Consider the following 54880-nt stretch of genomic DNA (forward strand, 5'->3'; position numbering starts at 1 on the left):
GGTGGCGGTGCGGCGGCCGACCAGCCGACGCCGGGGACGCCGGGGTCGATCTCGCCGCCGTTCCCCTTCGAATCGCTCGTGCTCGCGTTCCTGTTCGTCGTGCCGATGAACTTCGTCATCCAGGCCTACGGGAGCACGATCGTGGACGAACGCGTCAAGCGCCGCGGCGAACTGTTGCTCGTCTCCCCCGCCTCGCGATACGAGATCGTCGCCGGGAAGACGCTGCCGTACCTGCTCGGGCTCGTCGGGGTCGTCGTCGCCATCGCGTACGCGGTCGGGGGCGGTCCGCTCTCGGTCGCGGCGGCGATCCCGATCGCCCTGCTCTTCCTGGCGGCGACGTTCGCCGGGGCGATGCTCGCGCGCTCGTTCAAGGAACTCACGTTCGTGACGGTGACGATCAGCGTCTTCCTGACGACCTACACGTTCATTCCGGCGATCTTCACCGACGTGAACCCGATCGCGCTCATCTCGCCGCTGACGCTCGTCGTGATGGACCTGCAGGGCGATTCGGTCCGACTCGGGGAGTACCTCTTCTCGACCGGCCCGTTCTACTGCAGTGCGGCCGTCTGCTTCCTGCTCGGGATCGGGCTCTACCGCGAGGAGGACATGTTCGACCAGAAGCCGATCCCGGCAAAAGTCGTCGACGCGATCGCCGGCCGGGTTCGGGGGTATCGGAGCGTCCCACTGCTGTCGATCCTCTTTATCCCCTTCGTCTTCGCGGCGCAGTTGCTCGCCGTGGCGCTCCTGTTCGCCGTCCCCGAGACGATCGCGCTCCCGGCCATCGTCGTCGTCGCGGCGGCGATCGAGGAAGCCGCGAAGAGCGTCCACGTCTACGCCGGCTTCGCCCGATCGCGGTTCGACCCGACGCTCCGGACTGCCGTCGTGGTCGGTGCGCTGTCGGGCGCGGGCTTCTTCGTCGGCGAGAAGGTCACCCACGTCGCGCAGCTGGTCGGGATGCCGGACCTGACCGTCGGCGTCGCGGCGTTCGGGCCGGAACTCTCGAGCAATCCGCTCGTGCTCGTCGCCGTCTTCCTCGCGCCGCTCGTCTTGCACGCCGTCACGGCGGTCGTCGCCGCCGTCGGCGCGAGCCGCGGCCCGACCGGGTACGCGGTGGGGTTCGTCGCGGCGACGCTCGTGCACGCGGCCTACAACGTCGGGGTGATCTCCCTTGTCGCGTGATCGCGAGTCGTGGCGATCGACCGGCGAGTCGGGGCCCCGGGGACCGAATCCGCCGACGGCCGACGAGGCGGGAGCCGACGAGTCGCCGTTGCGCGCGAAACTGGCCGTCGGCCGGCGGGAACTGCGATCGCTTCGCACGGAGAAGACGATCCTGCTCGCGCTGGCGATCCAGCTGTTCATCGCGGCGTTCTCCTCGTTTCTCGTCGTCGGGCTCGTCTCGCTGTACGACCCCGGTGCGGTCGACGGCTACGAGACGGAAGTCGCGATCACGGGCGACGACACGGGTCAGCTACTCCGGGTCGCGGATCAGCAGGACGGTCTCGAACCTACCCACTACACGGACCGATCGGCCGCCTACAGCGCCTTCGACGGCGGGAGAGCCGCGGCCGTCCTGGACGCGAACCGGGACGACGACGGGCGGTTGCACGTCAGGGTACTCGCTCCCGAAGAGGGGATCGAGACGACGCTCGTCGTCGTCCAGCTTCGCGAAACCCTGGAGCGCGCCGAGCACGTCGAGCGCCAGCGCAACGCCGATCGGCTCGCCGAACCCCCGCTCGATCTGCCCCGCGAGGTGGGTGCGAGCCCGTACGTCGCGTTCACCTACACCGTCTTGCTTCCGCTCCTGTTGTTCCTCCCGGTGTTCATCAGCGGCTCGATCGTCGTCGACTCCCTGATCGAGGAACGCCAGCGAGGGACGCTGACGTTGCTCCGCGTCGCACCCCTCTCGCTCGCCGACATCGTCGACGCGAAGCTCCTCACGGTCGCGGCGCTCGCCCCGATCCAGGCGATCGCCTGGCTCGTCCTGCTGGCCGTCAACGGGACCGCGATCGCGGGGCCGGTCGCGCTGGTCGTCCTCGTCGGCGCGCTGTCGTTGCTCGTCGTGGGACTCGGCACGATCGTCGCGCTGTACGCTCCCGACAGACGGCAGGCGCAGCTGCTCTACTCCGGCGGCATCGTCGGCGGGCTGGTCGTGGCCAGCCTCCTGCCCGAGCATCCGGCGAACACCATCGCGAAGTTCGCGATCGGGGCGGCGACGACGATGAGCTGGCTCCTGCTCGGTCTCTACGGCCTGCTCGGGATCGCGGCGTTTCTCGCGGTCAGGAAGAGCGTCGCACTGGTCGACCCCGAGTCGCTGTGAGGCGACCGCACCGGCGTTTCGTGGACTGGCCGAACCCGATGCCGTGACGGCTCGATAAACCGTTCTCGCGCTGAAAACCGTTGACAACGAGGCTATTAAGGCCGGTGGACCGAATCGATACTGCTGTGCCATCTGACACCACACGCCGGGGCGTGCTCGCGGGCGCGCTCGCCGCCGGAATCGGCGGCCTGACGCTCTCCTCGGCGCGAGAACTCCTGGCCCAGTTCGCGCCGCTGTCGGGTCGCGCCTGGGACGCCGCCGATCGGAGCCTCCCGGAGGCCGTCGAGAGTCCCTACGGCGAGGCGACCGTCCGCGTCGACGAGCACGGCGTCCCGCACGTCGCGGCCGACGACGAATCGGCGGCGTACTTCGCCGTCGGCTACGTGCAGGCGTTCGATCGGCTCTTCCAGCTCGACCTCCAGCGGCGGGTCATGCGTGGCCAGCTCTCCGAAATCGCGGGGGAGGCCACGCTCTCGGACGACGAGTTCCACGTCGCGATGGATTTCGCGGGCGCGGCCGAGACGACCTGGGATCACGTCTCGGAAACCGCCGCGGGACCGCTCGTCGAGGCCTACGCCGACGGCGTGAACGCCGCGATCGATCGCGAGCAACTCCCGCTCGAGTTCGAACTGCTGGACTACGAACCGCGCGAGTGGACTCCGGTCGACTCGATGCTGATGGAGAAACAGATCTCGTGGGACCTGACCGGCGACTTCGGCGACCTCCGGCGGGCGCTGGTCGCCGATCGTCTCGGCGAGGACGTCGCCGCCGAACTCTACCCCGATCGGCTCGAGCACGAGACGCCGATCCTGCGGGACGCGGTCGACGCGGACCGCCTCGACGACGGCTCGAACGGCTCGGACGGGACGGCGGCTATCGGGACCGGGACCCGGACCGGATCCGAAGACGACCGCCGATCCGTCGGCTCCAGCCTGACGGGGTACCTCTCCCGGTTCGAGTCGCCGACTGGGGTCGGCTCGAACAGCTGGGTCGTCTCGGGCGAACACACCGACAGCGGGACGCCGATCGTCGCGTACGACCCGCACCTGACGCTGATGACGCCGCCGCTGTGGTACGAACAGCACGTCGAGACGCCCGAGACGTCGGTTCGCGGGGCGACCTTCCCGGGCGTCCCGTTCGTGATCGCGGGTGCGAACGGGACCGGGACGTGGTCGTTCACCAACGTCGGTGCGGACGTGCTCGACTGCTACGGCTACGAGATCGACGACGCGGGCGAGCGCTACCGCTACGAGGACGAGTGGCGCGAGTTCGATATCGAGGAGCGAGAGATCGCCGTCGCGGACGGCGAGAACCGCACGCTCACCGTGCGAAAGACGGTCCACGGGCCGGTAATCGAACGCGAGGAACGGACGGTCGGCGTCGCCTGGACCGGCCACACCGCCACCCGGACGACCGAGGCGATCTACGAGTTCGGGCGCAGCGACGACCTCGAAGACCTGCTCGAGTCGACCCAGAAGTTCGACCTGCCGACGCAGAACCTCGTCTACGCGGACGCCGACGGCCGGACGCTGTACTACGCCACGGGGAAACTCCCGATCCGGACGATCGACGGCGACGTCGTGTCCGGAAACCGCATCTTCGACGGCTCCGCGGGCGAGGGTGAATGGGAGGGGTTCACGCCGTTCGGCGAGTCCTCCTGGGACGGGTTCGTCCCGTTCGAGGAGAAACCCCACGCGATCGATCCGGACGTCCTCGCGACGGCCAACCAGCGAGTCACCGACGACCCGAACCACTACGTCGGCGTCGCCTACGCCTCGCCCTATCGCGGCGCGCGAATCTACGATCGGCTCGACGAGCGGATCGAGAGCGGCGAGTCGACGGATCTCGCGTTCCACCGCGACGTCCAGTCGGACACCCGGGACGGCCGGGCGGATCAGCTCGTCCCGGACCTCCTGGCCGCGATCGAGGAACGCGACGAAATTGACGATCGGATCGGCGACGCCGCAGGGACGCTCGAGGACTGGGATCGCCGGATGAACCGCGATTCTGACGGCGCACTCGTCTTCGCACGCTGGATCGACCACTTTCGGGACCGCGTCTTCGAGCCCGTCTTCGCGGACGCCGACCTGGACGCGTCGTACTATCCGCGCGACTGGGTGCTCGCGACCCTCCCCGCGGACAGCCCCGTCTTCGCCGATCGCTCCCGGGCGGACGCGATGGTCGCGGCGCTCGAGGCGGCGATCGACGAGATCGACGACGAGGGCTGGGAGACCTACGGCGACTGGAACACGACGGGGCCGATCGCACACCCCTTCGGCGGCGAGGCACCCTTCCTCGACTACGCGGAGCGCCCGGCGGACGGCTCGGCGGCCACGGTCAAGAACTACCGGGTCGACTCCGCCGTCGGGTCGAGCTGGCGGATGGTCGTCGAACCCGGCGGCGACGCCACGGCCATCCTCCCTGGGGGCAACTCCGGGGACTACTTCTCGGCCCACTACGACGACCAGTTCCGGCGGTGGCTCGACAACGACCAGAAATCCATGGACCGATCGATCGACGACGACGCGGACGTGACCGTCACCTTCGAGGGGGGATCGTCGTGAGTTCCCCGGGGTCGGAGGCCGGTTCGGAGTCGGACGAGGACCGGCGCCCGGACGACCATCGCTCGGGGAGGGGCGGGACGCCCGCGAACCCGCTCGATCGCGTTCGGAGGGAGTCGCGAATCCACGCCGTCGCACTCATCGCCGCGGTCGCGATCGGACTGGTCGCCGCGTGGCTCCACTGGGCCGGACTGCTCCTCGGCGGGGCACTCGTCGGACTCGTCGCCCCGACCCTGCGGCGGGCGGTCCTCGGTACGATCGGCTTCGGGGCGCTCGTCCTCGTCGTCTTCGCCGTCTCCCTCGGCGGATCCGTGGGGGCCGTCGTCGGGATGGTACCGGTCGTCTACCTCGTGGTCGCCGCCGCGTTCGGCCTGCCGCTCTTCGGGTCGCTAGTCAGGGGTCTCATCTGATCGGCCGGCCATCCGCAGCCGCCGCTCTCCAGTGTCGCGAACGCCGAAAAACGCTGGATGACGGAAAACGGCCGATGACGGGCGCGGTCAGTCGCCGCGATCGAACACGCGCTTGATTCGCGAGACGATGCCACTGTCGTCGTTGCGAGTCGCGTCTCGATCGTTGTGTTCGTCCGCCATACGTCAGGACCAAATAGTGACTTGCTCCACTAAAAATTGGCGGGACGGATCGCGGTTCGATCGCCGGACCACGTACAGTTTTGGCCGTGTCGCGTGTACGCGCTCGCATGGAGTACACGACGCTGGGTGACACCGGCATGGAAGTCAGCCGACTCTGTCTCGGCTGTATGAGTTTCGGGTCGAGCGACTGGCGCGAGTGGGTCCTCGACGACGAGGAGAGCAAGCGAATCATCGATCGAGCGATCGACCTCGGGATCAACTTCTTCGACACCGCCAACATGTACTCGACGGGGGAATCGGAGCGCATCCTCGGCGAGGCGCTTGAGGGTCACCGCGAGGAGTCGGTCGTCGCCACGAAGGGCTACTTCCAGATGCGCGAGGACGACCCGAACTCGGGCGGCCTCTCCCGGAAGGCGATCGAGCAGGAACTGGCGGCCAGCCGCGACCGGCTGGGGATGGACACGATCGATCTCTACCAGATCCACCGCTGGGACGACGACACGCCGATCGAGACGACCCTGCAAGCGCTCGACGACGCCGTTCGCCGCGGGCACGTCCGCTATCTCGGCGCGTCCTCGATGTGGGCCCACCAGTTCGCCGACGCCTTGCACGCAAGCGATCGGCTGGGCCTCGATCGGTTCGTCACGATGCAGAACCACTACAACCTCGTCTATCGGGAGGAAGAGCGCGAGATGCTGCCGCTCTGTGAGAAGGAAGGGATCGGCGTCCTCCCGTGGTCGCCGCTGGCCCGTGGGTATCTCACGCGCCCGCACGAGGAGATCGACGCGACCACCCGCGGCGAGACGGAAGAACACATGTACGAGCACCCCTACCGCGAGGGGGGCGGCCGGGAGATCAACGAACGCGTCGCGGAAATCGCCGCCGACAGGGGTGCGACGATGGCCCAGATCGCGCTCGCCTGGCTCCTCCACAAGGACTGGGTCGACGCGCCGATCGTCGGCACCACGAGCGTCGAACACCTGGAACAGGCCGTCGAGGCGCTCGAGATCTCGCTGTCGGCGTCCGACATCGCGTACCTGGAAGAGCCGTACGAACCGGTGCCGGTGTCGGGCCACGACTGATACGGATTGCTGTAACTATTTACCGCCGATCGCCAGGACGGAGTCGGCGATCGGCGGTAATTGACTACAGCAGTCCGTATGACGCCGTCGACGAACTCGGCGCGATCGGCAGGTTCGTGGCGCGGTTCCGACCCGAGTCACGGACGGAGAACTCGGGACCGCCCGGTCCCCGGATGGATGGACCGTTCCGCACCGAACGTTGGTATGAGCGGGCCACGTAGGATCGGGCATGCCCAAGGTAGCGCCGTTCGAGGAACACACCGATCGATACGAGGGCTGGTTCGAGGCCCACGACGACGCATACCGGTCCGAACTGGTAGCCCTGGAACGCCTGGTGCCGTCGACCGGGCGCGGGATCGAGATCGGCGTCGGGAGCGCGCGGTTCGCCGAACCACTCGGACTGGGCGTCGGGATCGATCCGGCCGAGGCGATGCTCGAGTACGCCCGCGAGCGGGGGGTCGACGTCGTCAGGGGCGTCGCCGAACACCTGCCGTTCGCGGACGACGCGTTCGACACCGCGCTGATCGTGACGACGATCTGTTTCGTCGACGACATTCCTCGGACGTTGTCCGAGGCCGATCGGATCCTCGACCCGTCCGGGCGACTCGTGATCGGCTACATCGACAAGAACAGTCCCGTCGGCGAGATATACCAGGAGAAGAAAGACGAGAATCCGTTCTACCGGGACGCGGTGTTCGTCTCGACCGAGGAACTCGTCGACGCCCTCGAGGCGGCCGGCTTCACCGACTTCGAGTTCGTCCAGACGATCTACGACTGGCCCGGGGAGATCGACGGTCTCGAACCGATCGAGGAGGGGTACGGCGACGGGTCGTTCGTCGGGATCAAAGCGACCCGATAGCGGCACGATCTTATGATCGATCGCGACGTGCGATGCCCCATGACCGCGATCGGCGAACTGAACGTCGTCCCCGTTCGGGACGGTAGCATGGCGGAAGAGATCGCGAAGGCGATCGACGCGCTCGAGGCGTTCGACGTCGCCGACGAGATCAATCCGATGGGGACGATTCTGGAAGCCGACGACAAACGAACGGTGAGCCAGCGCGCCGGCGAGAAGGTCACTGCCGTCGAACGGCATCTCGGACGGGACGCCAGGCGCCGCGAGTGACCGGCCCCGCGAAGTCGAGAGCGCTAGAACAGTCGCACGTCGCCGGCCACGAGGTCGCGAGTGAGCGAGTCGATCGACTCGAGTTCGGCGGTGACGAGGCGGCGGATCGCGTCGTCGTCGGTCGCCGTGGTCTCGACGTCGACGGCCACGGGTTCCGTTACCGGCGCGCCGATCCGCGACAGGAGTTTCACCCCGGCGTACTCGGCGTCGAGGTCCCGATGGATCCGTTCTGCGGCCCTGGTCGCGACGACGTTGTACAGTTTGCCGACGTGGCTGACCGGGTTCTTCCCCGCCGTTGCCTCGAGACTCATCGGGCGATGGGGCGTGATGAGACCGTTGGCCCGGTTGCCCCGGCCGACGTTCCCGTCGTCGCCCATCTCCGCGGAGAGTCCCGTTTCGGTGAGGTAGGTGCTTCCGCTGTCGACGTCGTCGGCGGCGTTGACGGCGACCTCGACGTCCCGTTCCGTCCGATCGCTCGCGTAACGGGTGGCCAGGTCAGCCGCCTGCGCCGTCACGTCGACGTAGTCATCGATGCTCGAGACGTACCGGGAGACGACGGCGGCAGCGACGGTAAGCCGGAGTTCGTCGTCGGTGCGCCAGGCCAGCAGTTTGACGTCGTCGCCGATCGCCGGAATCCGCTCGCGAAGTTCCGCCTCGAGTCCACGGACGATGCGGTCCGTTTCGGACGCGGGCGCGTAGCCGACGCCGATGCTGGTATCGTTCGCTCCCGGGCGTTCCAGGTCGTCGAACAGCGTTTTCAGGTCCGCGGACGTCTCGCCGATCCGTGGGTCGAATTCGATCGCGTCGGCGGGCAGGTCCTCGAAGTGCTCGTCGACGTACGCCCGTGCGGCCTCGACCGCGAGTTCGTCGACCGGAACGCGGTGACCGTCGACGGTTCGGGTCGCACGACCGCTCAGGAGGACGTAGATCGGGTCGACGATTTCGCCGCCGCCGAACGCCGGCTTCGTCGTTCCGGCGACGAGCTGGACGCTGTCGGTGTTGTGATGGAGCACCTGGCCGAATTCGTCTCTATAGTAGCGTGAGAGACGTCGTGAGATCGCTTCGGCGATCCCGTCGCAGATCGAATCGGGGTGGCCCAGCCCCTTCCGTTCGACGAACTCCGTCGGTCGCGACGCGACGGGATCCAGATCGAGGTGCTGGACGGTGAACGACGGGTCGGCCATGGATGGATTCCACTCGCCGGAACGACGTATGCGTTGCCCCTGTTGCGAGATTTCGGCTCCAAACCCGTCGACTGGGACGAACGGTCGCCCATCACGGGATCTTTTTGACGGCTCCGACCAGGTCCTCCTCGGTCCGCCACTCGTGGAGTCGGCCGCGTTCCGCGAGCAGGTCGAAAACGGCGTCCTCCATCCACCCGTACGGGTGCGCTTCGTCGGCGTCGGGGTACGCCCGTTTGAGGACGTGGCTCTTCTCGAAGTACTCCTCCGTCCCCACGAGCATCCCCTGTTCGACGAGGAACCCGCTGGGTTCCTTCTCGGCGACGCCGACGATATGCGTGACGAGGTCGGCGATCAGGCAGAACTTCTGGATGCCGTTGTCCCACCCCCCACGAACGTCCGACATCATGAACGCGTAGGCGTCCGGGCGGCGGTTCAGTCGATCGACGACGAGATTCAGTCGCCGGATCGGTTCGTGATCGTAGTTCCCGAGCACGAAGTACGTCCGATCGTGCTCGAAGACGGGGGTCAGTTCGGAAAGCGAGTGCAGGATCGCTTCGTTGTCCGCGAGCGAGAGTTCGTCCTCCTCGAGTCGATCGCTGGCGCTGGTGAGGATCTCGTCGGGGACCGGCTCCTCGTCAGGTGGCATAGGGAGACATTCTCGCCACCCGTAAAACAACGTTACCGTGTCGATTCCGATTTCCGATACCGATCGGCTGGATTCACTCGTCGATCGCGGTGGAGGAGCCGTGGGTAATCTACTCCAGAGTAATTTACTCTAAGATAAACCACTTTGGAGTAAATTACTCTGGAGTAAACTACTTGGTGATCGACTCCGTACGGGGTCGTATGAGTACCGACGTGGGGACCGGCGAGGGGGCGGCAAACCGCGAACTGCTTCACTTCGTGACCCAGGAGACGCGGTTCGCGATCGTCACCAACATCCTCCAGCACCCCGACCAACTGCCGTCGATGTACGAACTGGAGCAACTCAACCCGAGCGTGAGCGACGCGACAGTCTACAAGCACGTCCAGAAACTCATCGACGCCGGCATCGTCGAGGAGGTCGCCCTCCCCGACGACGAACGCCAACAGGGCTACCCCTGGAAATTTTACGGCCTGACCGACGAGGGTCGCGAGTTCCTCGAGCGCCACAGCCTGCTCGCCGCCGAGGAGACCCTCCAGCGCATTTACGAGACGATTTCCGACAAACCCGAGAAGATGGTTCGGTACGAGAACGCGCCACGGCCCGATCGCGACGGCTGACCGGGGCCGGGACGTGTCGATCGCGATCGACGTGCGTTCGAGACGACGATAAGAGTCGGGGGACTACCTACGAGAGTCGTGCCGCGATGTCGGCCTCGGTAATGATCCCGACCGTTTCGCCGGCCTCGGTGATCATGACGGCCTTGTAGTGTTCGAGGAGGTTACTGATCTCGTCGAGCGTCGCGTCCTTCGAAACCGTCGGGAAGCTCTCGCTCATGTGTTGCTCGACGGGTTCGTCGCGGGCCTCGGAGTCGAGGTGGACGAGGCCGCTCTGGCTGATCGAGCCGACGGGGATCCCGTCCTGGATGACCGCGAGCTGGGAGTAGGCTTCCGCCTCCATCTTCCGGGCGGCCTCGCTGACCGGATCGTCCGGAGCGACGCTCACGACGTCCTCGTTCATCAGGTCGTCGGCGCGAATGACGTCGCTTTCGGCCTTCTCCAGGGCGTTGACGATCCGGCGGAGCGTCGAGAGCCGCGGATCCACGTCACCGCCCTCGATGCGGGCGATCAGCGGCTGTGAGACGTCGGCCGTGTCGGCGAGTTCGCTCTGGGTCAACCCGAGTTCGGTCCGGCGCTGGCGGAGGTCCGCAGGCGTGGGAAGTTCCATATCCCACAATAACCACGGGTTATAGAAAGTTGTTTGGGTGCGTGCCGTTCGTGCCGTTACTCGTCGTCGTCGGGAGCCTCGATGACCTCGACGACCGACAGCGGGACGTCCCGCAGTGCGCCGCCGACTTCGCTCTTTGCGATCCGGGAGGCGTGTTCCTCGCTGTCGGCGTTGAACACCTCCATCTCGAGGCCCAGTCCGACGAGCGCGGTGTCGGCGGCGATAAAGGCGGAGTCGAAGGGTTCGCCACAGGCAGGACAGCCCGTCGCACCGACCTCGACCTCCACGTAGTCCATGTCTTCGCTGTTGAGTCGTTTCCCGGCCTCGCTGACGGCGACGCCGATCGCGTCGTCGATCTCCTCGACGTCACGGACCAGCCATGCCGCTTCCATCGCGACGAGATAGTTGCCCATACGTCGTGGTTGTGCCGAGGGGTTTCCTGCTTTGCGGTTCCGGTCGAGGGCACGAGACTCCCGGCGGCCGGACTGCGCACGTGAATCGAATAATGCCCATAAGTTACGAGACAACACCGAGTCGATTCGGGTCAGGATAACGGAATTCCCGCCTCGGGACCACCTGCGGTTGTCCGTTTCGCAACTGGAGTTGAATCGCAAGCGGGCGTCGACCCAGTACTGTATTAACGATCATTATGTATATCGTAATTCAAGAAGGCTTATATACGACCCCCGTCTGAGCCACGGCTGAACGCTGATGAAATCCCGCGTGTACCGCGCGACCCTGTTCGCACTGTACCAGCTGTGCATTGCGATCGGCATCGTCGCACTGCCACTCGCGATCGCCACCCGTCAGGTCGGGTTCACACTGCCACTCCACCGGCTCATCGAGACCGTCGGAGCCGCCCACGAGGCCGCACAGCCCCAGATGAACTAGGACCACCCGCTCGTTCTGCCGATTCCGTATCGCCCAGCGACAGTCACGGCGACGCACACCGCGTCTGCCACCGCGTTTTCCCGTTCGAGTGGCGACGCGATCGGTTCCCGGCGAAAGCGGAAACCCCGGCGGTGACCGCCGGGGTTTTATATCGTGCCGGCCGTACAGTTCCGACAATGCGTCACCCACAGCATTCGGACTTCTCCCGGACGGTCGACCAGTTGGCCGACGATCCGAACCCATACGAGCCCGAGATCGGCTCGATGCCGAAGAACGACCTCTCGCGTGCCGACCTCGACAACGTCAACAAGACCGGCACGACGACGATCGGCATCTCGACCGCCGACGGCGTCGTCATCGCGACGGACATGCGCGCCAGCCTCGGCGGCCGGTTCGTCTCGAACAAGAACGTCCAGAAGGTCGAACAGATCCACCCGACGGCCGCCCTGACGATGGTCGGCAGCGTCGGCGGCGCCCAGTCGTTCATCTCCAGTCTCCGCGCCGAGGTCAACCTCTACGAGTCCCGACGCGGAGAGGACATGAGCATGGACGCGCTCGCGACCCTGGCCGGCAACTTCGCCCGCGGCGGCCCGTTCTTCGCGATCCACCCGATCCTCGGCGGCGTCGACGCGGAGGGAAGCCACGTCTACAGCATCGACCCCGCCGGCGGCGTCATGGAGGACGACTACACCGTCACCGGGTCGGGCATGCAACTCGCCTACGGCCACCTCGAACAGGCCTACGAGGAGGACATGTCCAACGAGGAAGCCAAAACGGTCGCCGCCCGCGGCATCAAGTCCGCCGCCGAGCGCGACACCGGCTCCGGGAACGGGGTCTTCCTCTGTGAGATCACCGACGAGGGCGTCGACATCCACGGCCACCACGACTTCGACGACGTGATCTGACGCGGCCGACACCGGTCGATCGCTCTTCCGCCTTTTTCGATCTCCGACCGGCGAGGAGTACTGCAATCTTATAGGACGCCCCTTCCAGTACCCGACCATGGCGTTGCTCGTAGACGAGGGGGTCCGCTACCCGTTTCGCGGCGATCGATCGACCGATCTGCTCGCGGCGGGCGGCGTTCTCGGCATCGTCGCGGCGATCACGCTGCAGCTAGCGGCCGCGGCGTCCACGACGCTTCTCGCGCCCGTCTTCGCAGTACTCGCGGCAGTGCCCGCGGTCGCGTTGCTGGGCTATCTCCTCAGAGTGTTCGAAACGACCGTCCGGGGCGACGACGCACCGCCGTCGTTTCGGCCGATCGGCGCGCTGTTGCGCGACGGCTGTCGGCTGGCCGCCGTCTCGCTCGGCTACGCGGTCGGACCGGCGGTCGTCCTCGCCGTGACGGTCGGCGGCGTGATTCGAGCCCCGCTCTCGCCCGACTCGATCGGCTTCGTCGGATCGACGGCGTTCTTCGCCGCGTCCACGATCGTCCTGGTGCTCGTTGTCGCGTTCGGCTACGGCTTTCCCGCGGCGGTGGGTCGACTCGCCGAGGGCGATCGTCTGCGAGCGGCACTCGACCCCCGGGGACAGCGATCGATCCTCGCCCACGGCGGCTACTTCACGGCCTGGACGTTCGCCGCGCTGTTCGTCGTCCCCGGGTGGGCGTTCCTCCTCGCGGCCCTCTCGCAGCCGACGCCGTTCGGCGTGGTCGCCGTCTTCGTGACCTTCTACGCCCACGTCGTCGCGACGCGCCTCGTCGCGCGGGGGTATCGATCGGCGGCGAAGACGGAAGACAGGTAGAGCGATCGCCGGCGGGACCGGTTGCTGACGGCTACGGCGGCCACTGTAGACGGTCGTCGATCGGTATCTGCGGGAAAATCGGGCGGGCGACGTGCCGCCTATATCTGTGGTTCGGCCATCGTCTGGGTGTCGATCGTCCGGTTCCGGAGCGCCCGGCCGGTGGTCCGGTCGAAGACGTGGATCGCCTCCTCCGGAAGCCGGGCGACGACGGTCTGGCCGTCCTCGACGTGCTGGAGGCCGTCGATCGTCGCGACGAACGGCTCCCCGCCGTCGGGTGCGAACGTCAGGTAGACGTTGTTCTCGTTGCCCATCGGTTCGACGACGTCGACGAGCGCCTCGTAGCTGTGGCGGTCCTCGTGGCTCGATCGAACCGCGACGTCCTCGGGGCGGATCCCGAGGACGAGTTCCTCGTTCCCGTCCAGTTCGTCGACGGTCTCCGCCGAGAGGGCGTACTCGAAGTCCTCGTGGACGAGCCGATCGCCCTCGCGGGTCACGTCGAAGAAGTTCATCGAGGGTTCGCCGATGAAGCCGGCGACGAACAGGTTCGCTGGCTCGTGATAGCACTCGAGCGGCGTCCCGACCTGCTGGAGTTCGCCGTCGTTCAGGATGGCGATCTTGTCGGCCATCGTCATCGCCTCGGTCTGGTCGTGCGTGACGTAGATCGTCGAGACGCCGAGGTCCTCCTGGAGGCGCTGGAGTTCGGTCCGCATCTGGGCGCGAAGCTTCGCGTCCAGGTTCGAGAGCGGTTCGTCGAGCAGGAACACCTCGGGGTCGCGGACGATCGCCCGCCCGAGGGCGACGCGCTGTTGCTGGCCGCCCGACAGCTCGTCCGGCTTGCGATCCAGCAGGTCGTCGATACCGAGCATCGCGGCGGTCTCGTCGACCGTCGCCGCGATCTCGTCGTCCGGCATGGCGGTCGATTCCTCCAGGCCGAACGACATGTTCTCGCGGACGGTCATGTGCGGGTACAGCGCGTACGACTGGAACACCATCGCGATGTCCCGATCCTTCGGCTGAGTCTCGTTGATCACCGACCCGCCGAGGCGGATCGCCCCGTCGGAGACGGTCTCGAGTCCCGCGACCATCCGGAGCGTGGTCGACTTCCCGCAGCCGGAAGGACCGACGAGGACCAGGAATTCCCCGTCGTCGATCCGTAGCGATACCTCGTCGACGGCGGTAATTTCGTTGCCGTCGTCCTCTCGGAATACTTTGGTTACGTCGTCGAGTTCTAGGTCTGCCATTGGTAGTGTTAGAGTGTCTGCCCCTTGGCGAACTGTTCTCCGAACAGCACGTACACCAGGATCGTCGGGAACGCCGCGATGAACGCGCCCGCCATCTGGACGCCGTAGTCCGTCGCCATCGACCCCTGGAGCGCGTTCAACTCGAGCGTGACGACGTAGTTCGATCGGTTGCTGAGCAGGGCCAGCGCGAACAGGAAGTCGTTCCAGACCTGCGTGAACTGGTAGATCAGCGTCACGGCGAACATCGGCAACGACAGCGGGAGGACGATCTTCCGGTAGATCCGGGCGAGACTCGCCCCGTCGAGACGTGCCGCCTCGATGAGTTCGTCGTCGAGCGTCTGGTAGTACGATCGAAACAGGATCGTACAGATCGGAATCCCGTAGGCGATGTGGGTGATCGTCAGTTCGACGAGTTCGCCGCGCTCGTGTAGCTGCGCCAGGCCGACCATCGACCAGAACTGCCGCAGCGGCACCAGCACCGCCTGGTACGGGATGAACACCGCCGCGAGGAACAGCGCGAGCAGGAGCGCCTGTCCGCGCCAGTCGACTTTCGTCAGCCCGTAGGCCGTGAGACTCCCCAGCACTGCCGACAGCACCGCGGCCGGGATCACCATCGCGAAACTGTTGACCATCGAGAACGCCAGTTCGCTCCCGGCGGTGAGCCACGGGTCGATCGTGAACCCCCCGATCGGCGGCTGGAGGGGTGACGTCTCGGTGAACGCCCCCTGGGTCTTGAACGCGGTCGTCAGGCCGCTGTACAGCGGCGAGAGGTAGAGGCCGACGAGTCCGAGCAACGTCGCGTAGAGGGCCACGCGGCCGAGGGACAGTTCGGACACTGTGCGGGAGAGACCGCTCTCGTCGCGGGTTTCGGTCGCCATCAGAGTGCACCTCGTTTGTACTGCGTGTACGCGTAGGGGCCGATGATCGTCAGCGCGAGCGCGAACAGGACGACGGCGATCGCGGCGCCGTAGGCCCACTGGCTCGCGGAGAACGCCTCGCGGTACATCGTCACCGCGAGGATGTCGGCCGATCGGCCGGGATTGTCCCCGAACATGACGTAGATGAAGTCGAACGCTTTCAGCGCGAACACCATCAGGACGACGATCGCACCGATCGTCGACGATCGGAGTTGCGGGACGATGACCCGCCAGTAGAGTTTCAGCGTCGACGCGCCGTCGATGCGGGCCGCCTCGTAGTGATCGTCCGGAATCGATCGCAGGCCGGCGAGGTAGACGATCATACAGTAGCCGCTGAACTGCCAGACGAGCGCGAAGATGACCGCGGCGAGTTTGAACCGTGGATCGCCGAGCCAGTCGAACGCGATCGCGTCGAGGCCGACGGCGGTGAGCGTCGCGTTGATCATCCCGTTGCTCGCGTACATCCACGACCAGAAGATCGCGGTCACGACGAACGACAGCGCCATCGGGAGCAGGTAGATCGTCCGGAACGCGTTCTCGAAGCGGATCTTGCGATCGACGAGCAGGGCCAGCCCCAGGCCGATGACCAGCGAGACGCCCGTGAACGCGATCAGGAGCGCGATCGTGTTCCGGAGCGAGGCCCTGAAGTCCTGATCGGCCGGCATCTGGCGGTACATCTCGAGGGTGAAGGTCCCGTACTCGGGCTGTCCGAGGCCGGACCAGCCGGTGAGCGAAATGACCACGTTCCAGCCGATCGCGCCGTAGACGAACAGCAGGACGAGCAGCGTCGCCGGCAGCCAGAACGGGATCGACTCGACGAAGTCGCTGCCGCGGAGTCGCGCGAAGCGTCCGTCTTCGCCATCCCGGAGCGTGCCCTCGTCGGTTCCGGGAGGAGACCGGGGATCGAGCCGTCGCAACGAATTTCGTAGCGAATCCATGGCTCAGGTGGCGGTCCTACTCGAAGCTGTCGACGAGTTCCTGGTACGTCTCGTCGACGTCCCAGTTGTCGATGAAGTTGGCGAACGCCCCCTCGACGTTCGTCTGGATGCCCGGCGCCACCGCCAGGCCGTGGGCGATCGACGGCGGCTGTTCGCTCGACTCCTCGAAGTCGGCCATCTGGTCCTGCAGGAACGGGGTGAACGCGTCGTCGGGGACGTCCGTCCGCGGCGGGATCGACCCCTTCGCCGGGTTGAAACGTTCCTGCGCGTCGGCAGAGCCGGCGTACCGCAGGAACCGGACCGTCGCGTTCGGCGACGGGTTGTGTTTCGGGAAGACGAACGAGTCCATGTTCAGCGCGTACATCCCGTCGGTGCCGGGGAACGGGACGAGGGCCCAGTCGTCACCGTACTCGAGGTCGTCGTCGGCCTCGTACTCGCCGGCGGCCCAGTCGCCCTGGTGGAAGAAGGCCGCTTCGCCGCGGTTGATGTAGCCGTTGGCCTCGTCCCAGCTCTGCGAACTCGCGTCCTCGTTGAAGTAATCGCTGTAGTCGACGACGATCTCCAGGGTATCGCGGACCTCGGATTCGACGGCTTCGACGTCGCCGGCGATGAACGAGTCGTAGGCGTCGACGCCGTACTCGCCGAGCAACACCTGCGCCCACAGCTGCAGCGTCGACCACGCCGACTGGGTCTGCTGGGCCATGCCGACGTAGCCCGCCTCGTCGACGGTCTCCATCGCGTCGACCAGATCGCTCGGACTCCCGATCGATTCCGGATCGACGCCGGCGTCCTCGACGACGTCGACGTTGTAGAACAGGTTGTTGAGACGGTGGATGTTGATCGGGACGGCGACGAAGTCACCGTCCGGTCGGGCGGCCTCCATCGGGCCGTCGAGATACGCCTCTTTCATGTCGTCGTCCCAGACGTGACCCTCGATGTCGTAGAGCAGGTCCTCGTCGGTGTAGTCCGTCAGCGCCTGGCCGGGCCACACCTGGAACGTGCTCGGCGGATTCTGGTCGACGACCCGGTTCCGAACGTCCGCCTCGAGGGCGCTCCCTGCGCCGCCGGGCGACGGCGACGGGTCGACGCTGATGTCCGAATATTCGTTTTCGAATCCCTCGACGAGCGCGTTGAACGCCTCTTCCTCCCCACCGGCGGTCCACCAGTGGCCGATCTCTACCGCTTCGAACTCGTCCGGGTCCTCATCGAGGAGTTCGTCCAGGCTCTCGGCACCGTCGTCGCCGCCCAGACAGCCAGCCATCGCAACGATTCCCGCGGCGCCCGTCGCCTGCAGGACGGCTCGCCGCGACGTTTCGCCCCCATTGAAATTATTTCGTACCATAGTCAACGATCAGACTACAGAACGGAACCCTCACAAATAATAGCTTTGGTGTGGTATTACATCACCTGTTGTAACTCATCGGCGCCGCGATCGAGTCGCAGTCCAAACGACGAGGCCGAACCGGGACCGATCGAGACCTGTCGGTCGAACCATCTGCGTGGATCGCACGAACGAGAATCGATCGCGATCGGTCTCGGGCGAATCGTCGCGACGCCGCGTCAGTTGATCCGGGTTCGCCGTTCGACTTCGGATTCGGGCTCCGCCAGTTGCGTCGCACGACCGGTTTCGCTCGATCGGTAGATCGCGTCGATCACGCGCTGGACGGTGAGGGCTTCCTCGATCGTGTTGGTCTCGGGTGTCGCGCCCGTGGCGATCGCTCGAAGGAACTCCTCGTCCTGCTGGGTGTAGCCGGTCAGGGAGGGATCGCCGGTGAGCGAGACGTCGGCGTAGTGGTCACAGCCGATGGTCCCGGCCTCGAGAATCCGCATGTCCGTGTCGCCGATGTCGAACTGCGCGCCGCCCTCGGTGCCCCGGATCCGGAAGTCCATGCTCTCCTCGCGATTGGTCGCCCACGCGGCCTCCAGCGAGATTGTCTGGCCGTCAGTGGTCCGGATGAAGGCGCTGACGGAGTCGTCGACCTCGTAGGTTTCGGCCTCGGCGTCCCAGTTGTCGCCGAAGCCGTCGGGATCGGCGTACTCCTCGCGGGTGCCGAACGTCGTCCGGGTGACGCCCGAGACCTCGGTTATTTCGGGGAAATTGAGCGCGTAGAGCGCGAGATCGAGCGCGTGGACGCCGATGTCAAGCAGGGCACCGCCGCCGGCGAGGTCGGGATCCGTGAACCACGATCCCGGGCCTGGAACGCCCCGCCGCCGCACGTAGTTCGCCTCGACGTGGGTCAGGTCGCCGAACCGTCCGCGGGCGTCCTGTTCCTCGAACATCGCCATCGACGCGGCGTGGCGGTTGTGAAAGCCGACCATGCAGACGCCGTCGGATCGGGCCGCCGTCGCGGCGATTCGCTCCGCGCTCTCTAAGTTGTGCGCGAGCGGTTTTTCGACGAGCACGTGCCGGCCCGCCTCGAGCGCGTCGACCGCGATCGGTTCGTGGAACCGGTTGGGCGTGGTGACGATGACCGCGTCGACGGCGTCGTCGACGACGAGATTCTCGTGGGTCTCGTAGGTTTTCGCGCCGAACTCGTCGGCGAAGCGATCGCGCTGTTCGGCGACGAGGTCGGCACCAGCGACGACGTCCGCGCCGAGATCCGTGACGCTCCGTGCGTGGAGGTGCCCCATTCCGCCGAGTCCGACGATACCGACACCGATGCCCGAACCGATCATCGCGAAACACCCGATTGAGAGAGACGACCTGCGCCTGAGCGGTGAGAAACGAGCCGTTTCGGTGTCGTTTGCGTGCGATCCCAGAAGTCCATACAGGTAGACAGCCGGCGATCAAAATAAGGGTTGTGACCGATTAATCTGTACAGTCCCGTTGTCATTCAGGGAGAATGATAACATTTCTTCTTTCGGTGGCGTCGAGAATATCATAATCGTTCATTTCATCCTGTTCGTCGCGGCGCGCAACCGGCCGACTGAAGCATCTCGGCCGCAGACGTTGCGGCGATGGTCGCAGTCACGATCTGGAACGAGTTCCGACACGAACGCGAGGACGAGGACGCCGCAGCCGTCTATCCCGACGGGATTCACGGGACCATCGCCGAGGCGCTCGTCGATCGGGGCCACGAGGTCCGGACGGCGACGCTCGACGAACCGGAACACGGGCTCACCGAGGACGTCCTCGCGGAAACCGACGTCCTCTGCTGGTGGGGCCACACGGCCCACGACGAGGTCAGCGACGACATCGTCGATCGCGTCCACGAGCGAGTTCTCGGGGGAATGGGACTGGTCGTCCTCCACTCCGGCCACTACGCGAAGATCTTCAAGCGGCTCATGGGAACCACCTGTAGCCTCCAGTGGCGCGAGGACGGCGGCACGGAACGGCTGTGGGTCGTCGATCCTGGCCACCCGATCGCCGACGGGCTCGACGAGTCGATCGAACTCCCCGAAACCGAGATGTACGGCGAACCGTTCGACGTCCCGGAACCCGATCGGCTGGTCTTTACGAGCTGGTTCGAGGGCGGCGAGGTGTTCCGGAGCGGCTGTTGCTACCGGCGCGGATCGGGCCGGATCTTCTACTTCCGGCCGGGCCACGAGACGTACCCGATCTACGAACACGACGCGATCCAGCAGGTCCTCGACAACGCCGTCGAGTGGGCCAGCCCCGTCGAGGGCGCGCCGCGATCGTTCGGCGAGCGGGAGTGATCGGCCGACCGGTGCTTACCCGCTTCGCTGCGTGTCGACCAGTTCGACGACGACGTCGAGGTCGACGCCGGTCGCGGTTTCCAGTCGCTCGCGGACGCGATCGGCGAAGTCGTCCGGTTCTTGCTCCCCTGGTGGCCGTTCGGCGACCAGGGTCACCGACGGCTCGTCGCCGGTGTAGACGTCCACGAGTTCGTACTCGACGCCGACTTCCCGGAACTGCAGGTCCGCGAACGCGGCCTCGTCGTTCATCGTCTCGAGTTCGGTCTGGACGTCGTGCTCGACCGCGGCCGTCCGGTAGGTCCCGTAGGTGACCCCGCCGAGAACGACCGACAGCACCGCGATCGCGACGAGAAGCACGACGACTCGCGATCGCAACCGGCCGTAGACGTGATCGATGCGTTCCGATCGGTGCGGCCGATAGCCCGAGAGCCACAGCAGGATCAGCGCGGTGAGGTTGATCGAAAGCAGGTTGATCAGGACGAGCGTGCCGGCGGTGAGGACGACGGTCGGGCGGCCCCAGGCGATTCCGAGTCCAGCGGTGGCGGCGGGCGGGACGAGCGCCACTGCGATGGCGACACCGACGAGCACCGACCCGACGTTCCGGACGAGACTGACGACGCCGGCGACGCCCGATCCGAGAGCGAGAAAGAGCGCGAGGACGCTCGGCGTGATCCGTTCGTCGATCTGGGGGACCGTCGTGATGTCGAATCCCGGCGGGAGCAACACCGTCCCCCTGAGGAGCCAGCCGACGAGCGCCGCCGTCGCGACGGCGACTGCGAGTCCGACCACCTGCAAGAGGACCCCCCGCGCCGCGAGGTCGTCGTCGTCGACGACCACACCGACGCTCGCGGCGAGTGCCGGTCCCATCAGCGGGGCGACGACCATCGCACCGATGATCGTCGCCGCGGAGTCGAGCAACAGCCCCGCCGTCGCGATGATCGTACTCACGACGAGCAGAACGAAGTACGTCGACGCCGCGGGCGCGAGATCCGCCGCCCGCGCCTGGAGTTCCTCCCGGGAGATCCTGGTCCCGGTGAACTCGCCGGTCAGGTCGTCCGCTCGGTCAGAGACGATCGTTTCCGCGGCCGTGACGACGGTGTACGAGTCCTCGTCGAGCCCGGCGGCTCGAAGCTCCGCGAGAAACGGCTCGACGGCGGCCGGCGGGACCGGGATCGAGACGAGCGCCTCGAACTCGCCGTGGCTCGTTTGCTCGGAAACGGCGTAATCGACGCCCATCTCCGTCGCCGTCTCGAGGACTCGATCCAGATCGCCGCGCGGCACGAACACCTGTACCAGGCGCATACCCCCTGTAGGACGGACCAGAGCATAGGCTGTCCTCACCCGACGAATGACTGTCAGGACGCCGTGTATCTGCTCGACGGTCCGTCACCGACGATCGATCGAATCACGACCGCCGCGTCCGAACGGGATCTCAGAACTCCCGGCGGCCCTCGTCCGTGATGACGCTCTCGAGGAGCGAGACCGGCGTGGCGTCGTAGGCGGGGTTCTCGACGGCGAACCCCTCGGCGGGTTCTGGCATGACCTCGCTGCCCGGCCGGAACTCGTTCTCGAAGACGAACCCCTCGGTGACGAGCTTCGAAGCCGCGCCGAGGACGGTAACGGGGACGTCCAGCTGGGCCGCGGTGGCCGCGATCGGAAACGTCCCGACGCGGTTGTAGAGGGTGTCGTCGACGATACAGTCCATCCCGACGACCACCCGATCGCACTTCGCGAGGTAGAGCCCGTTCGCGCTGTCGGTGATCAGCGTCGGCTCGACGCCCTCCAGGTCCGCGAGCGATCGGGCGGTCTTGCGTCCGATGTAGCGGGGCCGGGCCTCGGTGATGTAGACGTCGAACGATTTGCCGGCGTCGACGGCCCGTTCGAGCGCTTCGAGTACCGTCGAGGAGTAGTCGTGGGTCAGGAGTGTCGCCCCGTCCTCGAGATGGGTGACGGCGTTTTCGGCCGCCCGGCGCTTGGCCGACTCGACGGTTTCGACGACCTCGTCGATCGTCTCGGTGGTGAGTCGTTTGGCCTCCTCGACGCTGTCGGCCTCCGCGACGGTGACCTCCTCGACGACCGCCCGGACGGCGTTCTGCAGCGATGCGTGGGAGGGGTTGGCTCGCCGGAGCACCGTGCCGTTGCGCTCGAGCGCGCGCTCGAACTCCTCGACGGTGGCGAACTCGCGGTCGACCAGTTCTTCGAGGGCTCGCGCCGCGTTGACCGCCACTACCGAGGAGCTGTGGGTCTGCATGTCCTGGATCTCCTCGACCGTCTCGTCGATCATACCTGCACGAATTCCCGTCAGCGGGAAAGGTGTTCCGGGTAGTGTCAGCGCATACGGGGAGTGTCGCGGTGCTACTGGCGTTGCTCTCGTTCCCACCGATCGGGTGCGACACCGAGTCGGAGTACGATCGGTCGATACGCGAACGCAACGACGACGACGATACCCAGTTCGATCCAGAAACTCGGATCAGCAACGATCACGTCCAGGAGCGTGAGCGCGACCATCACGAGTATCAACACAACGAGGTAGTGACCGGCGAGTTCGAGGAGGCCGTCCGTGTCCATACGGACATTCAGTGAGCGACGATCAAAACGATGCCGTCGGGAACCGGCTGGTACCGTCGCGAACGGACGGGGCGATCCCCACGTATCGAACCAGAAGATCCGGGAAACGATTCAGCACGTCACCGGTGCAAACCACAGGACGGTCGCGGTTGCACCGGTGACTCGGTACAGCAGCCCGTATGACGAAGCCGAAGCCCGCAGGCTTACGATCGTCACGCGCCTAGAGCCGTCGATGACCGTCACCGTCCGATACACCTGTCCACACTGTGGGGCCGTCGTCAGCGTCGAGCGCGCGCCCGACCTCGCGGATCGATCGGTCACCACGGTCCCCCAGCCGGGCTGGGAGTACGCCAGTCCGGACGACGACGACCTCGAGACGGCCGACGGGATCGCGTTCGTCTGCGGCGAGGACGGCCCGGTCACCGATCTCGAGGGGGAGCCGATCGAGGGCTGTGGACGGCCGTTCTACCTGAACTTCGTCCGGTACGAGCAGGGGGTCGAACTCGACCCGGATCCGCCGACCTACGGCGGGCCGCGCTTCGACTTCGACGCGTAGCGGGCCGGGAACGAACACAACCCTTTTCGACGGCCGGGCGTTGCTATCGGTATGGACGAAGCCGCCGTACGCGACCGCCTCCGGACGGTCGAGGATCCGGAACTCGGCGACGACATCGTGTCGCTCGGGCTGGTCAACGACGTCACCGTCGACGGCGATCGGGTCGACGTGAATCTCGCGCTCGGAGCCCCCTACTCCCCGACCGAGACGGGCCTCGCCGGCGAGGTTCGCGAGGTGCTCGCCGAGGAAGGGCTCGAGGTCGACCTCTCCGCGAGCATCCCAGATCGGGACGACCTCGCGAGCGAAGAACAGGTCCTGCCGAACGTCAAGAACGTGATCGCCGTCGCCTCCGGGAAAGGCGGCGTCGGCAAGTCGACCGTCTCGGTGAACCTCGCGGCGGGGCTCTCGCAACTGGGCGCGCGCGTCGGCCTCTTCGACGCCGACGTCTACGGGCCGAACGTCCCGCGGATGGTCGACGCCGACGAACCGCCGATGGCCACCGAGGACGAGACCCTCGTCCCGCCCGAGAAGTACGGCGTGAAGCTGATGAGCATGGCATTCCTCACCGGCGAGGACGATCCGGTCATCTGGCGCGGCCCGATGGTCCACAAGGTCATCACCCAGTTGACGGAGGACGTCGAGTGGGGGCACCTCGACTACCTCGTGGTCGACCTCCCGCCGGGCACTGGCGACACCCAGCTAACGATGCTCCAGACCATGCCCGTCACCGGCGCGGTGATCGTCACGACACCGCAGGACGTCGCGCTCGACGACGCCCGGAAGGGCCTGGAGATGTTCGCCAAGCACGACACCGTCGTGCTCGGCATCGCCGAGAACATGTCGACGTTCGCCTGCCCCGACTGCGGCGGCGAGCACGACATCTTCGGCTCCGGTGGCGGCCGGGAGTTCGCGGACGAACACGAGATGCCGTTCCTCGGTTCGATCCCGCTCGACCCCGCCGTCCGCGAGGGCGGCGACGGCGGAAAGCCGACGGTGCTCGAGGACGAGACGGCCACCGGCGACGCGTTCCGGACGATCACGGAGAACGTCGCCAACAACACCGGGATCGTCCACCGACGAAGCGTCTCCCAGACCAGACGCAGCGAAGCCGCCTCGCCCGATCGATGACCGCCACGGACGATTCCGATCGGGAGCCTGCGGACGCGAGCGATCGTGACGCGGCTTTCGATCCGGATCTGGAACGGGTCGAACACCTCCGCGAGATCGCCGACGAGGTCCGCGGGGAGACCAGCGAGAGCAAACAGCTCGCGAATATTCTTTACCGGACGAGCGACCTCTACGATCCCGACGAGGAGACCACGCCGGAGGAGATCGTTCGCAACGTCAAACTCATCCTCGAGGTCAAAGAACGCGGCGGCCTCGAGCGCTGAGCGCTCGTACTGATACGGGTTACTGTACGTCATTTCCGGCGCAACCGCGATCCGGGCGGCGGTTGCGCCGGGAAATCGGTACAGCAATCCGTATGACCCGTTTTTCGGCGATCCGTCGACGCCACTCGAAGCGCCAGGCGCGCCGACTCCAGTCCGATCGAACGGAGAGCGAGTCGCGCGGCGACTCCGGCACGACGGTCCGACGGTGTGTGAGCGGACCGCGCCGTGTTTTCGCCGACCGGTCGCCGACTCGAACGGCTATCGCGGCGGCCGTTCGCGAACCTGTGTGGCGAATCGAATCCCGGTTAGGATTGTGCACCTCGAAAAGACATTTGATGGCGTTCAATGTCTTTCAACACCTTGCAAGGGTTTCACTTATCCCTTCGTGCCCGCTCCGTCCGAACAGGAACGTAGCGAGGTACTCGCCTCGCGCTGTCTCCAACGATATCCATGACCAACGCAACTACGCCGATCGAAACGACGTTCGAAATGCAGCGCCAGTCGATCAAACAGAGCCAGCAACTCTTCGAGCAGGGCCTCCAGTTCCAGGAGAACATCGCCGAAACGTTCCTCCAGAACGGGTTCGCGGCCCAGCGAAGCGCACAGCGCCAGGGGACCGAACTCGCCCGAAAGGTCTTCGACGCGCACCTCGAGGCGGTCGAGTCGGCCCTCGACGAAGATGCGTACGACGTCCGGTCGACCGTCGACGAACAGTTCGAGGACGGGGCAAAGCAAACCCAGCAACTGATGAACGAGGGGTTCGAGCAGTCCGCCGAACTGTTCCAGCACCTGCTGCACGCACAGTTCGACGCCCTCGAGTCGGCGCTCGACGGAGACGGGTCCGACGTCCGATCGGCCGTCGACCGGCAGTTCGACGAGTTCGAACGGGCCCACGAAGAGACCTGGGACGAGTTCGAGACCGGGATGCAGGAAGCGGTCGACGAACTCACCGACCAGCAGAAGGAACTGCTCGCGGAGTCCACCGAGTCGCTCCTCGAAGCCCAACAGGAGACCGAACAGCAGACCGTCGACGGCGTCCGGCAGGCCGAGGAGGCCGCCGAAACCGTCCAGCAACAAACCGAAGAGATGGTCCAGACGACCCAGCAGGGGGCCGAGACGGTCACTGAAACGACCCAGGAAAACGCCCAGGACCTCGTCGGCGAGGCTGCCGAGGCGACCGAAGACGTCACAGCCGAGACCACTGACGCGATCGAAACCGCAGCCGAAGGCGGGACCGGAGCCGTCGAAGAAAACCTACAGTCGATCGCGGGCGTCGGCCAGGTCTACGCGGATCGCCTCGCCGAGGCTGGCATCGAGACGATCGGCGACCTCGCCGACGCGCAGGCGAGCATCGTCGCCGAGGCTGCGGACATCTCGGAAGCGAACGCCACCCAGTGGATCGACGCGGCGCAGTCTCAGGAGTAATCGCAGTACGCCGCTGGGATTCTCGAACCCGGTCGTCGGTATTTTTCGTGAGTCGTGAGAAAATCACCAGTCAGGCGCGTCGCTTTTGAGTCTCTACCTCGAGACTCGACTGTGGACGCGAACCAGCAGACGCGGGCGAACCCGTACGGGATGGACGAGGAGTGCCGAAACTGTCCGGCGCTCTGTGAGACGCGCACGCAGGTGGTTCACGGCTACGGCGACGTCGGCGCGGACTTCCTGTTCGTCGGCGAACGCCCCACGGCCCGCGCAGACACGACCGGCGTCCCCTTCCTCCGAGACGCGGACGATGCCGACGGCGGATCCGATCGCGAGGGGACAACGCTCCGCCGGATGCTCGAACGCCTCGGACTGTGCGACGTCACCTCGCCAGCCGATCGACCCGCCGTCGAGAACGTCTACCTGACGAATCTCACCCGGTGTCGCGATCCCGATCGGCACCCGACCGACGAGGAGGTCGCGAACTGCGAGCCGTACCTCAACGCGGAGATCCGCATGATCAACCCGGAGATCCTCGTCCCGGTCGGCGATCGCGCCCTCGAAGCGATCGGGATCGAGTACACGACGACGCCGGTCGACGACCTCTCCCTGCCGGACGTCCACGCGACGACGATTCGCGGTCGCGGGTTCGAACTCGTTCCGATGGTCGAACCGCAGGACCAGACCGACACACAGACCCAGGCGTGGCTCGAACACTTCGTCGACCTGATGGCCTCGGATTACCGCCAGACGAAGGGACGACGGGAGCGATAGCGCCCGCGGACGATCGGGAAAACGGAGCCGTCGGTCCGATTGCCTACCAGTACGGATTCTCGCGCCACCGCTTCGATCGGGCGCCGGTGGCGGCCAGCGCGCCGACGAAGACGACAGTAACGGCGAGCGTCGCGACCGTCGGCACGAGCCACTCGCCGGGCGAGCCGAGCAGGTAGCTACTGACGAATCCGTAGACGCCGACGATCGCGAGGCAGACGACGGTCAGCGTCGCGAGCAGTCCGGAAGTGGTTCGGCGGTCCATGCCCGCCAGTGGGCACCCCATCATCATAATTCGTGCGCTTTCGGCGGGAATCGAACCGGTCGTGCCGTCCGGAAGCGCCGCGTTCAAGGCCTGCGCCGACCGAGAGTGAGGTATGCTCATCGTCGTCCCGGTCGATCCGCCCCGGGAAGGGCTCGTCCTGTCCGCGCTCGTCGATCGGACGCCGCTTTCGGCGTCGGAGGCAGCCGCCCTCTACGAAGCGGCGGCGATCGACGTGCTCCGTGCCGCGGCCGCGAGCGGCGGCGAACTGCTGGTCAACTACCGCGACGCTGAGACGCTCCCGGACGAGTACGCCGACGGCGATCCCGAAGCCGAGAGCCGGGCGCTGGTGGCGTCGGCGCTCGAGGACGCCGACGACGTCCGGTTCGAGCGCCAGGTCGGTTCGACGCGCGCCGCCAGAATCGGGAACACGGTCACGCACCTGCTCGACCGCGAGGGGGTAAAGCACGTCGGCATTCTGGAGCCGACCGTCCCGCTCGTCGCCCGCACGGAACTCGACGGGGCGGCGATGTCGCTCCGTCGCCACGACGTCGTCCTCGGGCCGTCCACCGGCGGGCGGACCTACTTCGCCGGCTTCGCCGAGCCGATCGACTTCACCGACGCCTACGATCCGCCCGCGCTGTCGACGCTGTCCGATCGGACCGCCGACGCGGGGCTCGGACTCGGCTTCGCGCCGATGCTGCCGACGATCACGACCGAACCGGGGCTGGCCGCGACGCTCGCGATGCTCGACGCGCGGGCCCAGGCCGATCGACCGGGCGGCGCGGCCACGGCCGCGGTTCTCGAGGATCTGGGAGTCGTCGTCGATAGTGAGGGGGCGATCGATCGGCAGTAGACCGATAACCATTTTGGACCGCGAGCAGAAGGGAGAGTCGAGGTGGGGTGGCAGAGCGGCCTAACGCGCCTGCCTTGAGAGCAGGTGGCTGTCAAGCCTCATGGGTTCGAATCCCATCCCCACCGTTTTCCCGCGAACAACTGCGACGAGCGTAGCGAGGAGCACGTGAGCGGAAAACGACACGTTGGGATTCGAACTAGACCAGTCGCGCGCAGCGGAGCGAGCACGTCTGGGCGTGGTTCGAATCCCATCCCCACCGTTTTCGTCCAGCGGATCATCGATGAACTGGGACTCCCCCGATCGAGAACGAAAGGTCCGTATTCTGTCGGGGCACTCTTTCTGTATAGCGGAAAGATTCATATACCAACATATCTAATTATTGTGTAGTGGCTGACAGCCAACAGTTGTCGTCAGTCATGGGCCGCCGTCAATCGGCCCCAAAGTCAGGGACCCATGAACGCCGAACAGGACAGTTCGGCCTAATGTGGAAAATCCACTGACAAGTTCCACGCACACACGCGGAACAGTTGATATCCCATCTCCACCGTTTCTGTCACAACGACTGCGTGAGTCCCAACGAGGTCGTACGAGACAACAGTCGGTCTCTTGCCGTCGTGAGTTCGCACACTGGACATACCGACGACGCATACCCAGAACTACCAGTATCTACAGGAGGTGTGAATAGTTCGAGTACTACCATCGGACGGGTAGTTCGTCCGATCGATATGCGACGAAAAAGCGGGTTCGACGATCGCTACTCGTAGGACAGTTCGAGATCGCGAGCGCGCTCGAGCAGGTCCGCGTCGTAGTACTCCTCGGTCTGTTCCGGCCGGGTATCGTCGATCGCCCGGACCTGCTGGACCGTGTTGCGGAAGACCTTGAAGGTTGCCTCGTCGACCATCTGGCCGTCCAGCGTGACCGCGCCGGTGCCCTCCGCTTTGGCCTCGTTGAAGCGTTCGATCTTGCTCACGTCGCGTTCGAGTTCCTCCTGGTTCGGCATGTGGATCGTGTTGGCCTGGATCGTCTGCTTGGGGTACAGCGACCACGAGCCGTCGAGTCCGAGGTGGGCCTCGTGTTCGACCTGGTCCGCGTAGGCGTCGGCGTTGTAGTAGGTCAGGCCGGCGCGTTCCTTGAACAGGTCGTCGAACGGACCGCCGATCGCGAGCAGGTCCCCGGCGCTGGCCTCGTTCGAGAGTTCCTCGAGGAGGGCGTCCCAGCGCGGGCGACCGTCGCCGAGGTCGCGCGCGCCGAGTTCGGCAGCGTAGTCGACGGGGCCGAAGACGAGCGCGGTGAGCCGAGACTCCTCGCCGAACTTGGAGATCTCGTGGAGATCCGAGCGCGCACGACCGGTCTCGACGATGATCGAGAGCTTGATCGAGCCGTCGGCGTACCCGTGTTCGGCCTCGGCCTCGGCGACGGCTTCGGCGGCGCGTTTGACGTCCCCGATACGGCCGACCTTCGGGACGACGACGCCGTTGATCTCGTCGCCGATCTCGGCGACGAGTCGGTCGATCTGCTCGCGGCCGCGATCGCGGAATGACTCGTCCTCGTAGCTCCACTCGACGCGGGGCCAGATCTCGCCGGGGAAGTCGTACTCGGGGACGAGTTCGATCGTGTTCTCGAGCCCCTCGGCTTTCATGTTCGGCGCGGTGCCGTCCTCCATGTCGGGGACGAGCCAGTCGGGGGCCTGAAAGCCCTCGGCCTCGAGGCCGGAGCGGAGGTACTTCGCCGAGTCGTCTTTCGGAACGGCGGCCGGTGCGGTCTGGAAGGTTCGGCAGAGTCGGATGTCCTTGGTCATGTCTGGATTGTCTGGATTGTCTGGATCTGTAGTTATCGGCAGTCAATTATAACGTTCGATCGTGTTAGTTAGAACGCTTTCGAATCTCCGCGGTTCGTGTCCCCGAGTAGACGGGTTCGTCGTTCTGGTTGAACGCGATGTGTTCGAAGGTGACGGTGCCCGCCTCGTCGCTCGAGGCGTCGTTCTCGGACGACGTCCGAGAGCCAGTCGAGGTTTCCTCGACGCTGTCCTCGGTTTCGAGCACGCGGGTGAACGCGTAGACGGTGTCGCCGGCCGCGACGAACGTGTGGAACCCCTCGTCGTCGAAGCCGACCTCGCGCCACGTCCGCTCGTCCGATCGGGCGTGGCCGAGCGCGGTCGATCGGGTGACGTCGCCGTAGGTGACGATGTCGCCCGACGGCGAGTCGCTCATGACGTCGACGTTGTGGTGCTGTTTGGCCGTATTGAGCGTCGCAAGCGGCAGGGAGGCGACTGTCACGTCGTCCTGCGTTCGCCCCCGTTCGTGGCGGTACGCGACGGCGGCGTCGCGCTCCTCGGCTTCGTCGAGCGCGGCCGCAAAGTCCTCGAAGTAGCCGCCTTCGGGGGTGACGAACTCCTCGGGGAGGTCGGGACCGTCGTCGCCGTCCTCTTCCGCGGCCGCAGCGCCGCCCCCGTCCGTCGCGACCGGTTCGCGTCGGGGGATCATGTTCGTCCGCTCGTAGGAACAGAGCACCTCGCCGGTTTCGGCGTCCCTGCCGCGGGTGCGCCAGGAGACGATGCCGTACTCGGGCCGGGAACTCGAGGTGGCCGTGTTCACGACCTCGCTCTCGACGTGGAGTTCGGTGCCCGCGTAGACCGGCGTGCCGGGGAACCGGACGTCGGTGCGGCCGAGGAAGTAACCGCCCTTCTCGCTCAGGTCCTCGACGGTGATCCCCAGCGTCGCGGCGGTGAGGTAGTCGGGATGGATCGGCGGTTCGTCGAAGCCGCGGTCCTCGGCGGCGTCGGATCGCCAGTAGGCCGGGTCGTGGTTCAGGGTCTGGCTCATCCAGGACTCGTTGCCCCAGCGGGTGAGCGTGAGGCCGGGGCCGTGCTCGATGACGTCCCCCTCCTCGAAGTCCTCGAAGCAGTTGCCCTTCTCCCTCGTCTCGGCCTGTTCGAGCGCCTGTGCGAACGTGTCGGGATCTGTCCAATCAGTCATCGGCGGTAATTTCGTCAGTGTCGGTCGGTTGCTGTTCGCGTGCTCGTCGGGCGATCGTCCGTCGCATCTCGTTTTCGACGATCATGTAGCCCTCGTCGAAGCCCATGCCGGGCTTTGCGAGCACCTGCGCGGCGTCCGTCGCGAGCGCGACGTGGGCGCAGGCGCGCGCGGAGGTTTCCGTTTCGTTGCAGGTGCCGCCGAGATACGCGCGGGTGTCGGTCCCCTCGCAGTAGCGGACGGCCTGTCCGCTCCGGTGGATGCCGCCCAGGTCGGGCGTCTTGACCTGCACGAGGTCGGCCGCGCCCGCGTCGACGAACGCCTGCACGTCCTCGAAGGTGTTACACCACTCGTCGGCGACGATGTCGACGCCGACCCCTGCATCCGCGAGTCCCTCGCGGAGTTCGACCATCGCGTCGATCTGGTCCGCGCGATCGCCGACGTCCATCGGCCCCTCGATCTGGATCGGGTAGGGGGCGGCGGCCGCCTCGAGCGCGGCGAAGTAATCGACCACCTCGTCGCGATCGTACGGCGCGCCGAAGATCTCGCCGATCATGCCGTAGACGTCGATGTGGAACCGGGGCTCGTACCCCTCCGGGCCGAGTTCCCGGGAGCGTTCGACGAGCCACTCGACGTACTCCAGCAGGGTCTCGCCGTTCTCGCCGATCTTCTCGACGCTGTTGATCAGCGCGTGGGGGAGCACGGGGACGCCCTTGACGAACATCTTCTCGGTGTTGGTGTACCGATCGTCGCCGGACTGGCCGAAGACCGGCACCGGTTCGGTCGCGGGGTCGGTGCCGAGCGCGTCGGCCATCACGTCGGTGCGCGTGGTGTTCCGGGCGTCCGCGGCCGCCGCGAGGAGGGCCTGCGAGACGCCGTACCGGATGGCGGTGTGGAGCCGATCGCCCTCGACCCGCATCTCCTCGAGCGCTTCGGCGTTGTCGAGGAACGCGGTCGCGTCGCGACCGACGAGCGCCTCGGCGACCGGCCCCTCGACGACGGGTTCGTACTCCGCGGCCTGGAACAGCGGGTCGCGCCCGCCGGCACCGGAGTACTGGACCGCGGCACAGTCGCCCCGCACGACGGTGCCGTCGGCGAGTTCGAGGTCGACGATGAGCGTCTCGCCGGCCTGGCGTATTTCGTCGAAGCCGTCGGTGACGGGCTCGCCCTCGTAGGTGAACCCGTCCTGTTCGGCTCCGCGCTTGATCGCGCGCTGGTCGTCGAAGAAGAACCCGGAGTAGCCGGGCGTTGCGTGAATTGCCTCGATCTGCATCAAACGTCACCCTGTGGTCGACCGATGAGTTTTCCGTCGCTGATCGCGTCGACGTCGTCTGCAACCATCCGGAACGACTGCTCGCGCCCCTCCGTGTCCGCGCGCCGGGAGAGGCGCGCCTTGTGGATCTCCTTGATGTCCTCGTCCATCGCGAGGTCGGCCCACTCGAAGATGCGGACGCGACCGTCGTCGTCGCGGGCCGGCAGGACGGCCCCCCTCGCGCTGTCGCTGGGGGCGAAGGGGACGTCGAGCGCGCCCGAGTCGAACGCCTCGATCGTTCCCCGGACGACGTCGCCGTCGCCGTGTTCGAAGATGGTGTCCATCAGGCACCGCGTCTCGCGCTCGATGAGGTCCTGTTCCTCCGCGATGCCGTCGATGTCGATCTCCTGTTCGATCGCCATGTCGATGACCTGTCGCGTCGTGCGCAGGCCGGAGGCGTTTGCCTCCTTGGTCGGGACCCCCTGGAACTCCTGGGGCGACTTGGTGATGACCTTGTCCGGCTTCGCGATCGCGGCGGTCATCCCGCCGAGGCTGATGACCCCGTTGGCGCGGGCCTCGTCCGGCGGGAAGCCGCCCATCCACTCGTGGAAGACCGTGGTGACGACGACCTCGTCGGGGAGGTACTCGTCGCCCAGTTTCTGCAGGGCGTTCAGCGCGGCCACGTCCTGGACGACGTTTCCGACCTGCCCGTAGCCGAGCGTGATCGATCGCACGCCCTGGGTCGCCGCCAGCTGCCCCTCGACGATCATGATCGCGATCGCGATCGAGGGCGGAACGAGCGTTCCCGTGAGGGGACCGAACGGTTCGCGGTTGATCCGCACGCCGCGTTCGGTGTACGCGCCCGCGAGCCGATCGACGAACTGCCACTTCTCGATAGTCTCCTCGAGCCCGTGGCGCTTCGTGTAGGGAATGTTGTAGGAGATCGGGCCGCCCTCGAAGCTCTGGAAGCCGCCGGCGAACGTGATCGCCGCGAGCAGTCGGGCGTCCGGCGTCCCGTGGCGCACCTCGATCGGGGCGTCGATCGCGTCGATCAGTTCGCGACAGCCGTCGACGCCGTGGTTGACCGCGGGAAAGCCGTTCAGGGTGTCCTCGCCCGTCTCGCGGGCCTTGTCGAGCCCCTCCTGGGCCTTCCCGTACTCGTTGTCCCGCGTGTAGGAGTCGATCGTGGTCGGCAGGAGATCCGCCTGCCCCTCCCGGTGGAGGTACTCGAGGAGTTCGATCTGGTCGTCGAGTCGGGGGACGCCAGCCCGGGGCTGGAGGAGGGGTTTGTCGGCCGACTCGAGGACGTCCGCGAACCGCTTGCGGTCGGGCAGCGATTCGTGGTACTCGATCGCCTCCTCGAAGTCGACGTCGGCTCCCGTCGGCCAGTTCGATCGAATCTCCTCGTCGATACGCCGTAGCTCGTCGGATGGAATCCGTTCGTCTCGTATCATTTAGGAGTTGATAGTGGCACGTTCCGACTCCGTCGGACTGATCTGGAGGTCCTGCCGGAGCGCCGCGATCGCGTCCTCGGGGTCGGTCTCGGAGTCGAAGACGCGATCGAACCCGAGTTCCCGGAAGGTTCGACGGGTCTGTTCGAACTCGTCCTGGCCGACGGCGAGGTTGCCGCCGATGAACGTGACCGCGTCGACCCCGTGATCCTCGAGGACGTCGTGGAATCCCTGACAGTCCTGCTCGGCGTGGCCGTACAGCGACGAGACGAGTACGGCCTCGGCGTCGTGGGCTACTGCCGCCTCGGCGAACTCCTCCTGGGAGGTCTGGACGCCGAGGTTGACGACGTCGAAGCCAGCTGCGCTGAAGGCCTGCTCTAAGATCGTGATGCCGACGACGTGGGCGTCGGAGCCGATCACGCCGAGGACGACCGTTTGGGACATGTATTGAGAACCATGAGGAACCGCCCTATAAACCTAATGATCTTCCATGATAATACTCCTTAAACATCCTAACACCCACTCTATGGGACGAGGTCACAAAATACATTATCGATGGTAAAGGTTTAGGGAGCGGTCCGAAAACTGGGTGGTACATGGGAGCACTGTCGAACCTTCGCGTGCTGGACCTGACCCAGGTCCTCGCCGGGCCGTACTGTACGATGTTACTCGCGGACATGGGCGCGGACGTCGTGAAGATCGAACGGCCGGGCGGCGACCTGATCCGATCGAACCCGCCGTTCGTCGACGACCCCGAGGAGGAGGCCTTCGGCGGCTACTTCCAGAGCGTCAACCGCGGCAAGCGAAGCATCGAACTGGACTTCGGCGACGAGGCCGATCGCGAGGATTTCCTCTCGCTCGTCGAGGAGGCCGATATCGTCGTCGAGAACTACCGCGCGGGCACGATGGAGAAGTACGACCTCGGCTACGAGACGCTCACCGAGTACAATCCGCAGCTGATCTACTCCTCGATCCGGGGGTTCGGCGATCCGCGAACGGGCGAAACCGATCGGCAGGGCCAGCCATCCTTCGATCTCATCGCGCAGGCGCTCGGCGGCGTGATGGAGATCACCGGACAGGAGGACGGCCCGCCGACGAAGACCGGGCCCGGCGTCGGCGACCTCTTCACCGCGACGCTGAACTGCATCGGCATCCTCGCGGCGGTCAACCACCGCGAACAGACCGGTGAGGGGCAGTACGTCGACACCGGAATGTACGATTCGATGATCAGCTTTACCGAGCGCGCCATCTACCAGCAGTCCTACACCGGCGAAGCGCCGTCCCGGCAGGGCAACTCCCACCCCACGCTCTTTCCCTACGACGCGTTCGAAACCGCCGACGGCTACGCCGTCATCGCGGCGTTCAACGACAAGCACTGGGCGGACCTCTGCGACGCGATGGACCGCGACGACCTCGCCGAGGAGTTCCCCACGATGCCGGAACGCCTCGCGAATCGCGACGGCCTCCGCGAGGAGATCGCCGACTGGTCCGCCGACGTCGCGACCGACGAACTCGTCGACAGTCTCGAGGGGCGGGTCCCGGCGGCGCCGGTCCAGACCACCGAGGAAATCTTCGCGGACGAGCACATCCACGCGCGCGACATGCTCGTCCCGGTCGAACAGCCCGGAGCCGACACCGAGGTCGAGATCGCGGGCAACCCGATCAAGATGAGCGAGACGACGCCCCAGCCCCGCGGTCGCGCACCGTTGCTGGACGAACACCGCGAGGAGATCCTGGGCGAGGAAGCGGAGACGACGGCCGACGACTGAGACGGTACCAGCCGTTCAGTGGAGTGTCGACGCAGCACGTTCGGCGGTGACTCGCCGGCGGAGAGTAACCCTTTTGCGGGACCCCTGCACACGTCCCGGTATGAGCAACGATTGGCCAGTCGACCCCGACGGCGAGGAAGGCAGCGAGGGGATGCGCAAGTTCGACATGCGGATCATCGCGGACAAGGTCGACGAGGAGGAGGACTTTCCGATGGACGTCGCCGAGTTCGTCGACGAGTACGGCGACTACCCGATCCGGATCAATCACGAGCGCGTCGTCGCGATGCGCGAAATCTTCGAGCACGTCGAACCCGAGGAGTTCGAGACGATGGTCGACATGCACAAGGCCGTCGGTGACGCCATGCGCGCGGGAGATTTCTGGGAGTATCATCCCCAGGGGAAAGACCCCGAAAAGAAACACGCCTGACGCGACAGGCGGCCTACAGTCGAGTTCCGGGTCAGGAGTCTCGATCGGTTCGGCGATCCGTTCTCGCCGGCCCCATCACGAATCTGGATTACGTATCACTTATACGAGGGCGTTCGAAATTTTCCCCTACCGTGACTAACACGCAGGTAACGCTGGTCCAGATCGACAACTACGGGCCGTGGACGGTGACGCCGGAACCGCGCCGCGAGGCGGACCTCCAGACGATGCAGTCCCGGCTCTTCGCCGACATCTCCCAGTTCGTCGGTTCCCGCGACGGCTACGTCTTCTTCACGCGCTTCGACAACATGATCGCGGTCACGAACGGGCTCTCGGTGGCCGACCACGAACTCCTCCAGGAGTCGATCGGGAACCGGTATCCGGTGACGCTCAGCCTGGGCGTCGCGACCGGGACGAATCCCGTGCAGGCCCTCTCCGACGCCACTGCGCGGCTCCAGGAGGCCGGCAGCGCACAGGACAAGCACCGCCGCGAGATCCTCGAGGGGAGAGTCATCGAAGACGCTCACCGGACCGACGAAGACGTCCAGATCGCCCACTTCGACGTGATCGACGCGACCGGTAACTACACCGACGAACTCAACGCCTTCGACAGCTTCATCGAGATCGAACAGGGGTACGCGGAACTGATGCGCCACATGCGCTACTCCCACGACAGCCTCTCCTTTTTCGTCGGCGGGGACAACGTCATCGTCGTCTGTCCGGCCCTCGAGGAAACCGACTACGAGGACGCGATCTACCACGTCGAGGAGGCCGTCGACGTCGAACTGCAGGTCGGCGTCGGTCGCGGCGAGAGCGCTCACGACGCGGGGTACGCTGCAAAACACGCGCTCGAAACCTGTCGGGCGGACGGAACAAGGGTCGAACTCGGCTGGTAGCGGCTCGATTCCCGAGACGCGAACCTTCACCACGCACCGGCTTAAGCGTGCCGGGGGTAGCTTTTAGCCCATCTGTCGGTATTGTTCACACATGGAATCGGAACTGTCGGTCAAGGACGTCCTGACGACCGAATACGTCGGCGTCAGCGAGTCCGATAGCGTTCTCGGGGCCGTCCGCCTCATGCGCGAGGAGCGGGCGAGTTGCGTGCTGGTCGTTCGCGGTACCGACCCGGTCGGGATCATGACCGAGTGGGACGTGCTCGGACTCGTCGCCGACGAACGCGAGCCAGGCGACACGACCATCGGCGAGGTCATGACCACGCCGGTCATCACCGTCACGCCCGATCGATCGCTCTCCGACGTGGCCACGATGATGAGCCGCCAGGACGTGCGCAACATCGTCGTCGAGGAGGACGACGACCTCCTCGGCGTGGTCACCCAGCGCGACGTCATCGCCGCCGCGGGGTCGTTCCAGGGAACGGTCGCACCGGGTCGATCGACCGGGGCGACGCTCGATCGGGACCGGCCGATCGACGACACCGCGTCGCTCGCCGTCGAAAGCGCCGACGAGGAGGTGCTCCCCAACGGCGGCGACGAGTACTCGACCCAGGGCGTCTGTGAGGCCTGTGGCTCGCTCGCCGACTCGCTCTGGGACGCGAACGGACAGCTCGTCTGTTCTGACTGCCGGTCGATGTGATCGCCCCGAACACCCCGTTCGTCCCTTCTGGTACCGGTCACCGACACACATCTCTCCGATAGTAAGACCTTTCGGGTGCCGCAATGGACTGATCGGTAATGATCGCGACCCTCGACGACCTCGACGTCGAAGGGACGACGGTCGGCGTCCGCGTCGACGTCAACAGTCCCATCGACGACGGTGGGCTCGCCGACGACGCCCGACTGCGTGCCCACGTCGATACCCTCTCGGAACTGCTCGATCGTGGCGGTCGGGTCGCCGTTCTGGCCCACCAGGGCCGACCCGGCAGCGACGACTTCGTTTCCCTCGCGTCTCACGCCGATCGCCTCTCCGAACTGCTCGATCGACCGGTCGACTACGTCGACGCGACGTTCAGCCACGCCGCCCGCGAGGCCGTTAGGAGGCTCGAAAACGGCGACTGCGTCGTGCTCGAGAACACCCGCTTCTACAGCGAGGAGTACATGGAGTTCGAACCGGAACGAGCCGCCCGGACCCACCTCGTCGAGGGGCTCGAACCGGTGCTCGACGCCTACGTCAACGACGCCTTCGCCGCCGCCCACCGCTCCCAGCCCTCGCTGGTCGGCTTTCCCACGGTGCTTCCCGGCTACGCCGGCCGGGTCATGGAGACCGAACTCGACGTGCTGGGTTCGATCGAGGAGACCCCGGAACCCCGGGTCTACGTCCTCGGCGGTGCGAAAGTGCCCGACTCGATCGACGTCGCCTGGAGCGTCCTGGAGAAGGGGCTGGCCGATCACGTCCTGACCGCCGGCGTGGTCGGCAACGTCTTCCTCATCGCCGACGGGGTCGACCTCGGCGACGCCAGCTCCGATTTCATCTACGACCAGGGCTACTGGGACGAGATCGATCGCGCGAGCGACCTGCTGGACGCCTACGGCGAGCGGATCGCGATCCCGCGAGACGTCGCGGTCTCCCGCGACGGCGATCGCCACGAACTCGGCGTCAACGCGCTCCCGCCCGCGGAGGGCGAGGCCGCGATGGACGTCGGGAGTTCGACGCTCGAGTACTACCGGCGGATCCTCGACGACGCCGGGACGGTCATCCTCAATGGCCCGGCGGGCGTCTTCGAGGAGGCGGCGTTCGAACGCGGCACGCGGGACCTGTACGACGCCGCGACGGCGGTCCCGACGAGCATCGTCGGCGGCGGTGATACCGCGTCTGCACTCCGTCAACTCGGGGTCGAGGGCTTCTCCCACGTCAGTACCGGTGGCGGTGCGGCACTCCGGATGCTCACCGCCGAACCGCTCCCGGCCGTGACCGCGCTCGAACATGACGAGCGAGCCAGCGATTGAGCCGGCGACCCGGGACGACCTCGAGACGATCGCAGAGCTGTGGGTCCGCCTGGCCCGCGGCCAGCGCGAGTACGGGTCGGCCGTTCGCGCCGGCCGGAACCGGGAGACGATGCGGGAGACCCTCGGAGCCCACCTGCACGCCGACGGACTCCTCGTCGCGCGCGTCGAGGGAACCATCGTCGGATTCGCCTCGTTCTCGATCGAACGCGGCTCACTGGACCTCGATACGACGCGGGGCGTGCTCTCGAATCTCTACGTCGAACCGGCCCATCGCGGTCGGGGGATCGGGACAGCGCTGCTCACCGCCGTCGAGGCGGAACTCGCCGACCAGGGCGCCGAAACGCTCCTGCTCGAGGTGATGGCCGACAACGAGGACGCTCGGGAGTTCTACCGGACACAGGGGTACGACGAGTTTCGGATCGGCATGTCGCGGTCGATCGGCGATCGGTCGGAAAACGATACACACTCAAAGGAGGACGGCTAACGCACAGCCAGCGCCAGGGGAGCATGGGCGGTTCATGCACTCGACTTGTAATCGAGACTTCGTGGGTTCAAATCCCACCCCTGGCTTGGTGACGCGAGCAACTTCGCGAGCGTCAGCGATGCCAATTGGGATTTGAAGCAGGGAGTGAAACGAGCGACGCGAGTGGAACGACCGTGGTTCAAATCCCACTTCTGGCCCCGTGGCGCGAACCGATCGTGACTCCTCATACGGACTACTGTAGTCAATTACCGCCGACCACCAGGACGGGGTCGGCGATCGGCGGTAAATAGTTACAGCAATCCGTATCACTCCTTCCCTGCAAACCGGACGGTTCCCTGTCACCCGATTAATCAAAACAACGATGCTTTGTGAAAATGTAGCATGGTTAAACGGTAGGGGCACGAATGGCCGATAAGATTCACCCATGGTCGACAAAGTATTCGACGCGCTCGCTGCTATCCAACGCCGTCGACTGTTAGTCGCCATGTTGGACCACAATCCGCAAGACGTTTCGGAACTGTCCGGCGTCCCGTGGAACATCGAGGAGACTGAGGTGGAGACGCTCCAGAAACGCCACGTGCACCTGCCGAAACTGGAAGATTACGGCTATATCGAGTGGCGTCCGGACGAAGAGGTCGCGGTGAAAGGGCCGCGGTTCGACGAGATCAGACTGGTGCTAGAACTGCTGGACGATCACCGAGACGAACTCCCCGACGGCTGGTTGTGACGGCGACCGAGACTGGTTCTGACTTCGAGCGTCCGATCGAGTTGCATCCCGTTCGGCAGTGAGTTCTCCGCGGCCGATCCGTCCGACGATGTCGAGCGACTGCGCTCGCTGTAGGGGTAGAAACTAGCGAGCCCCGTCGTGGTTGGGCCGTAACGGGACTCGCCACTTACCCCTACCGACCGTAACGCCAAGTAGCTTGTGTGATTATCTGAGTGAACTGCGTTCGTTCCGAGATTTGGACGGACGACAGTTCGATCACGATTGTCTGGACGGAATTCTGATAGGACAGGAATACACGAATCCTTTTCCATCCTCAGAGCCTACTTCGCGTGTTCGGATATCCGAATTCGTGGTTGGGCCATGTCACAGGACGAAACTACAGCAGAGGCGATTAGTCTACTACAGGAGCTCGGGCTCCAGGAGTACGAAGCACGCTGCTTTATGGCGTTGAACAAGCTTCCCAGCGGAACGGCCAAGGAGATCCACGAGATCTCCGACGTTCCGCGCACCCGGGTGTACGACGCCATCCGCGTCCTCGAGTCACAGGGGCTGGTCGAGGTCCAGCACTCGAGTCCGCAGGTGTACCGTGCCGTCAGCGTCACCGAGGCGACACAGACGCTTCGTCGGAAGTACACCGATCGGATCGAAACGCTCGAGACGCATCTCGAAAATACGGACGTCCAGGACGGTTCGGGGGACGACGATCGCGTCCAGGAAGTCTGGTCGTTGATCGGCCACGAGGCCATCGAAGCGCGAACGCTCGATCTCATCGACGAGGCGGACTCCGAAATCGCACTCATCGTCGTCGACGAGGAGATCCTCACTGAACCGCTGTTCGACGGCTTGCAAGAGGCGGGGAACCGAAACATCTCGATTCTGCTCGGCGGACAGACGGAGGCGGTCACCGAGACGCTGGGGAGGCAACTCCCCAATCTCCGCATCTTCGAAACGGGTCTCGACTGGCTCACCAGCGGCCGCGGCGACGACGTCGCGATCAGCCGGATCCTGCTCGTCGATCGCGAAACGCTCCTCGTCGGGTCGTACTATCCGGACGCCGACGGCGCCGAGGCGAAAGAACAGGCGATCTTCGCGAGCGGACTCGAGAACGGGTTTGTAGTGCTGCTCCGGCGGTTGGTGACGTCCGGGCTGGCCGCGACGCAAGACCCCGGAAAGTGACCCCGTGAGCGGACGGGTCTCGAGTTTCGATGCCGCGCTCGCCAGAGAGGGGATGACCAACCGTGCGATCGTCTCGTCGCTTCGTCGGGGTCCATCGCGTCATCAAGGTCTCCTTTCACGGTGCAGAACGTTCTTTCACGCTGGGATAACGCGCTGGCCAGAGGGAGAGCCGTGTCATCGACCCCGGACGCGATCGACCTGCCAGCGTCCTCGACGTGAGCCGCCGGCGTGTCCAGTTTCCGGCACGGCACCCGATCGAGCCCGTACAACCCCTGCCTGCAAGCCGAATATTACCGCTTGAACTGTTCCGTAAGTAGATATAGTACTTATATCATGGTAGATATAATCTCCAATATATGCATTAGTGGATGGTGGCGATCATTGTTGGGCAAATAAGTACTACAAGCTCGGGTTGGGGCCAGAGGATTTATATCCAGCGACAGAAAGAGTCCGGTCAATGCTACTCTCACTCGACCGTTCGGATGCGAACGAGGCCACGTCGCTCAGTTACGAAGTTATCGCCGCTGTCGCTGAACGGGAAGGGATCGATCCAGTAGAACTCGAACCGCCGGAGTACGATGCACTCTACGATGTCGTCAATCCCGAAGCTCTCGATTCACTGTTTGCCCCCCGTCAGAACGGGTCGGACCGATCTACCGGACGCGTCGAGTTCCCCTTCTGTGGCTACGACGTCGTCGTCACGAGCGATGGCGAGGTCGAACTCTCGAAACAGACACGCGCACAACAGTAAGCGGCGATCGGAACTGACGCTCAGTTCCGATCGCTCTCGATCCGATCCCGCCACGCAGTCGGGATCGGTGCTGATCGGCCCGTGTCCCGATCGACGACGACCTGGACCGTCCGGGCCGTCGCCGCAGTTTCGCCGTCAGTACGGATCTCGTACTCCATCGGGAGGCTCGAGTCGCCGAGTTCCGGAATCCGCATGGCCACGGTGACGTCCTGCTCGGCCTCGATCGGGCGGACGTAGTCGATTTCGAGGGACGCCAGCACGGTGTCGGCCTCGACCAGCGAGACGCCGACGACGTCCAGGAAGTACGCCTGTCGGGCCTGTTCGAGGTACGTCGCGTAGACTGCGTTGTTGACGTGACCCATGAAGTCGACGTCTCGAAGTCGGACGTCGACGGCCGTCTCGTAGGAGTAGTCGGTCATGTTCGCGGGGATAGGGAGTCGACCACCGTATATGTGGTGACGACCGAACCGCTCGCCGGCCGGACCAGTCCTGGACGCGTCGGACCGGGGACCAACCAGTCGCGATACGACCCCGATCAGGCGTCGAGCCGTGCGGCTTCGAAGACGGTTTCGTGAAGTCGATCCGAGACGATCTCCGTCAGCGGCTCCATGTTCACCGTGTCGGCCCGGTTGTACTCGACGAGCGTCTCGAGCGCCCCGTCGTCGCCCCGTTCGTACTCGTGCCAGAGTCGAACGGCGTCGCGGCCGCTGAGTTCCGGCATGTCCCGATCGATCCCCAGTTCCCGCTCGATCGCTTTGAGGCCGCCGTCCAGTCCCAGTTTCTTGCACGGGTACATGAGGTCGAGATGCGGTACCGTGACGTCGACGTCGAAACAGGTCTCGAGGAACGGGACGTCGAACCGCTGGCCGTTGAACGTGACCAGCAAGGAGGCCTCCGCCAGTTCGTTGGCGAGTCGCCGGGCCGTGAGATCCCGGTCCTTCACGAAGGTGGTCGTCTCGCCGTCGCGGTGGCACGTGACCGTCGTGACGTCCTCGCAACTGGCGTCCAGTCCGGTCGTCTCGATGTCCAGGAAGCAGGTGTCGTCCCTGACGTTCTCGTAGAGTCGCCACCGGCTCGCGGCCGGCAGTGCCTCCGCGAAGGGGGCGACGTCACCGCGCGCGAGGTGGTCCCGACCCTCGTCGATGAAGGCCTCGATTCGATCGGCGAGCGTCGGTCCGACGACACTGCCGTCGAACTCGTCCCAGTGTGTAACCCCGTGTTCCCACAGTCGACGTTCGGTAACCTCGCCGACGCCCTGGACGGGAATGAAACTGTTCTCGATTCGCACACCTGAATCGGCGTCCGGAACCGATAAAAACGCCTCGATCGCGCGGTTCGGAGCGTGCGCGGTTCGGGGCGTACGCGGTTCGGAGCGTACGCGGTTCGGAGCGTACGCGGTTCGGAGCGTACGCGGTTCGGAGCGTACGCGGTTCGGAGCGTACGCGGTTCGGAGCGAACGAAGTGAGCGAGAACCGCGGATGCGAACGGGGAGCACTGCGACCCGTGAGCCGCGACGTGAGCGAGAACCGCGGATGCGAACGGGGAGCACTGCGACCCGTGAGCCGCAACCGATCGACTACTCCTCGCCGCTGTTGTCCGAGAGGTACAGCGTCCGATCGATGATGCTGACGGCGGCTTCCCCCCACTGCTGGACCGCGGTGCCGTCCGACGCCGGAATCTCGATCACGATCCGCCGCTGCCCGATCGTCACGTCGCCGTCCGGCGTCGAGTCCTGGTCCGCGTAACTCCGCATCTGGTAGGTGAGGAGGCGCTCGGTCGAGCCGCTGATGTCGACGGTGTCGGCGTCGAACTCGAACGTCAGGATCGCCCCGTCGCCGTCGGTCTCGGCCGTCACGTCGAACCGGTGGCTCGACAGCTCCGGCGTCGGGGCGTCCTCGTTCATCGTGTCGACGGCTTCCTCGACCGGAACGTCCGCTCGCTCCTCGTCGAACTCGGACACGTCCTCGAAGTCGAACCCGGATGCATCGGTATCCAGCGGCCGGGACGAGGACTCCCGGTCGGGATCGGTGTCCCCCTCGCTCGCGTCGGTCGGTTCGTCCGTCCCAGGGTCGGCGACTGGTGTGTCGTCCGATCGGTCTTCCGATACCTGTTCGTTCGATTCGTCCGACTCGCGTCCGTCCATCGCGTCGTCCCCGGCATCGTCGTCGGTCTCGTCGTACGACAGGACCGCGCCGTCGGCCGGGCCACCATCGTCCGTCCGCGTGGTCGACTCGTCGGCGGTTTCGTCGGTTATCGCCTCGACTTCCTCCGTTATCGCTCCTCGCTCACCGGTTGCGTCGCTCGATTCGTCGGTCGATGTCGCCGCTGTGGCGCCGTCCCCGGCGTCGTTCGATCCAGCAGTCGACGCGTCGCTCCCGTCGTCCTCGGCGTCGGCGTCGTCCCCGGACCGACCGGTCCGTGAGGTCGTCGCCGCGTCGCCGTCCGACGACGAGTCGTCGCGACCCTCTTCCAACTCGGTCGTCGAGTCCGAGGGCGCCGACTCCGGCGGGCCTGCCGCGATGATCTCCGACTCGTCGATCGTCCGTTCCGAGCCGTCCGTGAGTTCGCCCGCGATTTCTGGCTGGACCTCGCCGACCGCCGCCCAGTCGATCGGCGTCGCGTACCAGGGAGTCCGATCGGCGGGCGTGGCGAATCGATCGCGATTGCGTTCGACGAGCGGATCCGTCGGCGTCTCCTCGGTCGGTTCCGACTCGTCCTCGACGTCCGGACCGGTCTCCTCGGGCGTGGATGCGTCGTCCTGTACTCCGTCCGACGCCGCCGCCTCGTGGACGGCTTCCGTCTCCTCCATCGCGTCGTCTTCGGCGGCGTCTCCGTCCGGTTCCGTCGCCTCGTCCGATCCGTTCTCCGCCGACGGGGGGTGCTGTGGTGGTTGCTCGCCACTTTGCTGGGCGTGCGGTGCCTGCGGGCGTCCGGCCGCCCGGGACCCCTGTGGCTGTGCCTGGCCCCGGGCTGGCCCGGACTGGGGCTGTGCCTGGCCCTGGGACTGCTGGGGTGCCTGTGCTTGCGTCGCTCCAGGTGCGGAACTGATCGTCCCGCCGCCGCTCAGGTGCAGTTGCGTCCCACCACCGCCGGTCGAGACGCCATCCAGCGAGTGGCCGATATCCGTCAGGTTGTCGTCGATACTGTCTTCCAGTTTGTCGACCTTGTCACCCACGCTCCGGAGTGCGAGGGCGACGTCCCAGAGAACGACGACGCCGAAGAACATGAGCGCGAGAAATACAGTCACCGCCGTCCCCACGAGCAGCTGAACGTCAACCTCGACCATGTGTTACTCTCTAATCGGATAGGTCGTTCGATAATAATGCTTGTGCCACAACACCAATACTGCTGGAGCGACACCGTCAGGAGACGGTGGGAGACACGCCTTCTGTACCGATCTCTTGTCGTTCGATTGATCCGAACGCTGACGCTCGTCGCCGCCGATCGACGGCGGACGAGATTCGATCTCGAAGAACCGATCGGCTATCGTAGCCACTACAAGTCAGGGCACGCCCGATCGCCCAGTCGTCCTGTGATCGGTGTATTTCAGTGGCGACGATCGAGGGAGATCCAGTCCGTCGACGTCTCCTGATCGCGGAGGTACCATCGCTGTTCGTATCGGTCGTCCCGTGCTCGAACCTCGACGATCGCGTCGAACAGCGGTTCCAGGAGGTTGACGGCATCGTGATCACGATCGAGGGGCAGATGGTAGTGGCCCATCCCGTCGACGTGATCGACGCGCGACGTCGCCAGGTGGAGCAACCGGAACACGTGTTCGGCGGCGTATTCCTGCAAGAGTGGGACGAGAGAATCTACACAGACGCGCAGTTCTGACGGGGCGAGTCCGTCGGCAGTGTCGTCCAGTTCGTCGATCGTTTCGACGATTTCGATGCCGAGCGTGCCGAGGTTCGAGGCTGCCGGAACCGTCGGGTCGTCCGCCGACGGATTCAACTCGGAGCAATCGATCGTCCAGGCCGACTCGACGGTCCCGCCGCTCCCGTGGGACGTGCTGCGTGTATCGCTGTTCGTGACGAACAACCGGTAGCGCGGACCGGGGTCAGTATCGCCCAGTAGTCGGTGACAGACGGCATCGTGAGCGTCCGCAGTGTCGGCCCCGACGACAAGTATGTTACTCCCCTCCCGTTTGAGCGTGGCCAGTTCGTTCGCAAACGTCGCGCTCTCCGGTGCGACTCCCCCTGGATCGCGTTCCATCCGTTTTTGACGGACAAACTGAACTGCAATAAATATTGCGGCCAACGCTACCACGGAAATACGCCAGTACTATCGAGTATCGATCGACCGCCCGTCCCGATCGGCCGGCTTTTGGGACCGGGGTCCGTACGTGGGATATGGTCGACCAGGACGAGGACGAACTCGCCGAGGCGATGCGCGAGCTCACGCGGACGATCGACGACCTCCGATCGGAACTCGACGACTCGCGTCGACGCTCGCCGTTTCGGCCGCCGACTCCCCGGCCCCCGACGCCGGGAGACCTCCTGCGGCTGACGGACGAAGTCGCGGTGCCGGCCCTGCTCGCCGCGCTCGAGGCCAGCGTTCGCACGCTCGAGGCGTTCCAGCGCGGGCTCAAGATCGTCCGCACGGAACGGGAGGTCCGCGGTCGGGTCCGGGACCACTCCGGGGTCGATACCACGAGCGATCGCGCGGGCGAACTCCGCCGGACCACGCTCTCGCAGCTCGATACCGTGCTGGGGGAACTCCAGCGTGCGGTTTCGGAGGGGACGCTCCCCGCCGACGAGGAGGCCCGCGACCTCCTCTCGGAGGCCCGCGAGTTGCGTGACGACGTCGACAGGCGACTGCGGGGGACCGCCGCCGATCGCGGCAGTGAGAACGAGACGATCGAGATCGACATCGATTCGAGCGAGGACGAGGCGGACGACGTCACAGTCACGGACGACGACGCGAACGCGGCGGTGGACGTCGACGCCGAACTCGAGACGCTGAAAGACCAGTACTCGCCGTCCGCGCCGGACGGTGAGGCGACCCCGGACGACGGACCCGACGCAACTTCGGACGACGGTCCCGACGGTGACGAGCACGACGTCACCGACGGATCGGACGATGAGGCCGACTCGGACGACGATGAATCGCCCGTCGACGGCGACGATCGCGAAAACGACGGCGAAAGCCCCTAGATCGGCTCGAACCGGTAGCCGTCCCAGTCCTGGCTCTCGGGCTCCCTGATGCCCGCGCCGGGCTCGCGGAGCTCCTCCTCGTAGACCGGCCGCACCTCGTCGCCCGTCTCGACGTCACCCGTCGTGAGCTGGACGATCGCGCGGACCGATTCACCTTCGATATCGAACTCGACGATCGCGAGATGGTTCGGCTCGCGCACGCCGGGCGGCGTCGCGGTCGAGGTCGTCCAGGTGACGACCTCGGCGGTGTACTCGCTCAGATCGATCGTCTCTACCGGTTCCGCGCCGTCGGGGCCGCGCGGGTGGCCGGGGTAGCTGATCGAGCCGTTGTCGTACCGCGTCGCTTCCATCGTCATGCTGCCGCCTCCATGATTGTGGTGATCACGCAGTTCCCGAAGCCGCCGACGTTACAGCAGAGACCGACGTCCGCGTCGACCTGGCGCGGCCCGGCTTCGCCGACGAGCTGTTCGTAGATTTCGACGCCCTGTGCGACGCCGCTCGCGCCGAGCGGGTGGCCCTTGGACTTGAGCCCGCCGGAGGTGTTGATCGGCAGTTCGCCGGTGTCGCGCTCGGTGTAGCCCTCCTCGACGAGTTTCCAGGCCTCGCCCTGCTCGGCGAAGCCGAGCCCCTCCATCTGGAGGAACTCGAGGATGGTGAACATGTCGTGGAGTTCGGCCACGTCGATGTCGTCGGGCCCGTAGCCGCTCATCTCGTAGGCACCTCGACCGCTCTCGACGACGCCACCCATGACCGTCGGGTCCTCGCGCTCGTGGACGACGTGGGTGTCGGTCGCGCCGTCGATCCCCGAAATCACGACGTAGTCGTCGGTGTACTTCCGGGCGACGTCCTCGGGACAGAGCATCAGCGCCGCCGAGCCGTCCGTGATCGGGCAGAAGTCGTACAGTCGGAGCGGGTCGGCGACGATCGGTGACTCCAGGACCGTCTCGAGGTCGACCTCCTTCCGGAACTGGGCCTTCGGATTGTCGACGCCGTTCTTGTGGTTCTTGACAGCCACCTTCCCGAGACTCTCCCGGGGTGCGTCGAACCGCTCGAGGTAGTGGCGCGCGGTCAGGCCCGCAAACGACGGGAGCGTGACGCCGGTCGTGTACTCCACGGGATGGGTCAGCGACGCGATCACGTCCGTCGCCTCGCCGGTCGTCCGGTGGGTCATCTTCTCGCCGCCGACGAGCATCGTCATGTCGCTGGCCCCGCTGGCGACCGACTGCCAGGCGGCGTAGATCCCCGCCCCGCCGCTGGAACTTGTCTGGTCGATCCGCTGGGTGTACGCCGGTATCGCGTCCAGGTCGTGTGCCAGCGCGTTCATCACCCCGGTCTGTCCCTCGAACTCGCCGCTCGCCATGTTCGAGACGTACAGGTGCTCGACGTCCGCGGCGTCGACATCCGCGTCCGCGAGACAGTCGAGTCCGGCCTCCGCGAGGAGGTCCGTGATCCACTCGTCCTCGCGTTGCCCGAACTGGGTCATCGAGGCTCCGATGATTGCAACCCGTTCCATAGCTGACCAGACTTCGGTCAGTAGGTTAAAAGGCGGGGATCGAGGCAGTGGTAGCGGGATCCCGTACTGGGATCGGGCCGGAATCGTCAGCGTCCAGACCCGACTCAGGCGGATTCCGCGGCCGCCGTCTGCAACTCGCTCGCTCGCGATCGAGCCTGCGAGATCACCGCCGGACGGGCCTCGAAGGCGACGAGAACGTCTTCGTCCCCGTAGGTGACGTCCTCGACGTTCGCGTTGTCGTGGATCCACGAGACGAGGCTCATGGTGTCGTCGGTCATCGGCAACACGAGTCGCTCTTGCTCCCAATCGGGCAGTTCTCGGTCGATCCGATCGAGGAGGGCGTCGACGTTCGTTCCCTCGCGAGCGCTGACGGCGACGGGGTTCGGGGCGAGCGCCGAGAGCGCCTCGCGCTTCTCGGCGAGTTCCTCGTCGTCGATCCTGTCGATCTTGTTCAGCACCGTCACGATCGGGGCCTCGTTGCGCTCGTAGAGGGTGTCGTGGCTGGTGACGAGTTTCTCGTGGATCTCGTCGATCGGTTCGCTGACGTCGACGACGAGCAAGACCAGATCGGCCCGGTAAACCGAATCGAGCGTCGACTTGAACGACTCGACGAGCCAGTGGGGCAGGTCGCTGATGAAGCCGACGGTGTCGGTCACGAGTACGTCGCGTGGTTCGATGTCGGCGCGGCGCGTCGTCGTTCCCAGCGTCGTGAACAGGTCGTCCTCCGACTCGGCCGTCGGGTCGAGGTCGGGGTGGAGGTCCTCGTTCTCCTCGACCGCGAGGTCGTCGGCAAGCTGGCGAAGCAGGGTCGACTTCCCAGCGTTCGTGTAGCCGGCCAGCGCGACGAGGTCGAACCCGGAATCGCGACGGCGCTCCCGGCGCTGTTCTTCCGTCTGTTCGATGCGCTCGAGTTCGTCCCGGATCCGGCTGATCTGGTTCTTGATGTCCTGCTCGCGGCTCTCGTCGTACTCGCCCAGCCCCATGAACCCCGGGTGCTCCTCGCGCTTGGCCAGGCTCGTCTTGGCCTCCGCCCGCGGGAGTTCGTACCGGAGTTCGGCGAGTTCGACCTGCAACTGGGCCTTCCGGGTCTGGGCGCGCTGGCCGAAGATTTCGAGGATCAGGGTGAACCGATCGATCACCTCGACGCCCTCGGGGAGCAGTTGCCCGAGGTTGTACGTCTGGTAGGGTCCGAGCCGGTTGTCGAAGATAACGGTGGTCGCCCCCGTCGCCGCGACTCGATCGGCGAGTTCCTCGGCTTTCCCCTCACCCAGCTGGAGCGCGGGATCGGCTTTCCGGGACTGGGTTACCTCGCCCACGACGGTGTAGCCCGCCGCTTCGGCGAGGTCGTGGATCTCGCTCGTGTCCGGGTGGCCCGAATCGACGCGCTTCGCGACGATCGCCTTCACGCGCGCTCACCGGCGGGCGACCGGGGTCGGAGTGCGACGCGTCGCTGGTCGATTCGATCTGTACTCGTCGTCGGCACTGGATACACGGTGGCTGACACGCTAACGATGCCTGTCAGTCACCTCCGTTATACTGACCGTGGACATGACTAGCGGTACGCGTCCGATCGTCTTGAATCCAGTGCACGGCCCACGCTGGGAGCGGCGACGCGAGGGAACGGCCGGTGCGATCGATCGCGATCCCCGAGCCTCTCTTACGGTCTGTCCCTTCCCCGCGCCCGATTTCCCGATGTCTATCCCGCCGTACGATTACACGGGATAGTCACGAGTTCGAGATAGTCAGATGATCGAAACAGTCATTACTGCCGTCGATAATCCAGCGTCGTGATGGTAGAGGTCGATCCGACGGCGCTTGGCGTCGAGTTTCTCGCCAGCGCGGTGATCGGTGGCTGTATCGGGTTCGCGACGAAGAAGGTCGCCAAACTGCTCGCGATCGTCGTCGGCGTCGAGTTGATGGCCGTCCGGTATCTCGAGTCACAGGGAATCGTGACGATCGACTGGCACCGCCTCTCGGCGGGGCTCGTCGGAACGAGCGCGACCGATCCGACGGCGAGCGTGGACACCCACTGGATCGAATCCGTGCTCTCGACGCTCACGATCGGGGCCGGGTTCGCCGGCGGCTTCCTGATCGGCTACCACCGGGGATGAGAGGGGCACTCGAACCGCCGTCGCCGATTACCGCGTCTTCAGGTCGTCCTTGTCCTTGATGATCTCCGTTTCGGCCGCGCCGCTCGTGTGCTCGTTCACGGTGTCGTAGAAGTCGTTTTGCATCCCCGCAGGGAAGGTCAGGACGCCGATCCACGACCCGTCGGGCTGCCACTCTTCGCGCTCGAGGTCGCCGAACCCGCGGATCTGTGCCTGCGCGCTTCCGGCGTGTTCGGCCGGAATCTGGACCGCGATCGTCACCTCCTCGAATCGGATCGGGATCACCGGTCGCAGGGCGTCGAGCGCGTCGTCGACCTGCTGTTCGACGGGTTCCATCGGATCGACCGTGAATCCGGCCTCCTCGAGGGCGTTCTCGATCCGCTCGGGCGGATGCGGGGCGTCGTCCATCTGCGGGTTGATCGCGTTGCGCGCGATCGTATCGATCAACTGTTTGCGCTTCTGTTCTTGCATCTCGCGGCGCTGATCCGCTGTGATCTGGATCTCCCCCCGTTTGATCACCTCGGGGATGATCTCGAGCGGGTCCGTCGTGTCGAAGACTTTCTCGAGGTCGGACTCCGCGGGCCGATCGCCGCGCGAGGCGTCCTCGAAGACGTCTTCGGCGGCGATCACGTCCTCCAGGTCGCCCTCGAACTCGTCGCGTTTGATCGCCAGGGCTGCATCCGGATCGACCAGCACTTCGAAGCGCGCCCCGTGTGACTCGAGCCGCGCCGTCACCGCCTCGTCGAGCGATATCATGACTGATGGTTTCGCCGCCAGTGAAAAGAGTGTTTCCCGAACATCGAGGGCTGTGCGCCGCTCGTGATCCACCCCCGGACGCGAATCGCGAGTCGATCGACTACCGGGCCCGCACGAACTGTTCCCTCGATCGAGAAGTTGCGTCCGATCGAGGGTCGATTTCGGCTCGCGATCGCCAGGTCGAGAGACGCGGTGGCGATCGATCGCGAGGATTACTCCTCGGGTTCGTCTTCGCCCGTGTCGAGGAGATCGTTCTCCTCGAGGTGGCTCTCGATGCGGTCGTGATCGAACTGTTCGAAGGACTCGGACTCGACGTCGACGGTCGCGAGACCGACCTCGTTGGGCAGGAGCGAGCCCTCGTTGACCGACGCGAGCGCGTCCAGCGCCAGCGCGATGCCGCCGTCGAGGTCGGCGGCGTCGTCGTAGTTCTCCTCGAGGTAGTCCTGGAGGTCGCCCCGGTCCGCACCGACAGCGAGTGCCTTCCACTCGTAGGGCGTCCCCGAGGGGTCGGTCTCGAACAGGCGCGGTTCGCCGTTGTCGATCCCGCCGACGATCAGCGCGACGCCGAACGGCCGCGCGCCGCCGACCTGGGTGTACTGCTGGATGTGGTCGGTGACTTCCTTCGTCAGCGTCTCGACCCCGATCGGTTCGCCGTAGCGGAGGTGGTTGACCTGCGCCTGACGGCGGGCGAAGTCGATCAGCTGGCGGGCGTCGGCCACGTGGCCGGCGCTCGCGATGCCGATGTGGTCGTCGGCCTTGTGAATCTTCTCGACGCTCGAGTCCTCGAGCAGCGGGGAGGGGACTCGCTTGTCGACCGCGAGAACGACCCCATCACTCGTTCGGACGCCGATACTTGCTGTTCCTCGCTTGACCGCCTCGCGGGCGTACTCGACCTGGTAGAGTCGGCCGTCGGGCGAGAAGATCGTGATGCCACGGTCGTACGCCTGCTGTTGTTGTTGTCCCTGCATAGTATCACGCTAAATCGTAATCGAGGTCTGTCGCGCCCGCGAACGCCTCATCGAGTCGCACGTCTGCAGATCCATCGCGCGTGACTGCGACTCGCTCCTCGTTCCGGAACACGACGTTTCTCTCGTCGTAATCTTGCCGGCGGCGTCCTAAATACTTTTCATTAGCGGCACGGATCGTCCCACTGATACCGCGGACCCGCAGCCCGACCGTAGCGCCGTCGATCGCGTCGATACAGGCGAGTGCCGCTCGCGCCGGCTCGGTCTCGCCGTGGCGCACCCTGACGATCGCTTCGCCGTCGCCGTCCCCGAACTCGAACTGGACGACGGTCAGGTCGGCGGCCGCGCTGCCCGGATCGCCCAGCAGGTTCTGGCCGGCGTACCACAGTTCGCGCTGGAACGCCCGGCGATCGATCGCGGCGTCGGGCCAGCTTTCGATCCCGACGGCGAGGTAGCGCCAGCGCGGCCGGAGGTGCTTCGGGAGGTGTTTCACTGTGACTCGCCCTCGACCGATGCCGGGCCGCGCTCGGCGACCAGCACGCCGACCTGGTCGTGGACGCGCTCGACCGCGGTCAGCGAGAAGCCCGCGTCGGTGAACGCGTCCGCGAGCACGCCGACGGTCGCCGGATCGTCGACCTCGGGGGAGTAGAACGGGTCTGACGGATCGGGCTCGCCGAAGAACATCACGTCACCGAGGACGAACCGCCGGGGCTCGAGGTCGGCGATCACCGCGATCGCCTCCCGCTTTTCCTCGTCCGAGAGGTGGTGCATGGCGAAGTTCGACGTCACCACGTCGACCGGTCCGTCGTAGTCGGGATCGCGGAACATCCCTTCACCGAATTCGACGTTTTCGAGCCCCTGCTCGTCGGCTTTCGCTCGCGCCTCGTCCATCATGCCCTCGCTGATGTCCCGGCCGACGACCCGTCCCGCGTCGGGCGCGAGTGCGAGCGCGATCGCGCCGGTTCCGGTCCCGATGTCGAGGACTATGTCGTCGGCGTCGGGAGCCGCGTGTTCGATGACGAGATTCGCGCACGCGCGATACTCCTCGGAGTTCGACTCGTCGTACTCGCTGGCGATCTCGTCGAACCGGGCGGCGTGTTCCTCAGGAGTCTTCTTCATACCGACCCCGTTCGACCCCCGGCTCAATGAAGGACTCGGACCTGACGTGGCGATTCCGCTCGGCCAGTCGCCCCCACTCCGCCAGTCCGTCCGCGACGAAGTCGGCGGAGAGACCGATTTGCTCGCCTAGCGCCCGCAGTTCCCGGGGCGCGCGAAGTTCGAGGTGCGAGGTCGGGGCCCCGCTGACGACGTACGGCACGTCGTAGTACTCGACGATCTCGTGGAGTTTCCGGAGCGACTGGATCGTTCGGACGCGGCGGCCGCCGCTCGTCCGGAGCACGCCCGACAGATCGAACTCGAATCGGACGCCGTTCTCGGCGGCCGCCTTCGCGAGGACGTGATTGACGTCCCCCTCGCGGGCCATCGGGCCGGCGAGCACGTCGACCTTCTCGTTCTCGACGGCGAATCGGTTCAGGGCGTTCGTCCCGCCCTCGACAGCCACGATCGTCTCGTCGGTCCGGTGGTTCCCGACCGCGCCGCTTGCCTCCTGCACGTCGTCGGCCCTGATCTCGATCCCCCTGACGACGTCGATCCCGTACTCCGCTGCGATCCGATCGGCATCGTACTCCGCCCGCGCGTCGGAGTGGTTTCGCACGACCACGCCCTCGAACCCGTAGTCGGCCGCCGTCGTCGCGAGCCTGGCGACCGTACTCGCTCCGTCGGGATAGGCGTGGACGGCCTCGTACATACCCGAATCCTCTCGCGGGGGCAACTTGGGGTTTGCGTCATGCGACGGCACTGAATCGGTGGTCTCGACTTTGCGCGGCCGGGAGTGCGTCTCGAGCACTGCGAGAGACGCACGACCCAGCGGAGGGAAGGCGGTCGCACCGTTCCCGACCGCGAGCGAGTGAACGAGCGAGCGGGCCGACGACTGATGTGGAGTGCGCGGCGCTACGCGCCGCGAATAGGTGAACGGCGAAGCCGTGAACCGAGTGACGCGAAGCGTCACGGAACGGAAGGAGGAGTGCTTTTGATCAACCTTTTACCGAGTGACGGCAGGCTGGAGACAGCATAGCTGTCGCACAGCCTGCCAGAACGTCGTTCGAGACGGCGAAGCCGTCTCGTGATCACGAAAGACGCTCCGCGTCTTTCGGACGACAGAGTAAAAGGTTGTTAGTTGAGAATCGACTGTGCGACCGTCGCGAGCTGGCCGTTATTGGCCTCGCGGAGCCGATCGTCCCCGATCTTGAGTCGGAGTCGCGGGCGGCCGACGTCGATCGGGACCTTCTCGGTGTCGATCAGGCCCATGTCCTCGAGTTTGGTCTTGGTGCGGCTGAACGTCGCCTTGGAGGCGATCCCGACGTCTTCGCCCCACTTGCTGATGTCGTACAGCAGGGCCTCGTTCTTGGCGGCCACGAGCAGGGAGATGGTCACTTCGTCGAGGCCGTCGCCGTCGCCGCGTGCGGTCTCGAGCGAG

The 54880-nt window shown here is 65.8% G+C and carries 60 protein-coding genes and 2 tRNA genes (2 of these 62 running past the window's edge); 31 read left to right on the top strand and 31 right to left on the bottom strand.

Translation table 11 applies throughout. The features are described 5' to 3' along the window. The 7 genes from MUN73_RS01105 to MUN73_RS01135 form a co-directional block, all read left to right on the top strand. Nucleotides 1-1179, top strand: partial view of an ABC transporter permease gene (locus MUN73_RS01105; protein WP_382182427.1) — the 3' portion only. 771 nt of this gene lie to the left of the window's left edge; only the last 1179 of its 1950 coding nucleotides appear in the window; its start codon lies beyond the left edge, outside the window; its stop codon occupies nucleotides 1177-1179. After that, entirely contained in the window at nucleotides 1169-2317 is a 1149-nt protein-coding gene (locus MUN73_RS01110) for an ABC transporter permease (protein ID WP_250138610.1), read from the top strand. Before MUN73_RS01105 ends, MUN73_RS01110 begins: the two co-directional genes overlap by 11 nt. 125 nt (nucleotides 2318-2442) lie before the next feature. Beyond that, the gene (locus tag MUN73_RS01115) at nucleotides 2443-4881 is read left to right on the top strand and encodes a penicillin acylase family protein (RefSeq protein WP_250138611.1); all 2439 of its coding nucleotides are present in this window, start codon (nucleotides 2443-2445) and stop codon (nucleotides 4879-4881) included. Continuing rightward, nucleotides 4878-5288 carry a hypothetical protein gene (locus MUN73_RS01120; protein WP_250138612.1) on the top strand — a complete coding sequence of 137 codons (411 nt, stop codon included), beginning with the start codon at nucleotides 4878-4880 and terminating at the stop codon, nucleotides 5286-5288. Before MUN73_RS01115 ends, MUN73_RS01120 begins: the two co-directional genes overlap by 4 nt. A gap of 287 nt (nucleotides 5289-5575) precedes the next feature. Then, nucleotides 5576-6550, top strand: a complete 975-nt coding sequence (locus MUN73_RS01125) for an aldo/keto reductase (RefSeq protein WP_250138613.1) — start codon at nucleotides 5576-5578, stop codon at nucleotides 6548-6550. Between the two features lie 229 nt (nucleotides 6551-6779). Next, complete coding sequence (locus tag MUN73_RS01130; protein WP_250138614.1) at nucleotides 6780-7409, top strand: class I SAM-dependent methyltransferase; 630 nt, start codon at nucleotides 6780-6782, stop codon at nucleotides 7407-7409. A 39-nt stretch (nucleotides 7410-7448) separates the two neighbouring features. After that, the gene (locus MUN73_RS01135; RefSeq protein WP_250138615.1) at nucleotides 7449-7676 is read left to right on the top strand and encodes a thiamine-binding protein; all 228 of its coding nucleotides are present in this window, start codon (nucleotides 7449-7451) and stop codon (nucleotides 7674-7676) included. 23 nt (nucleotides 7677-7699) lie between these two features. Here the strand turns inward: MUN73_RS01135 and MUN73_RS01140 are convergent, their stop codons facing one another. Both MUN73_RS01140 and MUN73_RS01145 read right to left on the bottom strand, forming a co-directional pair. Then, complete coding sequence (locus tag MUN73_RS01140; RefSeq protein ID WP_250138616.1) at nucleotides 7700-8860, bottom strand: methionine adenosyltransferase; 1161 nt, start codon at nucleotides 8858-8860, stop codon at nucleotides 7700-7702. Between the two features lie 91 nt (nucleotides 8861-8951). Continuing rightward, nucleotides 8952-9506, bottom strand: a complete 555-nt coding sequence (locus MUN73_RS01145; RefSeq protein ID WP_250138617.1) for a DUF8170 family protein — start codon at nucleotides 9504-9506, stop codon at nucleotides 8952-8954. A gap of 200 nt (nucleotides 9507-9706) precedes the next feature. On the opposite strand from MUN73_RS01145, the gene MUN73_RS01150 reads away from it, so the two are divergent. Beyond that, nucleotides 9707-10123 (top strand): MarR family winged helix-turn-helix transcriptional regulator, encoded by a 417-nt coding sequence (locus MUN73_RS01150; protein ID WP_250138618.1) that lies wholly within the window; start codon nucleotides 9707-9709, stop codon nucleotides 10121-10123. 67 nt (nucleotides 10124-10190) lie between these two features. Here the strand turns inward: MUN73_RS01150 and MUN73_RS01155 are convergent, their stop codons facing one another. Together MUN73_RS01155 and MUN73_RS01160 are read right to left on the bottom strand one after the other, a co-directional pair. After that, nucleotides 10191-10730, bottom strand: a complete 540-nt coding sequence (locus tag MUN73_RS01155; RefSeq protein WP_250138619.1) for a CBS domain-containing protein — start codon at nucleotides 10728-10730, stop codon at nucleotides 10191-10193. Nucleotides 10731-10786: 56 nt separating this feature from the next. Continuing rightward, nucleotides 10787-11143, bottom strand: a complete 357-nt coding sequence (locus MUN73_RS01160) for a DUF555 domain-containing protein (protein WP_250138620.1) — start codon at nucleotides 11141-11143, stop codon at nucleotides 10787-10789. Nucleotides 11144-11441: 298 nt separating this feature from the next. Here MUN73_RS01160 and MUN73_RS01165 point away from each other — a divergent pair, with 298 nt between their 5' ends. The 3 genes from MUN73_RS01165 to MUN73_RS01175 all read left to right on the top strand — a co-directional run bounded on the left by MUN73_RS01165 (nucleotide 11442) and on the right by MUN73_RS01175 (nucleotide 13361). Then, nucleotides 11442-11621: a hypothetical protein gene (locus tag MUN73_RS01165; RefSeq protein ID WP_250138621.1), complete on the top strand. Its 180-nt coding sequence runs from the start codon at nucleotides 11442-11444 to the stop codon at nucleotides 11619-11621. A gap of 176 nt (nucleotides 11622-11797) precedes the next feature. Further along, nucleotides 11798-12526, top strand: coding sequence for an archaeal proteasome endopeptidase complex subunit beta (gene psmB / locus MUN73_RS01170; RefSeq protein WP_250138622.1), 729 nt, complete (start codon nucleotides 11798-11800; stop codon nucleotides 12524-12526). A gap of 97 nt (nucleotides 12527-12623) precedes the next feature. Then, nucleotides 12624-13361 carry a DUF4013 domain-containing protein gene (locus MUN73_RS01175; protein WP_250138623.1) on the top strand — a complete coding sequence of 246 codons (738 nt, stop codon included), beginning with the start codon at nucleotides 12624-12626 and terminating at the stop codon, nucleotides 13359-13361. 98 nt (nucleotides 13362-13459) lie between these two features. On the opposite strand, the gene MUN73_RS01180 is transcribed toward MUN73_RS01175, so the two are convergent. The 5 genes from MUN73_RS01180 to MUN73_RS01200 all read right to left on the bottom strand — a co-directional run bounded on the left by MUN73_RS01180 (nucleotide 13460) and on the right by MUN73_RS01200 (nucleotide 19133). After that, entirely contained in the window at nucleotides 13460-14602 is a 1143-nt protein-coding gene (locus MUN73_RS01180; RefSeq protein ID WP_250138624.1) for an ABC transporter ATP-binding protein, read from the bottom strand. 8 nt (nucleotides 14603-14610) lie between these two features. Next, nucleotides 14611-15480, bottom strand: a complete 870-nt coding sequence (locus MUN73_RS01185; protein WP_250138625.1) for a carbohydrate ABC transporter permease — start codon at nucleotides 15478-15480, stop codon at nucleotides 14611-14613. Beyond that, nucleotides 15480-16457: a carbohydrate ABC transporter permease gene (locus tag MUN73_RS01190; protein WP_250138626.1), complete on the bottom strand. Its 978-nt coding sequence runs from the start codon at nucleotides 16455-16457 to the stop codon at nucleotides 15480-15482. The genes MUN73_RS01185 and MUN73_RS01190 overlap by 1 nt, the downstream gene beginning before the upstream one ends. Nucleotides 16458-16473: 16 nt before the next feature. Then, the gene (locus tag MUN73_RS01195) at nucleotides 16474-17799 is read right to left on the bottom strand and encodes an ABC transporter substrate-binding protein (protein ID WP_250138627.1); all 1326 of its coding nucleotides are present in this window, start codon (nucleotides 17797-17799) and stop codon (nucleotides 16474-16476) included. A 218-nt stretch (nucleotides 17800-18017) separates the two neighbouring features. Then, entirely contained in the window at nucleotides 18018-19133 is a 1116-nt protein-coding gene (locus MUN73_RS01200; protein ID WP_250138628.1) for a Gfo/Idh/MocA family protein, read from the bottom strand. Nucleotides 19134-19415: 282 nt separating this feature from the next. Here MUN73_RS01200 and MUN73_RS01205 point away from each other — a divergent pair, with 282 nt between their 5' ends. Beyond that, nucleotides 19416-20114 carry a ThuA domain-containing protein gene (locus MUN73_RS01205; protein ID WP_250138629.1) on the top strand — a complete coding sequence of 233 codons (699 nt, stop codon included), beginning with the start codon at nucleotides 19416-19418 and terminating at the stop codon, nucleotides 20112-20114. 15 nt (nucleotides 20115-20129) lie between these two features. Here MUN73_RS01205 and MUN73_RS01210 read toward each other — a convergent pair whose 3' ends face one another. The 3 genes from MUN73_RS01210 to MUN73_RS01220 form a co-directional block, all read right to left on the bottom strand. Next, entirely contained in the window at nucleotides 20130-21416 is a 1287-nt protein-coding gene (locus MUN73_RS01210; RefSeq protein WP_250138630.1) for a TIGR00341 family protein, read from the bottom strand. Nucleotides 21417-21546: 130 nt separating this feature from the next. Beyond that, nucleotides 21547-22398: an eIF2B alpha/beta/delta subunit family protein gene (locus MUN73_RS01215; protein WP_250138631.1), complete on the bottom strand. Its 852-nt coding sequence runs from the start codon at nucleotides 22396-22398 to the stop codon at nucleotides 21547-21549. A 71-nt stretch (nucleotides 22399-22469) separates the two neighbouring features. Further along, nucleotides 22470-22682: a hypothetical protein gene (locus MUN73_RS01220; protein ID WP_250138632.1), complete on the bottom strand. Its 213-nt coding sequence runs from the start codon at nucleotides 22680-22682 to the stop codon at nucleotides 22470-22472. Nucleotides 22683-22914: 232 nt separating this feature from the next. Between MUN73_RS01220 and MUN73_RS01225 the strand changes: the two genes are divergently transcribed. From MUN73_RS01225 to MUN73_RS01245, 5 genes are all read left to right on the top strand, one after another. After that, complete coding sequence (locus MUN73_RS01225; RefSeq protein WP_250138633.1) at nucleotides 22915-23238, top strand: DUF7969 family protein; 324 nt, start codon at nucleotides 22915-22917, stop codon at nucleotides 23236-23238. A gap of 51 nt (nucleotides 23239-23289) precedes the next feature. Then, nucleotides 23290-24366 carry an Mrp/NBP35 family ATP-binding protein gene (locus MUN73_RS01230; protein ID WP_250138634.1) on the top strand — a complete coding sequence of 359 codons (1077 nt, stop codon included), beginning with the start codon at nucleotides 23290-23292 and terminating at the stop codon, nucleotides 24364-24366. Beyond that, a complete protein-coding gene (locus MUN73_RS01235) occupies nucleotides 24363-24629 on the top strand; it encodes a DUF7976 family protein (protein WP_250138635.1) in 267 nt (88 codons plus the stop codon). Before MUN73_RS01230 ends, MUN73_RS01235 begins: the two co-directional genes overlap by 4 nt. Nucleotides 24630-25079: 450 nt before the next feature. Beyond that, on the top strand, nucleotides 25080-26054 hold the full coding sequence (locus tag MUN73_RS01240; protein ID WP_250138636.1) for a helix-hairpin-helix domain-containing protein: 975 nt from the start codon (nucleotides 25080-25082) through the stop codon (nucleotides 26052-26054). 111 nt (nucleotides 26055-26165) lie between these two features. Then, nucleotides 26166-26825, top strand: a complete 660-nt coding sequence (locus MUN73_RS01245; RefSeq protein ID WP_250138637.1) for a uracil-DNA glycosylase — start codon at nucleotides 26166-26168, stop codon at nucleotides 26823-26825. A gap of 43 nt (nucleotides 26826-26868) precedes the next feature. Here MUN73_RS01245 and MUN73_RS01250 read toward each other — a convergent pair whose 3' ends face one another. Then, nucleotides 26869-27087, bottom strand: coding sequence for a hypothetical protein (locus MUN73_RS01250; protein WP_250138638.1), 219 nt, complete (start codon nucleotides 27085-27087; stop codon nucleotides 26869-26871). 112 nt (nucleotides 27088-27199) lie between these two features. Between MUN73_RS01250 and MUN73_RS01255 the strand changes: the two genes are divergently transcribed. Beyond that, a complete protein-coding gene (locus MUN73_RS01255) occupies nucleotides 27200-27940 on the top strand; it encodes a hypothetical protein (protein ID WP_250138639.1) in 741 nt (246 codons plus the stop codon). A 41-nt stretch (nucleotides 27941-27981) separates the two neighbouring features. Continuing rightward, nucleotides 27982-28065: transfer RNA gene (locus tag MUN73_RS01260), tRNA-Ser, on the top strand. 629 nt (nucleotides 28066-28694) lie between these two features. Here MUN73_RS01260 and citE read toward each other — a convergent pair. The 5 genes from citE to glmS all read right to left on the bottom strand — a co-directional run bounded on the left by citE (nucleotide 28695) and on the right by glmS (nucleotide 34059). After that, nucleotides 28695-29738, bottom strand: coding sequence for an L-malyl-CoA/beta-methylmalyl-CoA lyase (gene citE, locus MUN73_RS01265; RefSeq protein WP_250138640.1), 1044 nt, complete (start codon nucleotides 29736-29738; stop codon nucleotides 28695-28697). Between the two features lie 64 nt (nucleotides 29739-29802). After that, a complete protein-coding gene (gene mch / locus MUN73_RS01270) occupies nucleotides 29803-30915 on the bottom strand; it encodes a 2-methylfumaryl-CoA hydratase (protein ID WP_250138641.1) in 1113 nt (370 codons plus the stop codon). Next, nucleotides 30908-32185: a methylaspartate ammonia-lyase gene (locus tag MUN73_RS01275; RefSeq protein ID WP_250138642.1), complete on the bottom strand. Its 1278-nt coding sequence runs from the start codon at nucleotides 32183-32185 to the stop codon at nucleotides 30908-30910. The genes mch and MUN73_RS01275 overlap by 8 nt, the downstream gene beginning before the upstream one ends. Next, nucleotides 32185-33618: a methylaspartate mutase subunit E gene (locus MUN73_RS01280; RefSeq protein WP_250138643.1), complete on the bottom strand. Its 1434-nt coding sequence runs from the start codon at nucleotides 33616-33618 to the stop codon at nucleotides 32185-32187. Before MUN73_RS01280 ends, MUN73_RS01275 begins: the two co-directional genes overlap by 1 nt. Continuing rightward, a complete protein-coding gene (gene glmS / locus MUN73_RS01285; protein WP_250138644.1) occupies nucleotides 33619-34059 on the bottom strand; it encodes a methylaspartate mutase subunit S in 441 nt (146 codons plus the stop codon). A 152-nt stretch (nucleotides 34060-34211) separates the two neighbouring features. Here glmS and mct point away from each other — a divergent pair, with 152 nt between their 5' ends. From mct to ddfA, 10 genes are all read left to right on the top strand, one after another. Beyond that, on the top strand, nucleotides 34212-35384 hold the full coding sequence (mct, locus tag MUN73_RS01290) for a succinyl-CoA:mesaconate CoA-transferase (RefSeq protein WP_250138645.1): 1173 nt from the start codon (nucleotides 34212-34214) through the stop codon (nucleotides 35382-35384). Between the two features lie 100 nt (nucleotides 35385-35484). Then, nucleotides 35485-35811: a DUF5785 family protein gene (locus MUN73_RS01295; protein WP_250138646.1), complete on the top strand. Its 327-nt coding sequence runs from the start codon at nucleotides 35485-35487 to the stop codon at nucleotides 35809-35811. Nucleotides 35812-35942: 131 nt separating this feature from the next. Beyond that, nucleotides 35943-36704, top strand: coding sequence for a GTP cyclohydrolase III (locus tag MUN73_RS01300; protein ID WP_250138647.1), 762 nt, complete (start codon nucleotides 35943-35945; stop codon nucleotides 36702-36704). A gap of 91 nt (nucleotides 36705-36795) precedes the next feature. After that, a complete protein-coding gene (locus tag MUN73_RS01305; RefSeq protein ID WP_250138648.1) occupies nucleotides 36796-37401 on the top strand; it encodes a CBS domain-containing protein in 606 nt (201 codons plus the stop codon). Nucleotides 37402-37499: 98 nt separating this feature from the next. Further along, nucleotides 37500-38711, top strand: coding sequence for a phosphoglycerate kinase (locus MUN73_RS01310; protein ID WP_250138649.1), 1212 nt, complete (start codon nucleotides 37500-37502; stop codon nucleotides 38709-38711). Further along, nucleotides 38689-39195 (top strand): GNAT family N-acetyltransferase, encoded by a 507-nt coding sequence (locus tag MUN73_RS01315; protein ID WP_250138650.1) that lies wholly within the window; start codon nucleotides 38689-38691, stop codon nucleotides 39193-39195. Before MUN73_RS01310 ends, MUN73_RS01315 begins: the two co-directional genes overlap by 23 nt. A 12-nt stretch (nucleotides 39196-39207) precedes the next feature. Continuing rightward, a tRNA-Thr gene (locus tag MUN73_RS01320) sits at nucleotides 39208-39281 on the top strand. Between the two features lie 398 nt (nucleotides 39282-39679). Next, nucleotides 39680-39922: a transcriptional regulator gene (locus MUN73_RS01325; RefSeq protein ID WP_321575752.1), complete on the top strand. Its 243-nt coding sequence runs from the start codon at nucleotides 39680-39682 to the stop codon at nucleotides 39920-39922. 360 nt (nucleotides 39923-40282) lie between these two features. Continuing rightward, the gene (locus MUN73_RS01330; protein WP_250138652.1) at nucleotides 40283-41098 is read left to right on the top strand and encodes a TrmB family transcriptional regulator; all 816 of its coding nucleotides are present in this window, start codon (nucleotides 40283-40285) and stop codon (nucleotides 41096-41098) included. Nucleotides 41099-41555: 457 nt separating this feature from the next. After that, on the top strand, nucleotides 41556-41849 hold the full coding sequence (ddfA, locus tag MUN73_RS01335; protein ID WP_250138653.1) for a DdfA family disk-determining factor: 294 nt from the start codon (nucleotides 41556-41558) through the stop codon (nucleotides 41847-41849). 20 nt (nucleotides 41850-41869) lie between these two features. Here ddfA and MUN73_RS01340 read toward each other — a convergent pair whose 3' ends face one another. From MUN73_RS01340 to MUN73_RS01355, 4 genes are all read right to left on the bottom strand, one after another. Next, on the bottom strand, nucleotides 41870-42268 hold the full coding sequence (locus MUN73_RS01340; protein ID WP_250138654.1) for an acyl-CoA thioesterase: 399 nt from the start codon (nucleotides 42266-42268) through the stop codon (nucleotides 41870-41872). Nucleotides 42269-42384: 116 nt separating this feature from the next. Then, the gene (locus MUN73_RS01345; RefSeq protein WP_250138655.1) at nucleotides 42385-43137 is read right to left on the bottom strand and encodes a ribonuclease H-like domain-containing protein; all 753 of its coding nucleotides are present in this window, start codon (nucleotides 43135-43137) and stop codon (nucleotides 42385-42387) included. Nucleotides 43138-43425: 288 nt separating this feature from the next. Then, nucleotides 43426-45135, bottom strand: a complete 1710-nt coding sequence (locus MUN73_RS01350) for a hypothetical protein (RefSeq protein ID WP_250138656.1) — start codon at nucleotides 45133-45135, stop codon at nucleotides 43426-43428. Nucleotides 45136-45395: 260 nt separating this feature from the next. Beyond that, a complete protein-coding gene (locus tag MUN73_RS01355) occupies nucleotides 45396-46061 on the bottom strand; it encodes a DUF7504 family protein (RefSeq protein WP_250138657.1) in 666 nt (221 codons plus the stop codon). 137 nt (nucleotides 46062-46198) lie between these two features. On the opposite strand from MUN73_RS01355, the gene MUN73_RS01360 reads away from it, so the two are divergent. Next, nucleotides 46199-47002: a DUF7547 family protein gene (locus MUN73_RS01360; protein WP_250138658.1), complete on the top strand. Its 804-nt coding sequence runs from the start codon at nucleotides 46199-46201 to the stop codon at nucleotides 47000-47002. On the opposite strand, the gene MUN73_RS01365 is transcribed toward MUN73_RS01360, so the two are convergent. The 3 genes from MUN73_RS01365 to hflX form a co-directional block, all read right to left on the bottom strand. Beyond that, on the bottom strand, nucleotides 46999-47358 hold the full coding sequence (locus MUN73_RS01365) for a PhlB family protein (RefSeq protein ID WP_250138659.1): 360 nt from the start codon (nucleotides 47356-47358) through the stop codon (nucleotides 46999-47001). The two genes, MUN73_RS01360 and MUN73_RS01365, sit on opposite strands and share 4 nt — an antisense overlap. Further along, complete coding sequence (locus MUN73_RS01370; protein WP_250138660.1) at nucleotides 47355-48515, bottom strand: thiolase family protein; 1161 nt, start codon at nucleotides 48513-48515, stop codon at nucleotides 47355-47357. The genes MUN73_RS01365 and MUN73_RS01370 overlap by 4 nt, the downstream gene beginning before the upstream one ends. 104 nt (nucleotides 48516-48619) lie before the next feature. Next, the gene (gene hflX, locus MUN73_RS01375; RefSeq protein ID WP_250138661.1) at nucleotides 48620-49921 is read right to left on the bottom strand and encodes a GTPase HflX; all 1302 of its coding nucleotides are present in this window, start codon (nucleotides 49919-49921) and stop codon (nucleotides 48620-48622) included. Nucleotides 49922-50305: 384 nt separating this feature from the next. Between hflX and MUN73_RS01380 the strand changes: the two genes are divergently transcribed. Beyond that, the gene (locus tag MUN73_RS01380; RefSeq protein WP_250138662.1) at nucleotides 50306-50626 is read left to right on the top strand and encodes an FUN14 domain-containing protein; all 321 of its coding nucleotides are present in this window, start codon (nucleotides 50306-50308) and stop codon (nucleotides 50624-50626) included. 27 nt (nucleotides 50627-50653) lie between these two features. Here MUN73_RS01380 and MUN73_RS01385 read toward each other — a convergent pair whose 3' ends face one another. From MUN73_RS01385 to tbsP, 6 genes are all read right to left on the bottom strand, one after another. Then, nucleotides 50654-51379 (bottom strand): ribosome assembly factor SBDS, encoded by a 726-nt coding sequence (locus tag MUN73_RS01385; RefSeq protein WP_250138663.1) that lies wholly within the window; start codon nucleotides 51377-51379, stop codon nucleotides 50654-50656. Between the two features lie 212 nt (nucleotides 51380-51591). After that, the gene (gene psmA / locus MUN73_RS01390; RefSeq protein ID WP_250138664.1) at nucleotides 51592-52347 is read right to left on the bottom strand and encodes an archaeal proteasome endopeptidase complex subunit alpha; all 756 of its coding nucleotides are present in this window, start codon (nucleotides 52345-52347) and stop codon (nucleotides 51592-51594) included. 4 nt (nucleotides 52348-52351) lie between these two features. Beyond that, entirely contained in the window at nucleotides 52352-52837 is a 486-nt protein-coding gene (locus MUN73_RS01395; RefSeq protein WP_250138665.1) for an Rpp14/Pop5 family protein, read from the bottom strand. Next, nucleotides 52834-53463: a class I SAM-dependent methyltransferase gene (locus tag MUN73_RS01400; RefSeq protein ID WP_250138666.1), complete on the bottom strand. Its 630-nt coding sequence runs from the start codon at nucleotides 53461-53463 to the stop codon at nucleotides 52834-52836. Before MUN73_RS01400 ends, MUN73_RS01395 begins: the two co-directional genes overlap by 4 nt. Next, the gene (locus MUN73_RS01405; RefSeq protein ID WP_250138667.1) at nucleotides 53447-54151 is read right to left on the bottom strand and encodes an RNase P subunit p30 family protein; all 705 of its coding nucleotides are present in this window, start codon (nucleotides 54149-54151) and stop codon (nucleotides 53447-53449) included. The genes MUN73_RS01400 and MUN73_RS01405 overlap by 17 nt, the downstream gene beginning before the upstream one ends. A gap of 425 nt (nucleotides 54152-54576) precedes the next feature. Further along, nucleotides 54577-54880: the 3' end of a transcriptional regulator TbsP gene (tbsP, locus tag MUN73_RS01410; protein WP_250138668.1), read on the bottom strand. It continues 515 nt past the right edge of the window; the window shows 304 of its 819 coding nt (coding positions 516-819); its start codon lies beyond the right edge, outside the window — the gene reads right to left on this strand; its stop codon occupies nucleotides 54577-54579.

Source organism: Halosolutus amylolyticus, assembly GCF_023566055.1.
Taxonomy (GTDB): Archaea; Halobacteriota; Halobacteria; order Halobacteriales; family Natrialbaceae; genus Halosolutus; species Halosolutus amylolyticus.

Bases quoted from the DNA above. Each gene is read 5' to 3' on its own strand.
- MUN73_RS01125 (WP_250138613.1), top strand. From the start codon at position 5,576: ATGGAGTACACGACGCTGGGTGACACCGGCATGGAAGTCAGCCGACTC.
- MUN73_RS01130 (WP_250138614.1), top strand. From the start codon at position 6,780: ATGCCCAAGGTAGCGCCGTTCGAGGAACACACCGATCGATACGAGGGC.
- MUN73_RS01135 (WP_250138615.1), top strand. From the start codon at position 7,449: ATGACCGCGATCGGCGAACTGAACGTCGTCCCCGTTCGGGACGGTAGC.
- MUN73_RS01140 (WP_250138616.1), bottom strand. From the start codon at position 8,860: ATGGCCGACCCGTCGTTCACCGTCCAGCACCTCGATCTGGATCCCGTC.
- MUN73_RS01145 (WP_250138617.1), bottom strand. From the start codon at position 9,506: ATGCCACCTGACGAGGAGCCGGTCCCCGACGAGATCCTCACCAGCGCC.
- MUN73_RS01150 (WP_250138618.1), top strand. From the start codon at position 9,707: ATGAGTACCGACGTGGGGACCGGCGAGGGGGCGGCAAACCGCGAACTG.
- MUN73_RS01155 (WP_250138619.1), bottom strand. From the start codon at position 10,730: ATGGAACTTCCCACGCCTGCGGACCTCCGCCAGCGCCGGACCGAACTC.
- MUN73_RS01160 (WP_250138620.1), bottom strand. From the start codon at position 11,143: ATGGGCAACTATCTCGTCGCGATGGAAGCGGCATGGCTGGTCCGTGAC.
- MUN73_RS01165 (WP_250138621.1), top strand. From the start codon at position 11,442: ATGAAATCCCGCGTGTACCGCGCGACCCTGTTCGCACTGTACCAGCTG.
- psmB (WP_250138622.1), top strand. From the start codon at position 11,798: ATGCGTCACCCACAGCATTCGGACTTCTCCCGGACGGTCGACCAGTTG.
- MUN73_RS01175 (WP_250138623.1), top strand. From the start codon at position 12,624: ATGGCGTTGCTCGTAGACGAGGGGGTCCGCTACCCGTTTCGCGGCGAT.
- MUN73_RS01180 (WP_250138624.1), bottom strand. From the start codon at position 14,602: ATGGCAGACCTAGAACTCGACGACGTAACCAAAGTATTCCGAGAGGAC.
- MUN73_RS01185 (WP_250138625.1), bottom strand. From the start codon at position 15,480: ATGGCGACCGAAACCCGCGACGAGAGCGGTCTCTCCCGCACAGTGTCC.
- MUN73_RS01190 (WP_250138626.1), bottom strand. From the start codon at position 16,457: ATGGATTCGCTACGAAATTCGTTGCGACGGCTCGATCCCCGGTCTCCT.
- MUN73_RS01195 (WP_250138627.1), bottom strand. From the start codon at position 17,799: ATGGTACGAAATAATTTCAATGGGGGCGAAACGTCGCGGCGAGCCGTC.
- MUN73_RS01200 (WP_250138628.1), bottom strand. From the start codon at position 19,133: ATGATCGGTTCGGGCATCGGTGTCGGTATCGTCGGACTCGGCGGAATG.
- MUN73_RS01205 (WP_250138629.1), top strand. From the start codon at position 19,416: ATGGTCGCAGTCACGATCTGGAACGAGTTCCGACACGAACGCGAGGAC.
- MUN73_RS01210 (WP_250138630.1), bottom strand. From the start codon at position 21,416: ATGCGCCTGGTACAGGTGTTCGTGCCGCGCGGCGATCTGGATCGAGTC.
- MUN73_RS01215 (WP_250138631.1), bottom strand. From the start codon at position 22,398: ATGATCGACGAGACGGTCGAGGAGATCCAGGACATGCAGACCCACAGC.
- MUN73_RS01220 (WP_250138632.1), bottom strand. From the start codon at position 22,682: ATGGACACGGACGGCCTCCTCGAACTCGCCGGTCACTACCTCGTTGTG.
- MUN73_RS01225 (WP_250138633.1), top strand. From the start codon at position 22,915: ATGACCGTCACCGTCCGATACACCTGTCCACACTGTGGGGCCGTCGTC.
- MUN73_RS01230 (WP_250138634.1), top strand. From the start codon at position 23,290: ATGGACGAAGCCGCCGTACGCGACCGCCTCCGGACGGTCGAGGATCCG.
- MUN73_RS01235 (WP_250138635.1), top strand. From the start codon at position 24,363: ATGACCGCCACGGACGATTCCGATCGGGAGCCTGCGGACGCGAGCGAT.
- MUN73_RS01240 (WP_250138636.1), top strand. From the start codon at position 25,080: ATGACCAACGCAACTACGCCGATCGAAACGACGTTCGAAATGCAGCGC.
- MUN73_RS01250 (WP_250138638.1), bottom strand. From the start codon at position 27,087: ATGGACCGCCGAACCACTTCCGGACTGCTCGCGACGCTGACCGTCGTC.
- MUN73_RS01255 (WP_250138639.1), top strand. From the start codon at position 27,200: ATGCTCATCGTCGTCCCGGTCGATCCGCCCCGGGAAGGGCTCGTCCTG.
- citE (WP_250138640.1), bottom strand. From the start codon at position 29,738: ATGACCAAGGACATCCGACTCTGCCGAACCTTCCAGACCGCACCGGCC.
- mch (WP_250138641.1), bottom strand. From the start codon at position 30,915: ATGACTGATTGGACAGATCCCGACACGTTCGCACAGGCGCTCGAACAG.
- MUN73_RS01275 (WP_250138642.1), bottom strand. From the start codon at position 32,185: ATGCAGATCGAGGCAATTCACGCAACGCCCGGCTACTCCGGGTTCTTC.
- MUN73_RS01280 (WP_250138643.1), bottom strand. From the start codon at position 33,618: ATGATACGAGACGAACGGATTCCATCCGACGAGCTACGGCGTATCGAC.
- glmS (WP_250138644.1), bottom strand. From the start codon at position 34,059: ATGTCCCAAACGGTCGTCCTCGGCGTGATCGGCTCCGACGCCCACGTC.
- mct (WP_250138645.1), top strand. From the start codon at position 34,212: ATGGGAGCACTGTCGAACCTTCGCGTGCTGGACCTGACCCAGGTCCTC.
- MUN73_RS01295 (WP_250138646.1), top strand. From the start codon at position 35,485: ATGAGCAACGATTGGCCAGTCGACCCCGACGGCGAGGAAGGCAGCGAG.
- MUN73_RS01305 (WP_250138648.1), top strand. From the start codon at position 36,796: ATGGAATCGGAACTGTCGGTCAAGGACGTCCTGACGACCGAATACGTC.
- MUN73_RS01310 (WP_250138649.1), top strand. From the start codon at position 37,500: ATGATCGCGACCCTCGACGACCTCGACGTCGAAGGGACGACGGTCGGC.
- MUN73_RS01315 (WP_250138650.1), top strand. From the start codon at position 38,689: ATGACGAGCGAGCCAGCGATTGAGCCGGCGACCCGGGACGACCTCGAG.
- MUN73_RS01325 (WP_321575752.1), top strand. From the start codon at position 39,680: ATGTTGGACCACAATCCGCAAGACGTTTCGGAACTGTCCGGCGTCCCG.
- MUN73_RS01330 (WP_250138652.1), top strand. From the start codon at position 40,283: ATGTCACAGGACGAAACTACAGCAGAGGCGATTAGTCTACTACAGGAG.
- ddfA (WP_250138653.1), top strand. From the start codon at position 41,556: ATGCTACTCTCACTCGACCGTTCGGATGCGAACGAGGCCACGTCGCTC.
- MUN73_RS01340 (WP_250138654.1), bottom strand. From the start codon at position 42,268: ATGACCGACTACTCCTACGAGACGGCCGTCGACGTCCGACTTCGAGAC.
- MUN73_RS01350 (WP_250138656.1), bottom strand. From the start codon at position 45,135: ATGGTCGAGGTTGACGTTCAGCTGCTCGTGGGGACGGCGGTGACTGTA.
- MUN73_RS01355 (WP_250138657.1), bottom strand. From the start codon at position 46,061: ATGGAACGCGATCCAGGGGGAGTCGCACCGGAGAGCGCGACGTTTGCG.
- MUN73_RS01360 (WP_250138658.1), top strand. From the start codon at position 46,199: ATGGTCGACCAGGACGAGGACGAACTCGCCGAGGCGATGCGCGAGCTC.
- MUN73_RS01365 (WP_250138659.1), bottom strand. From the start codon at position 47,358: ATGACGATGGAAGCGACGCGGTACGACAACGGCTCGATCAGCTACCCC.
- MUN73_RS01370 (WP_250138660.1), bottom strand. From the start codon at position 48,515: ATGGAACGGGTTGCAATCATCGGAGCCTCGATGACCCAGTTCGGGCAA.
- MUN73_RS01380 (WP_250138662.1), top strand. From the start codon at position 50,306: ATGGTAGAGGTCGATCCGACGGCGCTTGGCGTCGAGTTTCTCGCCAGC.
- MUN73_RS01385 (WP_250138663.1), bottom strand. From the start codon at position 51,379: ATGATATCGCTCGACGAGGCGGTGACGGCGCGGCTCGAGTCACACGGG.
- psmA (WP_250138664.1), bottom strand. From the start codon at position 52,347: ATGCAGGGACAACAACAACAGCAGGCGTACGACCGTGGCATCACGATC.
- MUN73_RS01400 (WP_250138666.1), bottom strand. From the start codon at position 53,463: ATGAAGAAGACTCCTGAGGAACACGCCGCCCGGTTCGACGAGATCGCC.
- MUN73_RS01405 (WP_250138667.1), bottom strand. From the start codon at position 54,151: ATGTACGAGGCCGTCCACGCCTATCCCGACGGAGCGAGTACGGTCGCC.